This window comes from Streptomyces laurentii (assembly GCF_040635425.1).
GTDB classification, from domain to species: Bacteria; Actinomycetota; Actinomycetes; order Streptomycetales; family Streptomycetaceae; genus Streptomyces; species Streptomyces laurentii.
Map to the genome: position 1 here is coordinate 1 of NZ_JBEYHT010000034.1, position 55,200 is coordinate 55,200.

The window sequence follows — 55,200 nt, forward strand, 5'->3', positions numbered from 1 at the left end:
GGCCCGTTCCCGGTCTCGCACGCCTGCGGGCACGACTGTCGCCCCGGGCCGCGGCCTTTTCCGTACGCCCGGCGCTCCGCCCGCGGAGCCGCTCACGCCCCCGTGCGCCGGCGCCCCGCGGTCCGCGCGGAGGTCCTGCGCGGCGGGTCCGCGGGCGCGGGAGGGGCCGTGGGGGTGCCCGGGCGGGCAGGACGCGGTCGAGCCGGCCGCGCGAAGTCACGCCGAGCTTCCCGAAGACCTTGCTCAGGTGGTACTGGACCGTGCGGGTGCTGCGGGAGAACTTCGACACGACCGCGCGACTCCACGCCGCGTATTTCGGGGAGCACCGCCCCACCAGCACCGTCATGGGCGTCTCCGACCTCGCCCTGCCGGATCAGCTGGTCGAGATCGGCGCGGTCGTGCGCCTCGACGTGGAAGCCTGACGACCGTTCCGTCCGTATCCCCTCACCCCCGTCCGTCCGGGCCGGGGTGAGGGGCACACGGGGACACCGGCATGACGCTGATCGGTTGCACCCCTTCGACGGGAGGAGGGGCCGCACGCTCGCGTCGCCCTCCCACAGTAAGGAGCTCTCATGCAAGCGATCACCGTGCGAGACCGGGAAGCCGGTCCCGACGGGCTGTCCCTGACGGAGCGGCCCTACCCGCACGCGGCCGAGAACGACGTCGTCGTGCGGGTGCACGCCTCCGGCTTCACTCCGGGGGAGCTGAACTGGCCGGCCACCTGGACCGACCGCGCCGGCCGCGACCGGACGCCCAGCGTGCCCGGGCACGAGCTGTCGGGTGTCGTCGCCGGACTGGGTTACGGCACCACCGGTCTGACGGTCGGCCAGCGGGTGTTCGGCCTGGCCGACTGGGCCCGGGACGGCGCGCTCGCCGAGTACGTCGCGGTGGAGGCCCGCAACCTCGCGCCGCTGCCGGCGGACGTCGACCACGTCCGGGCCGCCGCGCTGCCGATCTCCGGACTGACCGCCTGGCAGGGCCTGTTCGACCACGGCCGGCTGACCGCCGGTCAGACCGTCCTGATCCACGGCGTGGCGGGGGCCGTCGGGTCGATCGCGGCCCAGCTCGCCCGTGCGGCCGGTGCCCGCGTCATCGGCACCGGCCGGTCCGCCGACCGGGAGCGGGCGGCCGCCGTGGGCGCCGACACCTTCCTGGACCTGGAGACCGGGAAGCTGGAGGACGCCGGGGAGGCCGACGTCGTGTTCGACGTGATCGGCGGCGACATCCTGGAGCGTTCGGCCGCGCTGGTCCGGGCCGGCGGCACGCTCGTCACCATCGCCCAGCCGCCCAAGGTCCGGCCCAAGGACGGGCGGGCGGTCTTCTTCGTCGTCGAACCCGACCGCGCCCGGCTCGCCGATCTCGCCGCGCGGGTACGGGACGGCCGGCTCACGGTGCGCGTCGACGCCGTACGGCCGCTCGCCGAGGCACCCGTCGCCCTGGCCCCGGCCACCCGCGCCCGGGGCAAGACGATCATCCGCGTCACGGAAGACTGAATCCGGAGGCGCACGCGGGAGCCGTCGTCCCTCTCGGGCGGGGCGGCGGCAGCGTACCCGCGTGAACCCGCCCTTTCCCGCCCCCACACCCCTGGCCGCCCGCCGCGCGGCGGGCGGTTACCCGTACGCAGCGAAGGAATCATGAGCGACTCGCGTGTCAACCTCGGCAAGCAGCACCCGGCCGCCTACAAGGCCCTCATCGCCCTGTCCGCGGAGGTGGAGGAGGCCGCCGTCACCGCGGGTCTGGACCCGCTCCTGGTGGAGCTGCTGAGGATGCGCACCTCGCAGATCAACGGCTGCGCCTTCTGCCTGCGCATGCACACCCGTGACGCCCTCAAGAAGGGCGAGAACCCCGACCGGATCGCCGTCCTGCCCGCGTGGGAGGAGACCGGCTGCTTCTCCGAGACCGACCGCGGCGCCCTCCGCCTCACCGAGGCGGTCACGCGCGTGCCGGACGGGCACGTCCCGGACACGGAGTACGACGCCGCCGCGGCCGTGCTCACCGCGGACCAGATCTCGGCCGTCGCCTGGCCGGCCACCGTGATGAATGCCTTCAACCGGGTCGCCATCACCAGCCGGTACCCCGTGGGCGGCTGAACCTGCCCGGTGGAGATACCCCGGTGAAGATACCCAGGTGGCGATACCTGGGTCAGGACACACCGCGGGCCCGACATGGAGTGCGTCATGCCGGGCCCGCGGCCGTGCCGTCCGGCGTCGCGTCAGGCGTACGGGTAGAAGCCCGAGCCCGACTTGCGGCCGAGCCGGCCCGCGTCCACCATCCGCTGGAGCAGCGGGGGAGCGGCGTACAGCGGCTCCTTGTACTCGGTGTACATCGAGTCGGCGATCGAGACGATGGTGTCCAGACCGATGAGGTCCGACAGCTTCAGCGGGCCCATCGGGTGGGCGCAGCCGAACTCCATGCCGTTGTCGATGTCCTCGCGGCTCGCGATGCCCGACTCGAACATCCGGATCGCGGAGAGGAGGTACGGCACGAGCAGCGCGTTCACCACGAAGCCCGAGCGGTCCTGGGCGCGGATCGCGTGCTTGCCGAGGACCTTCTCCGCGAACAGCTGGGCCCGGCTGAGGGTGCCCTCGGAGGTGGTGAGCGCGGGGATCAGTTCGACGAGCTTCTGCACCGGCGCCGGGTTGAAGAAGTGGATGCCGATGACCTGGTCGGGGCGAGAAGTCGCCACGGCCAGCTTCACCAGGGGGATCGAGGAGGTGTTGGAGGCCAGGATGGCGTCCGGCCGGGTCACCACCTGGTCGAGCACCTGGAAGATCTCGGTCTTGACCTGCTCGTTCTCCACGACCGCCTCGATGACGAGGTCGCGGTCGGCGAACTCGCCCAGGTCGGTGGTGAAGCTGAGCCGCGCGAGCGTCTCGTCGCGCTCCTCCTCGCTGATCTTGCCGCGTTCGGCGGCCTTCGCGAGCGAGTTGTAGAGCCGCGTGCGGCCGATCTCCAGCGCTTCGCCGGTGGTCTCGGCGACCTTCACTTCGAGGCCGCTGCGGGCGCACACCTCCGCGATGCCCGCGCCCATCTGGCCGCAGCCGACCACTCCGACGCGCTCAATGTCGGCCATGGAGTCCGTCACCTCGTGCCTTTCGCTCTCTGCTGGCGGCGGGCCCGGGTGATTCCGGTGCGTCCGCCTCGACCCCACGACGTTACTCCCGACGGAGCAAATGATCGATCGTTCCAGCCTGGGCATGCTGTCGGATGGGTTGTGACGTATCCGATAGCGAGGGGTGACAAAATGGCACCGATCGGTAGAAGAGGGTTCGTGACAGGAGTGGCGATCGCGACGCTCGGACTGGGCGCGACCGGCTCCGGCGTCGGGCCCGTGCAGGCCGCCGAGGATCCCGGGGCGGCGCCCGGCGAGGGTGGCGGCGGCGGAAAGCGGGCCCGGGCCTTCCAGGGGATGTGGCTCGCGTCCGTCTCCAACCGCGACTTCCCGTCCCGCACCGGCCTGAGCGCCGCCGAGCAGCGCGCCGAGCTGGTCGGCTGGCTCGATCTCGCGGTACGGCGCGGCCTGACCGCCGTCGTCTTCCAGATCCGGCCCTCGGCCGACGCCCTGTGGCCGTCGGCGTACGAGCCGTGGTCGCAGTACCTGACCGGCGTCCAGGGCCGCGACCCCGGCTGGGACCCGCTCGGCACCGCCGTCACCGAGGCGCACGCGCGCGGCCTGGAACTGCACGCCTGGTGCAACCCGTACCGCGTCGCCTTCCACACCGACCCCGACCGGCTCGCCGCGAGCCATCCGGTGCGCCGCCACCCCGACTGGGCGCTCGCCTACAACGGCCAGCTGCTCTACAACCCCGGCCTGCCGGAGGTCCGCGAGCACGTGCAGGACGCGATGCTCGACGCCGTACGCCGCTACGACATCGACGCGCTGCACTGGGACGACTACTTCTACCCGTACCCGGCGTCAGGGGAGACCCTCGACGACGACGCCGCGTACGAGCGCTACGGGGGAGGGTTCTCCGGCCGCGCTGCCTGGCGGCGGAACAACATCGACCTGCTGGTGTCCGAGACGGCCTCCCGGATCAAGGAGACCAAGCCCAAGGTCGCGTTCGGCATCAGCCCCTTCGGGGTCTGGCGCAACGCCGGCACCGACCCGGCCGGCTCCGACACCCGCTCGCTGCAGACGTACGACGATCTGTACGCGGACACCCGCCGCTGGGTCCGGGAGGGCTGGATCGACTACGTGATCCCGCAGCTGTACTGGCAGATCGGCAACTCCGCCGCCGACTACGCGAAGCTCGTGCCCTGGTGGGACAAGACGGTCCGGGGCACCGGCGTACGGCTCTACCTCGGCGAGGCGCTGTACAAGGTCGGCGACCCGGCGCAGCCGGACGCCTGGCAGGACCCCGAGGAGCCGGCCCGGCACGTCGACCTGGGCAGGCGGTACGCGTCGGTCGGCGGGCACTGCTGGTTCGCGGCGCGCGAGGTCCGCGAGGACCCGCTGGGCGCGCTCACCACCGCCCTCGGGAGATGACGCGCTGAGTCCCTTCGCCGCGGGGACGGGCCGGGCCGGGGGCCCACCGGCCCCCGGCGGGGCTCACTGGCCCGCGGCCTCGGCGTGATGGCGTACGACGGTGTCGGGACCCGGTGACATCAGGGCCTCGTGACCGTCGTCGTCGAACTTGACGCGGTACGGGGGAGCGCCGTTCTCCCCGCGTACCTCCAGGACCTTGGCCGTACGGTCGTGCTGTCCGACGGTCCGGCCGTGCATCAGCAGTCTGTCGCCCACGCTCGCCTGCATCGCGTGACCTCCTCGCGGCTGGGCTGGCTCTCGCTGGGTGGGCTCTCCTCGCCCCTCCTCGCCGCTCCTCGCGTTCCTCGTGCTCCTCGGAAAGCGCTCGGAAGGGGCGTGGCAAGTGCTCGGATACGCCCTACTCGGAGTCTACGTCTGCCATTGTGACCTGCGTCTCAGCTCCGCGCCCGCTGGGTCACGGCGATGCAGACGAGAACCCCGACGGCGGCGAGCGGCGCGGCCGCGGCGGGCCGCTCGCCGAGGACGGTCACCGACCAGACCAGGGTCAGCAGCGGCTGGGCGAGCTGGAGCTGGCTGGCGCGCGGGATGCCGATCGCGGCCATGCCCCGGTACCAGACGTACAGGCCGAAGAAGGTGGAGCCGGCCGCCGCCCACACCAGTCCGGTGACGCCGTGCGCGGTGAGGTGCACCGGCTCGTACGCGAGGGCGACGGCCGCGCCCACCGCCGTCAGCGGCAGACAGCCGACCAGCGCCCAGCCGACGACCTGCCAGCCGGGCATCGAGGCGGCCAGCCGGCCGCCCTCGGTGTATCCGGCGGCGCAGACGAGGAGAGCGCCGAAGAGGTAGAGGTCGCCGGCCGTCAGCGCGCCGCCGCTCTGCTGGACGGTGAAGACGATGACGACGAGCGCGCCGGCGAGGGCCGCGGCCCAGAACGTACGGGACGGCCGGCGACCAGTGCGCAGGGCGGCGAAGACCGCCGTGGTCAGCGGCAGCAGACCGACGACGACGGCGGCGTGTGCGGTGGTGGAGGTCCGCAGCGCCAGCGTGGTGAGCATCGGGAAGCCGATGACGACCCCGCCGCCGACCACCACGAGCCCGGGCCAGTGGCGGCGGGCGGGCGGCGGGACACGGCCGGCCAGCAGGAAGGCGCCCGCGATCAGCGCGGCGAGCACGGAGCGCAGGGCGACCAGGGACCAGGGGCCGAAGCTCTCCAGACCCCACACGGTGGAGGGGAAGGTGAGGGAGAAGGCGACGACGCCGAGCGCGGCGAGCAGGGTGCCGCCGGAGGAGCCGCCCGAGAAGCTTCCGGCGGAGCTTCCGGCGGGAGAGGGGGAGCCGGAGGGGGTGGTGCGGAGGGCGGTACGGGAGGTCGTACGTGAGGGGGCGCCGGCCGTGCGGGGCTCGGCGACCGCTATCGCACCCTCGGGGGTAGCGCTATTCTGTGCTCTCATGCATGAGCGTAGCAGTGTCGCGGATTTGGCCGAATCCCTGAAAGTGGAGCTGGACCGCTACTCACCGGGAGAGAAGCTGCCGTCCAGTCGGGCCCTCGTCGAGCGCTACCACGTCTCCCCGGTGACCGTCACCCGCGCGCTCGCCCGGCTCGCCTCCGAGGGCCTGGTCGTGACCCGCCCGGGCGCGGGCGCCTACCGGGCCGGCCCCCGTACCGCCACCCCCGCCGCGGGCGACACCTCCTGGCAGGAACTCGCCCTCAGCGCGGACGCCGCCACCGAACTCGTCCCCCGCGCCGTCGACGCCTCGGGCGTCCTCGTCACCCTCGCCGAACCCCCGTCCGGCACCATCGAGTTCAACGGCGGCTACCTGCACCCCTCGCTCCAGCCCGAACGCGCCCTCGCCGCCGCCCTCGCCCGGGCCGGCCGGCGTCCCGGCGCCTGGGGCCGCCCGCCCATCGACGGACTGCCGGAACTGCGCGCCTGGTTCGCCCGCGAGATCGGCGGCGGCGTCACCGCCGCCGAGGTCCTCGTCACCGCCGGCGGCCAGTCCGCCCTCACCACCGTCCTGCGCGCCCTCACCCCACCCGGCACCCCGGTCCTCGTCGAATCGCCCACCTACCCCGGCATGCTCGCCGTCGCCCGCGCCGCCGGACTGCGCCCCGTCCCCGTCCCCACCGACGCCGACGGGATCCGTCCCGACCTGCTCGAAGCCGCCTTCCGGGCCACCGGCGCCCGCGTCCTCGTCTGCCAGCCCCTCTTCCAGAACCCCACCGGCGCAGCCCTGCCCGAACAGCGGCGCGCCGCCGTCGTCCACGTCGCCCGCGCCGCCGGAGCCTTCGTCATAGAGGACGACTTCGCGCGCCGGCTCGTCCACGAGGACGCCGGCCCGCTGCCGCCGACGCTCGCCGCCGACGACCCCGACGGCGTCGTCGTCCACGTCTGCTCCCTCACCAAGCCGACCTCCCCGAGCCTGCGCGTCGGCGCGCTCGCGGCCCGCGGCCCGGTACTCGAACGCCTCCGCGCCATCCAGGTCGTCGACAGCTTCTTCGTCCCCCGCCCGCTCCAGGAAGCCGCCCTCGAACTCGTCGGATCACCGTCCTGGACCCGCCATCTGCGCGCCGTCGCCCACGAGCTGAAGAGCCGCCGCGACACCATGACCGCCGCCGTCGTCCGGCACCTGCCCGAACTCGCCCTGCCCCACGTCCCCTCCGGCGGCTACCACCTCTGGCTCCGCCTGCCCGACACCCTCCCCGAGGTGGCCCTCTTCCCGGCCGCCCTGCGCGCCGGAGTCGCCGTCGCCCCCGGCCGCCCGTACTTCTGCGCGGAGCCGCCCGCCGGACACATCCGGCTGAGCTTCGCGGGCGTCGCGGGCCCGGCGGAGATCGCGGAGGGGGTGCGGCGGCTGCGTACGGCGATCGACGGCGTCCGGCCGTGACCGCGTGCGGCACACGCGTCCCGCGGCGGCGACGGCCGTGCTCCGTCCTTCAGCGAGCCGGTGCGGCTCCCTCCGGCGCGGCCGCGGCCGTGCCGGGCCATGCCCCGCGTCCCAGCAGATCGAGGACGAGCGCGGCGATGTTCCACGCGTCGTCCTCGCCGCGGTGGTGACGTCCCTCCAGCGGCAGTCCGGCGATCCGGAGAGCATGATCCATGCCGGGTTTCCTCGGGAGCCCGTACGCCGTGGTGAAGACGGCCTTGGCGTTGGTGTGGGTACGTTCCGCCGGATACCCGAACGGGTAGGCCACCCCGTCGGCCCGGCTCTGCCGGGCGAACTGCCGGCGGTCGTACTCGCCCCAGCTCGCCCAGGGGCGCTCCCCGGCCCCGTACTCCTCGACGAGGATCCGGCAGGCCTCCGCGAAGGGGACGCCCCGCTCCACCTCGGCCCGCGTCAGACCGGTCAGTCCGGTGCAGAAGTCGCTCACCGCCGACCGGACCGGGCGGACCAGAAGACGGTGCCGGGACACGCGGCGCCGCGCCCGCACGTCCACGACGGTCAGACCGATCTCGATGATCTCGTGCACGGAGCCGGGCGGCGGCTGTCCGTCCCAGCAGGTGGCTTCCACATCGATGACGTTCAGCAGGGCGGATTCGGGGCGCATCGGCCGAGGGTAGGGACGCGCGCCCGACTCCCGCACCTCGATTTCCGCGCGCGGCCGGACCGGCGCCGAGGAGCGTCCGCGGGCGGGGCGATCGCGGCCGTCGGGGAGGGCCGGAACCCTCCCCGACGGCCGCGTGTCCGGCCTACTTCAGATGACGGGCGAAGAACCGGGCCCCTTCCTCCACCTCGAACCACGGAGCGCCGGTGTGCCCGCCCATGTTGGCGTGCAGCGTCTTCTCCTTGGTCCCGAAGGCGTCGAACAGATCCAGTACGGGCTGCCGCTCCATTCCCTCGTCGTCCCACTGCATGAGGAACCGCAGCGGGATGCCGACCTTTCGAGCTTCCTCGCGCAGGGCGTCGGGCACGAAGGTCTGGCCGAACAGGGCGGCGGCGGCGATCCGCGGCTCGGTCGCCGCCAGCCGGATGCCGATCGGGAGCATCCCGTCGTACCCGACCGGGCCGCCGATCTCGGGCAGCGACAGCAGGGCTTCCAGGGTGGCCTGCCACTCCGGGACCGCCTGGTCGACCAGCGGGACGATGAAGGCGTGGACGATCTCGTCGGTCAGTTCGCCGGCCTGGATCGCCCGGCGGAAGTCGGCGCGGGCCTGGTCGCCGGCGGTGTCACGGGGCCGGTCGCCGCACCCGGGGGCGTCGATGGCGGCCACCGCGAAGCCGTACCGCGCCGCGTAGTGCCGGGCCCGGGCCACCAGCCGGGGGAGTCGCTTGTGCAGGCCGCCCGGGTGGCCGACGAGGATCAGCGGGGCCGGGGCCGAGGGGGTGGCGGAGGCGGGCGTCCACAGGACACCGGGGATCTCGCCGAGGGTGAAGTCGCGGTCGAGGACGCCGTCGTCGAGACGCCGTGCGGACGTGAAATGCGGGGTGAAACGCGGAGTGAAGTGCACGGTCGTGCCTTTCGGGAGTGCGCGGGGAACGGCGCTCCCGGACGACGACCTATCGTCCGACCGTGACCCCGGAGGGGAGCACCCATGTCGATACGTTCACGGGTACCACCTCCTCGTTTCCTTGCACGGCTGCCGAAAAAGTAGCAGGACCGCGCCCCGCTCCGCCAACGGGTTCACGCGGAGGCCCGGTGGCCGGACCGGGAGGAATTCGGCTGACAGGAGCGCTACGGCCTGGCAGCCTGCGCCCATGAGCGACCTGAACGATGCGACCGACCCGAGCAAGCCCGATGTCCCCGGCCCCGTCCTGCACGGTGCGTACGAGATCTCGGCCGACCCCGCCCGGATCGACGCCGCCCGCGTCCACCACTGGATCTCCGGCGACTCCTACTGGGCCCTGGGCCGGACCCGGGAGACGCAGGACCGGGCCATCGCCGGCTCCCTCAACTTCGGCGCCTACGACACCGGCGGCGGCGAGATGGCCGCCTACGCGCGCGTCGTCACCGACTACGCCACCTTCGCCTGGCTCTGCGACGTCTACGTCGATCCCGCCGCCCGCGGCACCGGCCTCGGCACCGCCCTCGTCACCGCCGTCCGCGACCACCTGGCGCCGTACGGGCTGCGCCGGATCATGCTCGCGACCGCCGACGCCCACGGCGTCTACGCGAAGGTCGGTTTCGAACCCCTGGAATACCCGGACAAGTGGATGACTCTCGGGCTCCAGTGACCCGCCGCCCCCACCGGCCCGCTCCGTAACCCTTGACCCGGCGGGCCCCCGGCCCCACCATCGCGGCCATGGCAACTCGGGTCACGCTCGTCGCGGCGGCACGCAGTTCCTCCTTGCTCGCCGAGCGATTCGACGACGACCGGCCGCTCGACGAGGCCGGCTGGTACGAGGTGCAGCTCGCCGCGCCCCGGCTGATCCCGCTCGGCGCGGCCGAACTGCGCTACTGCTCGCCGACGCCCCGCAGCCGCGCCACCGGCACGGCCCTCGGCTACGCGCCGCTCGCCCAGCCCGCCCTGCGCGACTGCGACATGGGCCGCTGGCGCGGCCACACCCTCGCGGAGGTCGCCGCGCTCGAACCGGCCGCCGTCGACGCCTGGCTCGCCGATCCGCGCACCGCCCCGCACGGCGGCGAGCCGCTGCTCGCCTTCATCACCCGGGTCGGCGGCTGGCTCGACACCCGGCCCGCCGACGACGGCGCGATCGTCGCCGTCGCCGAACCCGCCGTCGTCCGCGCCGCCTTCGTCTACGCGCTGAAGGCCCCGCCCCCGACGTACTGGAACGTCGACGTCCGCCCCCTGTCGACCGTCACCCTCACCGGGCATCCGGGACGCTGGCACCTGGAACTGGCGGCGGTGGCGGGCTGACGTACGGGCCAGGGCGGCCACGGCGGGCACGGTGGGCGCGGCGATCGGCCGCACGCCCCCGGCCACCTCTGCGGCCTGGTCGGCCGTACGGCCCCGGCACCGGTCCGCCAAGCCCCGCGCACCGGCTAGCCTGGGGACACGATGAACCGTTTGACCACGTCATGGGGTGCCTTCGCGCTCACCCGCTGCCCGGCCGACCCGCGCGACCCGTTGCGCGCCTGGGACGCGGCGGACGAGTACCTGCTGAACCACCTCGCCGAGACCGGCACCGAGCTGTCCGGCACGGTCGCCGTCGTCGGCGACCGCTGGGGCGCCCTCGCGACCGCGCTCGCCGCCCGGCACCCCGGCACCCTGGTGCAGATCTCCGACTCGTACCTGGGCCGGACCGCCACCGCCGACAACCTGGCCCGGTCCGGTGCCGCCCCCGACGCGGTACGGATGCTCACCACGCAGGACCCGCCGCCCGAGCGGATCGACGTGCTGCTGGTCCGCGTACCGAAGAGCCTCGCGCTCCTCGAAGACCAGCTGCACCGGCTCGCGCCCGCCGTGCACGCGGGGACGGTCGTCGTCGGCACCGGCATGGTGAAGGAGATCCACACCTCCACCCTCACCCTCTTCGAGACGATCCTCGGCCCGACCCGGACCTCCCTCGCCGTGAAGAAGGCCCGGCTCGTCCACACCACGGTGACCACGGACGGCGTACGGGACGCCCAGGGCGCCAACCCCTGGCCGTACCGGTACGAGCTGCCCGCCGACGCCCCCGCCGGCCTCGCCGGGCGCGCGGTCGTCAACCAGGCCGGTGTGTTCTGCGCCGACCGTCTCGACATCGGCACCCGCTTCTTCCTGAAGCACCTGCCGACCGGCCTCGGCCGCGCGCGGGTCGTCGACCTCGGCTGCGGCAACGGCGTCGTCGGCCTCGCCGTCGCGCTCGCCGAGCCGGAGGCGGAACTCCTCTTCACCGACGAGTCGTACCAGGCCGTCGCCTCCGCCGAGGAGAACTTCCGCGTCCACGCGGGCGAGGACGGCCGCACCGCCGAGTTCACGGTCGGCGACGGCCTCGCCGACGTGGCACCAGGCACGGTGGACCTGGTGCTCAACAACCCGCCGTTCCACAACCACCAGGCCACCACCGACCGCACCGCCCGCCGGATGTTCTCCGACGCCCGCCGGGCCCTTCGGCCCGGCGGGGAACTGTGGGTGGTCGGCAACCGCCACCTCGGCTACCACGTCACCCTGCGCCGGGTGTTCGGCAACAGCGAACTCGTCGCGAGCGACCCGAAGTTCGTGGTCCTGAGGGCGGTCAAGCGCGGCGGCTGACGCGGCTCGGGCCCGCGCCGGGGCCCGAGCCCCGGGCTCAGGCGAGGGCGACCAGGTCCCGGTAACCCGGGTTCCACAGGTCCTCCGCCGCGTCCGGCAGCAGCAGGACGCGCTCGGGGCGCAGCGCGTCGATCGCGCCCTCGTCGTGGGTCACCATGACGATCGCGCCGGGGTACGTGCCGACGGCCGCGAGGACCTCGTCGCGCGAGGCCGGGTCGAGGTTGTTCGTCGGCTCGTCGAGCAGCAGCACGTTCGCGCCCGAGTGGACCAGGCCCGCGAGCGCGAGCCGGGTCTTCTCGCCGCCCGACAGCACCCCGGCCGGCTTGCCGGCGTCGTCGCCCCGGAACAGGAACGCGCCCAGCACCCGGCGCACCTCGCCGTCGGTCAGATGCGGCGCCGCCGCGGCCAGGTTCTCCCGTACCGTACGCGCCGGATCGAGCGTCTCGTGCTCCTGCGCGAAGTAGCCGAGCCGCAGCCCGTGCCCGTGCACCACCCGCCCCGCGTCCGGGGTCTCGCGGCCCGCGAGCAGCCGCAGCAGGGTCGTCTTGCCCGCGCCGTTGAGCCCGAGCACCACGAGCCGGCTGCCCCGGTCCACGGCGAGGTCGACCCCGTCCAGGACCGGGCGCCCGGGCCCGTACCCCTTGGTGAGGGAGATCGCGCCCAACGGGGTACGGCCGCAGGGGGCGGGTTCCGGCAGCCGGATCCTGGCGACCCGCTCGGTGTGTCGCACCTCCTCCAGGCCGTCGAGCAGCCGGTCGGCGCGGCGGGCCATGCTGCGGGCGGTGACCGACGTCGACGAGCGGGCCTTCATCCGGTCCGCCCGGTCGTGCAGCGCGGCGGCCTTGCGCTCGGCGTTGGCGCGTTCGCGCGTCCGGCGGCGCTCGTCGGCGTCCCGCTGGGTGAGGTACGCGGCCCAGCCGGTGTTGTGGATGTCGAGGGCCGCGCGCTGCGGGTCGAGGTGGAAGATCCGGTTGACGGTGGCGGCGATCAGATCCACCTCGTGGCTGATGAGGACGAGCCCGCCGCGGTGCGCGGCGAGGTGCCCGCGGAGCCAGCCGATGGAGTCGGCGTCGAGGTGGTTGGTCGGCTCGTCGAGCAGCAGGGTGCCGTCGCGGCCGTCCCCGGCGAACAGGATCCCCGCCAGCTCGACCCGCCGCTTCTGCCCGCCGGACAACGTGCCGACGGGCCGGCCCAGCGCCTCGGCGGGCAGCCCGAGCCCGGCCGCGACCCTGGCCGCCTCGGCCTCGGCCGCGTAACCGCCGCAGGCCTCGAAGGCGGCCTCGGCACGGGCGTACGCGGCCATGGCGGCGTCGTCGGCCCGCGCGGCGAGCCGGTCGGCGGCCTCGCGCAGCCGCCGCATCGCGACGTCCATGCCGCGCGCGGACAGGATCCGGTCCAGGACCGTCACGTCGGGGTCGGCGGCACGCGAGTCCTGCGCGAGGCACGCCACCGGGCCGGTCCGCACGACCTCCCCGGCGGCCGGGGCACGCAGGCCGGCGAGGGTGTGCAGAAGAGTCGTCTTCCCGGCGCCGTTGCGGCCGACCAGACCGACACGGTCGCCGGGGGCGATGTGGAAGGAGACAGAGGAAAGCAGAAGACGGGCGCCGACGCGCACGTCGACACCGCGGGCGGTGATCATGGGATGACGCTCCGAAACAAGCCGAGGACACACGGGTGACGTGGAAGCGGGTCCTGGGCTAGGAAATTCGGGGCGTAGACATGCGGCCGACGATAGCGGGGGAGGAGAGCCGCCGCATCCGGATTTCCCTTCGCTGGGCTCTCGCCCTGCCGGAATGTGCCCCGCCCCGCCCGGAGGTGGAGGATCCGGACGGAGCGGGAGTCCGTGGAACCGCGCGAGGAGCGCGGTGAGTGCGACGAGCGCGGTGTCAGCGGGGCGGCGGTGGCGCGTGCCGTTTGAGGGTCATCTTCGGCGGATTGTGCGGGTGATTGCGGATCTCCACCGCACAGTCCACAGCAGCAGACGCGTCGTGTCGCGGTCCGGTTCCCGCGTAATGCCCGAACCACTCGATCAGCAGCGCGCACACCGTGCAGCCGGGCGCCGGGGCGGGATGGCGGCGGAGTCCGTGGTCGGTGGCGAGCCCGGTGGTGGGTGTGGTCGTGGCCGTGGTCGTCACGGCTTCCCCGGCGGGAACACGGGGGTGGTGAGGGTGCGGATGCTCTCGCACTCGCTGTCGGTCGGCGGGCGCAGATCCTCGGCTCGCGCGGTCCATTCCTTGCCGCCGCCCACAGGACGGAGGTAGATGAGGTCGTCTTCATGGGCCATCACCCGACCGGGGCGAGTTGTCGCCACACGAGTGTCGACCATGTACGACCCGATGACCGGCATCGATGCAGGTTGCGGGCTTGGCTGAGCGATGTGTCCAGGCATCATTGCTCCTTTCTGTAGCGAATCCACTACGAGGCGTCGCCAGAGTGGCCTACCGTGGGGGTCCTTTCAACGTTTCTGGGAAGGACGAAAGGTCGGTGATCGGCCCTTGAACATCAAGGAGTTGGACCCGGACAGCTCGCCTCAAGCCGCGTTCGGTGCCCGTCTGCGCAGAATGAGAGAGGAGCGCGGCTGGTCCCAGGACGAACTGGGCATCCGGATGGGGTACTCCAGCACGCATCTCTCGTCCGTCGAAACTGGTCGCAAGAGGCCAACCTTGCGGCTCACCCGCCGCGCGGACGTGGCCTTCGGGACCGGCGACCAGTTCGAGCGCGAGTGGCGCGAGATGACGCAGGGGGCGCTTCTGGAGGGCTTTCCGGAGTACCTGGAGTACGAGGCGCGAGCGGCAGAGGTCAGGCTGTACGAGATCGGGATCATCCCGGGCCTGCTCCAAACGCCGGAGTACGCCCGGTGCTTGGCGGACAGTGCCCTACGGCGAGGCGCCATCACACCCGAGCAGGCGGATGAACGCGTCGCGTTCCTGGCGGAACGGCAGGAGGCGCTCGCGCAGCCGCGCCTTCCGATGATGCTGGTGGTCATGGACGAGAGCTGCATCCGAAGGCAGGTGGGCGGACCCGGAGCCATGGGTGCGCAACTCGACCGCCTGCTGGAGTTCGCAGAGCAGCCGGGCACGGTGCTCCAGATCGCTCCCTACGAGATAGGAGAACGACGTGCGCTCAACCTTCCGCTCAACCTGCTGACCCTGCCGGACCTGACCGTGGTCGCGTACGCGGAATCTCAGATCCGAGGCCACCTTGAGCGTGAATCGACCTCGGTGCTCGCCCTGCTCTCGGACTACCATCACCTTCAAGCCGAGGCCCTCACCCAGGCGGCATCGGTGGCCATGATCAATGAGGCGCGAAAGGGCTACCCGTGACGACCGAACACCCGCAGTGGTTTAAGTCCTCTTACAGCGACAATGGTGGTAACTGCGTGGAGGTCGCTGCCAACCTCGTTGCCTCGCGCGGCATCGTTCCCGTCCGCGATTCGAAGGATGTCGCTGGTCCGGTTCTCGATGTCTCCACTCCGGCGTTCGTCTCCTTCGTGAGCGGCGTCAAGGCCGGTGACCTCGGCACCGCCTGACGTACAACCAGTGGTGTGATCCACGAGGTATGAAAGGGCTAGCTGTGACGAACGACAACCCGCAGTGGTTCAAGTCCTCCTACAGCAACACCGGCGGCAGCTGCGTGGAGGTCGCCACCAACCTCGTCGCCTCGCGCGGCATCGTTCCCGTCCGTGACTCGAAGGATGTCGCTGGTCCGGTTCTCGATGTCTCCACTCCGGCGTTCGTCTCCTTCGTGAGCGGCGTCAAGGCCGGCGACCTCGGCACCGCCTGACCTACACCCAGCACGCCAAGGGCCCCGTCTCACCCCCGAACCAGGGGAGACGGGGCCCTGTTCATGCGCGCGGTCAGATGTGGCAACCGGCTGTCGGAGGGGCTATGGCGTGCGGCCCCGAGCGAGCCATCCGTCCGTGCTGCGTTCTCGGCCGAGGCCGACGGCGTCGAACAGGTCGTACGTGGCACCGCCGCTCCGGAGGCCCAGGTGTGCCAGCGCGCCGTTGATCGGCCAGTCGGCACGCGGCCCGTCGAGCGTCTCGTCGAACACCGGCCCCCACACTCGCGTACCGCCGGACCATACGGCAGCCGACTGGTACCCGTCGCCACCGAAGAACTCGGCTTCCACATAGGCGATGGGTCGCTCCGTCGACCAGGATGCGAGGAGTTCTTCCAGAGCCGGAGGCATCGGGTAGAGGAAGGGGGACTCCTTCGAGGGGCCGCCCGCGCACGTCTCCCGCCGGAAGCCGAACATCTCCGTGAAGAGGCCGTCCGACACCGGCAACAGGCCCATCCCCTCCATGAGCGGTACGACGGTCGCGTGCTCCCAGTCCGCCGTGTTGCGCACGAGGGTGGCCGCGTCGGCCAGGATTGCGGTGAGTTCGTACATGCTCCCCCTCCAGTGCGAGATCTCGAAGTCCGCGGACGGCACCCGGCAGCGTCGTCAGTGGCGGCGCGGGTAGACGGTGTGGCCGGGGAGCTTCACGTCGGTGCAGCCTCGGCGCTTGGCCTGGTCCGCCGTGAACGCTTCGAGGAGAGGCCGTACCTTGCCCATCGGCAGTACGGGGTCGGCGCTGTGCCGGGCGTAGCTGCTGGCGAGGAAGTTGGCGGGCTCTCCGTCGCATCGGGCCTTGGCGCGGCCGAAGTTCTCGGTGAGCAGCGCCTCGTCCTCACCGCGTTCGTCGGGGACCTGCGCGTTGTGCAGGATCAGATTCTCGAAGGGCTTGTCCGTCCAGCCCCCGAACCAGGCCGTGAAGTCGACGGTCTCGCCCGTGCCGGGTTCGGACAGTGAGCAGCTGGTGATCGGTGCCTTCTCGTCCGTGGGGGCGATCACCTTCCACTCCTTGCCCGACGGACTCTTGGGCAGGGTGGCCTGGGTCAGCCACGCGCACATGGTGCCCTTGGTCTGGCTCAGGGGCAGCTTGGCAGGCACTTCGACGCGGTCCGGCAGCGGTAGCGGGTCGGCGCCGCAGCCGAGCTCGGCGTTGGCGCCGTTGGCGATGCGTACGGCCGTGCGCAGGGACGCGGGGGAGGGGGCGTTCTCCACTCCGTGGGCGTACACGTTGGTGACGAGACGCCGCGCGCGGCCGTCGTCGTCGCGGCCGAGCTTCGGGCACTCCTGAATGATCACGGGGCCGAACTTGCCGTAGAAGCCGGGTACGGACTTCGGATAGGTGTAACGAGGGTTCACCGGGATGCCGAACTCCATGTCCAGCGGACCGTGCACCTCGCCCGTGTCGATCTGTGCCTCGATCTTGAGGGCGAAGTGCTGACCGTCGTTCTCCTCGATCACGCACTTGAGCAGGTTGCGTTGCCCGGAGTCGAACGTGTCCCTGCCGGCCTGGAGCCGTTCGTCCGGAAGCAGGTCAGCGAGTTCGCCGCCCGACAGATGACCCCCGCACATGGTGGACGCATACCACCAGGGCTGCCACACCGGCTTGGCCATCCATCCCGCGCCCGCGAGCACCGCGAGCACCACCACTGAACTTCCGAGCACCATCTTGCTGGGCAGCCACCGCCGCCCTTGTATCCCCGTTGTCATGACTGTGGTCATTCCCCTCCCCAGGGATTTCCCTGGTCGATGGCAGCCTACGGGGCCGGTACACCTGCCCAGGGTTCGGGTCTGACGCATCGACAACTGGTGCTTAGGCAGGGGGAGAACAGGGGACGATGGGGCGGGGCGGGCGATCTTTCCCAGGGAGGGGCCGGGGTGGACGAGGACAAGATACGGGTGCGGTTCGACGGGCGCGTTCGTGTGGAGGTGCGGCTCGGGCGCGTCACCGCCGCGGAGCGGAGCCGGGTCGATGAGATCGCCCGCGCCTTCGGATACCAGTTGTTCTCGAGCCAGGCTCTCACCGCTGCCGCCCCCGGGCTCGGCGTCGTGGTCCTCCCCGCCGGGTGGCTCCTCACCTACGAGCGGGACGATGGTCCGCTCGCCCGCCGTCGCAACGAGCTGACCATCGCCCGGTTGCGCGCGGGTGGTTCGCTCCTGCCCGTGGTGGAGCCGCCCCCGCCGCCGCTTCCGCCGCCCCCGCCGACCGTGGTCGCGCCGCAGCCCCCGCGCCGAGAGCATTTCACGTACCCGTCGGAGCCGCCCCCGCCCCCGCCGTCTGTACCCTCGCCCCGGCCGCGGATTCCCTCCTACCCGCCCCCTCCGGCCTACCCGCCGCCTCCGCCTCCGCCCCCGCCTGCCCCGTCCGACTCCGGAGGGCTCGTCGGCGCGCGTAAGAGGGCACGGAATTGGCCGCCGATGATGCCCGCGAGAGGAACGAATCAAACGCCAGGGGTGGCGATTTCCTTCTCCGATCGGGCTGAACTTTTCGTGATCAAAGGGCAGTTGGTCTTCGCCGGGTCCTACCGTTGCGGGTAGTTCACCCACCCCCACGCGGAGAGGCGGCGCAGCCATGCCCGAACGAGCCGTGACAGCCCACGAAAGCCCTCGCCCTTTCATCGAACTGCGCGTGGGCGGGCTCCACTTGACTATCCAGCGTGTCCCCGGATGGCTCGTCGCCCTGACCACCACCGGCGGCGGGGCCTTGCTCACGTGGTGGACGCACCGCTAGACGGAACCCGGGCTTGGGGAACATCGGTACAGCCATGGTCGCTGAGATTGATCATGGGCGACAGGCGCTGAGTCTCTCGCACAGGTGATCTGTTCTATGGGGGGGCTTCGGCCAAAGCTCCACGGTCTGTCGTGGTGGGTGGTTGTCTCCGCCGCATGTCGTACGCCTCAGCCTGCTCATCAGATAAAGACTCCACCGGCATACGGCGGACGTAATCACCCACCTCTCATGCACGCCACGGTAAGTGGCCCGGTAGCGGCGGCGCATCACTCGTTTATCGCCTGGTGATCGGTTCCCCGCACGATGGCGAGGTCCTCCTCCCTCACCGGGACTTCCGATCACCAAGGGGAACCATCGTGCGCCGAACTGCACTCGCCGCGACCGCGGCCGCCGCCGCGCTCATCGCCTGCGCCCAGACCGCCGCCCTGGCCGCCACCCCCACCCCGTCGTCCATGGCCGGCACCGCCGTCAACCACACCTCCGAGGCGAAGCTCGACGCCTATTGGACCCCGCAGCGCCTCGCCAAGGCCAAGCCGCTCGATGCCCCGGCGAAGGCACCGTCCGCCAAGGCGCCGCGCAGTTCCGACACCGCTCACGGCAAGCCGAGGCTCATCCCGGCCACCAAGCCGTCGACGAAGGCGGTCAACTCCGCCGCAGCCGCCAGCGTTTGGGGCACCACCGGCCGTCTGGTGTTCACCGTCCCCGGCAAGGGCGACTACATCTGCACCGCCAACGTCGTCACCAGCAACAACCACGACGTGATCTCCACCGGCCGGCACTGCGTCATCGACATCGACACCCACCAGACGTTCACCAACTTCCGCTTCGCGCCCGGCTACGACCGGGGCAACGCCCCGCACGGCTGGTGGAACTGGCGCTCCATGGGCTGGCGCGAGGACGACACCTCCCCCGGCGGCGACAACGCCTTCATCGTCCTGAGCACCGGCGGCAACACCGGGCAGCACGTCCAGGACGTGGTCGGCGGCTCGGGCATCGGCTTCAACTGGGCCACCAACAACTACGCGCACGCCATCGGCGTACCAGGCGACAAGGACTACGCCGTCTGGTGCGAGGGCATGCCGTACGACTCGTACCAGGGCGGCGTCAGCCTGCGCAACTGCATCGGCCTCAGCGGCGGCGCCAGTGGCGGCCCGTTCCTTGCCAACTACCAGAACGACGGCTCGGCGGTCCAGACCGGCAGCTACTTCGGGTCCTGGGGCGACGCCTACTGGGCGTACTACCGGGACGCCGCCTGGCAGGTCTTCAACGGAGCGCAGAACGCGTAAGCGCTCCGGAGCAACGGCGTAACCAAACCCCAGTGAGCCGGCCGTGAGTCTCGGCGTCACCACGTGAGTTGTCTTCTGCCCCGGATCAGGCCGGGGACGGTGACGTCGGGACGGACCGGCGGTCTGCTGTGTGTATGGGCGACAGCAGGCTGGTCCCGCTCGTGCTCTGTCGCCCATGATCAATCTCAGCGCCCACGGCTGTACCGATGTTCCAAGCGCCGCCAATTGCATCCGATGCGATCTCGCGACGGTCCGCGACGCGAAAGCCGATCGGGTGGCACCCGGCCCCGTACCCGTACCCGTACCCGTACCCGTACCCGTACCCGTACCCGTACCCGGCCCCCGCCCCATCGATTCCCCTCAGGGCCGCCGGCGCCGCGGGTGTCGTGCGCCGGGTGCATAGGATCGTCGGCATGGCTCTGCGACCCGTCCAGGTGAACATCAAGGCGCTCGACCCTGCGGCGGTCGGCCGGTTCTGGGCGGAGGCGCTCGGCTGGAGTGCGTACAGCCCGGGGGTGACCACGTACGTCGCCCCCGCCGGAGGCCTGGTCTGGCCGCACCCGGCCGTCGTCGCCGTCGACGTCGTCCCCGTTCCGGAGGGCAAGGCGGCGACGAAGAACCGCACCCACCTCGATCTCGCCACGACCTCCGCCGCTCACCAGGCGGAGTTGGTCGCGCGCCTGCTGTCCCTCGGCGCGAAGCACGTCGACCTCGGCCAGGGCGACACCCCGTGGACGGTTCTCGCCGACCCCGAGGGCAACGAGTTCTGCGTGCTGGAGCCCCGGGAGATCTACCGGGACGCCGGGCCGCTCGCCGCGATCGTCGTCGACTGCGCGGACCCGCGCGGCATGGCCCGGTTCTGGGGCGAGGCGATGGACTGGACCGTACGCGAAGTGACCGACAACATCGCGGTGTTGCGTGCGGCCGACGACACGGGCCCGTTCCTGGAGTTCCTGCGCGTGCCCGGTACACGGGCGGTGCCGGACCGTGTCCACCTGGATCTGCTCCCGTACCCCGGCGACGACAAGGCGGCGGAGGTGACCCGCCTCCGCACCCTCGGCGCCACCGACCTCGACCTCGGCCAGGGCGACGTCCCCTGGACCTGTCTGGCCGACCCGGAGGGCCACGAGTTCTGCGTCCTCGCCCTGCCCTGACCGAGGAGCGAGTTCGTGCCCACGAGCGGCCACGGGTGGCGGCGCTCGCGGCGATCTCCCCGGTGGGAAGTCGAATTGCCCACCTCTTCCTGCGCAGTTGCCGTGCGGAGGCGAGGGGCTGATCCTGAAATTAGCCGACGCGGGCATGTGGGTGATCCGACTGTTCCGCGCTCGCGCATCGCTCATGCACGGAGGGTCAGTGTCATGACCACTGAATCGAACCCGAGGCCCATTATTTTCCTGGACCAGCCCAAGCCCGACATGGGGCCCGTACCCGCCGAACTCCGAGAGTGGGAAGCAGCCGTCGTCCGCTTCGCCAACCTGCGGATGAAGGCGGACGACGGCGGAAGTTGCGCGTTCACCGTCTGTGATGGTGAACCGTGTGATTCCAAGGTGGACTACACCTTCGCCTGAAGCGTCGGATCGAATCCGTTGGAGGCCATGTGGGCGCAAGACGTGTCGCCGTCGTCTCCGAGCGGGGCGATCTTCACGCGGCGGTCGTACGAGAGACGCTGAACCGGGCCGGTCGGGTCGGGTGCGACGTGATCGAGTCCGACGGGATCTGCGGCCGCGATGGCCTCACCTGGTCGGATGACGTGTGCACGCTCCCCACCGCGGACGGGGGACGGGTCGACGTCGAGCGGATCGGCGCCGTGTGGTGGCGGCGCCCCGTCATGCGTCAGCTCGTACCGGAAGGGACCGGGGAAGCCGAGACGGATCTCATCGACAACGACTGCCGGACGGCTCTCCTCGGTGTGCTGTTGAACGACTTCTCCGGCACCTGGATCAGCCACCCGTACGCCACCTCCACCGCCGAGAACAAGCTCGTCCAACTTCGCGCGGCCCAAGCGGCGGGACTCCGGGTGCCCCGCACCCTCGTCAGCCAGGACCCGGTCGAGATCAGGGAATTCTGCGCCTCGCTGGACCACCGGGTGATCGTGAAGACGGTACGGGGCTGCGCCCATCAGCCGCTGCTGACCCGGCGGGTCACGGACGCGCATCTCGCCGCCGAGCAGTCGATACGGCTGGCGCCGGCCATCTATCAGGAATACGTCCCGGGCACCCGGCACATCCGCGCCCTGTGTCTGGGATCCGACATCCATGCCGTCGGAATCGAGAGCGGCGAACTGGACTGGAGGTCGAACCTGCGCGGGCTGGTCAGCGGTACGACTCGTCCGGCCACGCTGGACGACGCGACCGCCGCCCGGGTGACCGCCACGCTGAAGCGGCTCCATCTCGCCATGGGGGTCGTCGACCTCAAGCTCGACCCCGGCGGCCGGCCCGTCTGGCTTGAGGTGAATCCGCAGGGGCAGTTCCTCTTCATGGAGGCACTCAGCGGGACGGACCTCATCGGCCCCTGCGTCGACTTCCTCGCCCGTCAGGCCCGTTGACCCCCCTGCCGAGGGGCCACCCGGTCGGGCCGGTGCCGCGTGCCGCGTGCCGCGCGCTTGGTCGACGGGGAGGGTCGGGGGTCGGGGGGCGATGCCCGACTGTGGCCGCTCGGCGGCTGCGTCGCCGCCGCCCGGAGACAGTCCTCGCGGGGGGCTTCCCCATGAGCTCGTTGCATAAAACTGCGCTACCTCGTATAGTCATGCCATCTAGAGGAGGTCTTTCGATGACGGTACGAGCAGCGGTCGCGGGTGCGAGCGGGTACGCGGGCGGAGAGCTTCTGCGCCTGCTCCTCGCGCACCCCGGCGTCGGGATCGGCGCCCTGACCGCCCACTCCAACGCAGGTCAGCGCCTTGGCGGCCTTCAGCCGCACCTGCTGCCGCTCGCGGACCGCGTCCTCGTGGACACCACCCCCGAGAACCTCGCCGGCCACGACGTCGTGTTCCTCGCCCTCCCGCACGGGCAGTCCGCGGCCGTCGCCGAGCAGCTCGGGCCGGACACCCTCGTCGTCGACATGGGCGCCGACTTCCGGCTGAAGGACGCGGGCGACTGGGAGACCTTCTACGGTTCCCCGCACGCCGGCACCTGGCCGTACGGCCTCCCGGAGCTGCCCGGCGCGCGCGCCGCGCTCGAAGGCACCCGCCGTATCGCCGTGCCCGGCTGCTACCCCACAGCCGTCTCGCTCGCGCTCTTCCCGGCGTACGCGCAGGGGCTCGCCGAGCCCGAGGCCGTGATCGTCGCCGCCTCCGGCACCTCCGGCGCGGGCAAGGCCGCCAAGCCGCACCTGCTGGGCAGCGAGGTCATGGGCAGCATGTCCCCGTACGGCGTCGGCGGCGGCCACCGGCACACCCCCGAGATGATCCAGAACCTCAGCGCGGCGGCGGGGGAGCGGGTCACCGTCTCCTTCACGCCCACCCTCGCGCCGATGCCCCGCGGCATCCTCGCCACCTGCTCGGCCACCGCCAAGCCCGGCGTCACCGGCGAGAGCGTGCGCGCCGCGTACGAGAAGGCCTACGCGGACGAGCCGTTCGTCCATCTGCTCCCCGAGGGGCAGTGGCCGGCCACGGCGTCCGTGTACGGCTCCAACGCCGTCCAGATCCAGGTCGCGTACGACCCGGCCGCGAACCGGATCATCGCGATCAGCGCGATCGACAACCTCGCCAAGGGCACCGCCGGCGGCGCGGTGCAGAGCATGAACATCGCCCTCGGACTCCCCGAGGACACCGGGCTTTCCACGACGGGAGTCGCTCCGTGAGCGGCGCACGCGCGGCCACCGGACCGCGGACGACCACGATGACGATGCCCGCGGCGGCCTGCCGCGCGGGCGGAGAAGCGAACGGAGAGACACAGTGAGCGTCACCGCAGCGAAGGGATTCACGGCCGCGGGCATCGCGGCCGGGATCAAGCAGAACGGCAACCCGGACCTGGCCCTCGTGGTCAACACCGGGCCGCGCCGCGCCGCCGCGGGAGTCTTCACCTCCAACCGCGTGAAGGCCGCGCCCGTCGTCTGGTCCCAGCAGGTCGTCGCCGACGGCGAGCTGACCGCCGTCGTCCTCAACTCGGGCGGCGCCAACGCCTGCACCGGCCCGCAGGGTTTCCAGGACACCCACGCCACCGCCGAGAAGGTCGCCGAGACCCTCACCGCCCGGGGCATGGAGACCGGCGCGGGTGACGTCGCCGTCGCCTCCACCGGCCTCATCGGCATCCTCCTCCCGATGGACAAGCTGCTCCCGGGCGTCGAGAAGGCCGCGGCAGAACTGTCCGCGCACGGCGGCGAGAAGGCCGCCATCGCCATCAAGACCACCGACACCGTGCACAAGACGTGCGTGGTGCAGAAGGACGGCTGGACGGTCGGCGGCATGGCGAAGGGCGCGGGCATGCTCGCCCCCGGCCTCGCCACCATGCTCGTCGTCCTCACCACCGACGCCGACGTCGACACCGCCGGCCTGGACGCCGCGCTGCGGCAGGCCACCCGGGTCACCTTCGACCGGGTCGACTCCGACGGCTGCATGTCCACCAACGACACCGTGCTGCTGCTGGCCTCCGGCGCCGCCGAGGTCACCCCGGCCCCGGACGCGTTCGCCCAGGCGGTCCAGGAGGTGTGCGCCGACCTGGCCCGCCAGCTCATCGGCGACGCCGAGGGCGCCAGCAAGGACATCCGGATCGAGGTGATCAACGCCGCCTCCGAGGACGACGCCGTCGAGGTCGGCCGGACCATCGCCCGTAACAACCTCCTCAAGTGCGCCATCCACGGCGAGGACCCCAACTGGGGCCGGGTGCTGTCCGCCATCGGCACCACCTCCGCCGTCTTCGAGCCCGACCTGCTGAACGTCGCCATCAACGGCGTGTGGGTCTGCAAGAACGGTTCCGTCGGCGAGGACCGCGACCTCGTCGACATGCGCTACCGGGAGGTCGTCATCACCGCCGACCTCGCCGCCGGGTCGGACTCCGCCGTCATCTGGGCCAACGACCTGACCGCGGACTACGTCCACGAGAACAGCGCGTACAGCTCATGAGCGAGACGACGAACACGACGACGGACACGACGACGAACACCGCGACGAAGTCGACGCAGCCCGCGAGCACCACGCGCAAGCACACCGCCCTCCCCAAGGCGCAGATCCTCATCGAGGCGCTGCCCTGGCTGACCCGCCACCACGGCAAGACCGTCGTCATCAAGTTCGGCGGCAACGCCATGATCGACGAGGAACTCAAGTCGGCCTTCGCCCAGGACGTCGTCTTCCTGCGGCACGCCGGCCTCAAGCCGGTCGTGGTGCACGGCGGCGGCCCGCAGATCAGTGCCGCGCTCGACCGGGCGGGCCTGGTCAGCGAGTTCAAGGCGGGCCTGCGGGTCACCACGCCCGAGGCGATGGACGTCGTACGGATGGTCCTCGCCGGCCAGGTCCAGCGCGAGCTCGTCGGGCTGCTCAACCAGCACGGCCCGCTCGCCGTCGGCATCACCGGCGAGGACGCCCACACGCTCAGCGCCGTCCGGCATCAGCCGGTGATCGACGGCGAACCGGTCGACATCGGCCGGGTCGGCGAGATCACCGCCATCGACACCGGTGCCATTCAGGCGCTCCTCGACGACGGACGCATCCCCGTCGTCTCCTCCATCGCCCGCTCCCAGGACGACGACCATGTCTACAACGTCAATGCTGATACGGCGGCTGCGGCACTCGCTGCTGCGCTGGGCGCCGAAACGCTGATGGTCCTCACCGACGTCGAGGGCCTCTACGAGGACTGGCCGCACAGCGACGAGGTGATCAGCCGGCTCACCGCGAGCGAGCTGGAGAAGCTGCTGCCCGAGCTGTCCAGCGGCATGGTCCCCAAGATGGAGGGCTGTCTGCACGCCGTCCGCAACGGCGTCACCACGGCCCGCGTGATAGACGGCCGGGTCCAGCACTCGATCCTGCTGGAGATCTTCACGGACGAGGGCATCGGCACCATGGTCGTGCCCGACGAGACGACGGGGGAGTCGTGATGACCGGCACGGACCTGACGCACGGTACGGACCTGACGAACGAAGCGGCGAACGACCTGACGAACGACCCGGCGGATGAGGGCCAGGGCGGCAACGCCGGGCTGACCCGCCGCTGGCAGGGCTCGCTGATGGACAACTACGGCACCCCCCGGCTGCCGCTCGTCCACGGCGAGGGCGCCTACGTCCGGGACGCCGACGGCACCACGTACCTCGACTTCGTCGGCGGCATCGCCGTGAACGCCCTCGGCCACGCCCACCCGGCCGTCGTCGAGGCCGTCACCCGGCAGATCGGGAGCCTCGGCCACGTCTCCAACCTCTTCGTCGCCGAACCGCCCGTCGCCCTCGCCGAACGGCTGCTGCGGCTCTTCGGCCGGACCGACGGCCGGGTCTTCTTCTGCAACTCCGGCGCCGAGGCCAACGAGGCCGCCTTCAAGATCGGCCGGCTCACCGGCCGCCGCCACATGGTCGCCACCACCGGCGGTTTCCACGGCCGGACCATGGGCGCCCTCGCCCTCACCGGCCAGCCCGGCAAGCAGGAGCCCTTCCTGCCGCTGCCCGGCGACGTGACGTACGTGCCGTACGGGGACGCCGAGGCGCTCCGCACCGCCGTCACCGAGGACACCGCCCTGGTGATCATCGAGCCCATCCAGGGCGAGAACGGCGTGGTCGTCCCGCCCTCCGGCTACCTCAAGGCGGCCCGCGAGATCACCCGAGCCACCGGCACCCTGCTCGTCCTCGACGAGGTGCAGACCGGCGTCGGCCGCTGCGGCACCTGGTTCGAGCACCAGGCCCACGAGGGCGTGGACCCCGACGTCGTCACCCTCGCCAAGGGGCTCGGCGGCGGACTGCCGCTCGGCGCGACCGTCGCCTTCGGCCCGGCAGCGGAGCTGTTCGCCCCCGGCCACCACGGCACCACCTTCGGCGGCAACCCGGTCGCCTGCGCCGCCGGGCTCGCCGTCCTGGACACCCTCGCCGACGGCGCCGCGCTCGACGAGGTCAAGCGGATCGGGGAGAAACTGCGCGACGGAATCGAGGGTCTGGGCCACCCACTGGTCTCCCACGTCCGTGGCGCGGGCCTTCTCCTGGGTATCGTGCTCACGGAGTCCCTCGCGCCCCAGGTGCAGCAGGCGGCTCAGGACGCCGGTCTCCTGGTGAACGCGCCCGCCCCCGATGTCGTACGGATCATGCCGCCGCTGATCATCGGCGACGCGGAGGCGGACACCTTCCTGCGGGCCCTGCCCGGCGTCCTCGACGTGGTGAACGGGGAAGGACGAACCGGAGAATGAACCGACGATGAGCGACGCGCAGGCACACGAGCACGGGGAGTCCCCCCGGACGGAGTCCGGGGCCGGGCCCGCTGTCCCGCAGACCCGCACCGCCCGCCACCGCAGGATCGTCGACATCCTCAACCGGCAGCCGGTGCGCTCCCAGAGCCAGCTGGCCAAGCTCCTCGCGGACGACGGGCTGAGCGTCACCCAGGCGACGCTCTCCCGCGACCTCGACGAGCTCGGCGCGGTGAAGATCCGCAACACCGGCGGCGAGCTGATCTACGCGGTGCCCAGCGAGGGCGGTTTCCGCACCCCGCAGGCCCCGCTCGGCGAGTCCGCCAAGGAGGAGCGGATGCGCCGCCTCTCCGGCGAACTGCTCATCTCCGCCGAGGCGTCCGCCAACCTGGTGGTGCTCCGTACGCCGCCGGGCGCCGCCCAGTTCCTCGCGTCGGCCATCGACCAGGCCGAACTCCACGCGATCCTCGGTACGATCGCGGGCGACGACACACTGCTGCTCATCTCCCGCGACCCGGCCGGCGGCCAGGCGCTCGCCGACCACCTGCTGCGCCTCGCGCAGAAGGAAAGCTGAGCCCCTCCGCGTACCACCGGAACTGCCGCGTCCGCTAATACCGGGTGATCGCCGTCGGACCGCCCCGCGTGCCGACGGCGAGACGCGGCCGGCGGTCCGGATCCGCCCAGCGCAGGATCCGGCGCATCGCCTCCGCCGGTACGGACACACAGCCGGCCGTCGCCCCGCGCCCGTTCACATGCAGGAAGATCCCGGCGCCGCGCCCGCGCACCGGCCGGTCGTAGTTGAAGCCGACGACCAGGGCGTGGGCGTACTGCGTCCGGTACGCGGTCAGACGCTCGGCCTCGGCCGCCCGGCAGTCCGGTGGCAGGCCCTCCACCCAGCGGTTGTACGCGCGGGACGCGTTGTCCTGGCACCACCAGGAGCGGTCGGTCACCCGGGCGTAGCGGTACGCCGTCCCGGCCGGCGCGGGCGCGATGCCGAAGGCGTACGGGAGCCGGAAGAGCCCGGTCGGCGTGGTGTTCGTGCCCTGCCGGCGCGTGGCCCCCTCCGCGAGCCCCTTCGCCCCGAACCGCGCGGGCGCCGAACCGGCCCGTACCCACCGCCCGTCGCGCCGGTCCCACCAGGTGAGCGTGCCCGTGGTGGCCCGGGTGTCGGCGGCCTCGGCGGTGATCAGCTGCGTCCCGCCGCCGGTGTCCGCCATCCGCGCGGGGAGCGGGGCCTGGGTCGCTTCGGCCACCGGCCCCTGGGCGAGCGAGCAGAGCACCGCGCCGAGCGCGAGAAGGGTACGCATGGCGCGACCCTAGGACCGCCCCGCCCGCTTTGCCGGGCTATTGCCCCGTACGGGGGAGCGGCGGCAGCGGCAGGGGCAGACCGGGGAGCCCGTCGATGCTGGACGCGATGTGCTCCTTGCCCGCGAAGTACGTGCTCAGCGAGGCGTCGTCCTCCCGGGCGAAGCGCCGCTCGTGCAGATCGCGCTCCGCGTCGTACGACATGAAGGGCACGCCGTACCCGCAGGTGTCCCGCACGAGTTCGGCGCGCACCACGATGATCGCCCGCAGTCCGTGCGGCTCCGGGTCGATACCGCCGAAGTGCCCGATCAGCTCCGCCCACCGCGCGTCGTCCCGGAACACCGGCTCGCCGCGCCCGTGGACCCGCACGATGTTGGGCGGCCCCTGGAAGGCGCACCACATGAGGGTGATGCGCCCGTTCTCCCGCAGATGGGCCACGGTCTCGGCGTTGGATCCGGCGAAGTCCAGATAGGCGACGGTCTGTTCGTCGAGGACGGCGAAGGACCCGGCGAGTCCCTTGGGGGAGAGGTTGACCGTCCCGTCCCCGGCCAGCGGGGCGGTCGCGGTGAAGAACACCGGCTGGGCCTCGATGAATGCGCGCAGCCGCCCGTCGATTCGTTCATACGTTTTACCCATGCCGCCCATTCTGTGCGGGGCCACCGCGCCCGGACGGCTGATTCCCCTCCTCGGACACGGCGGGGCGCGCGACCTTATGAGGACGTACGGGGACGTGCGCGGAGGTACCGGAGCCGCAGGCGCAGCTCCGGGTCGGGGTCCTCGGCCAGCCGTCCGGCCGTCTCCTCGTACGCCGCCGAGTCCGCGGCGCCCAGCAGCCGCAGCGCCCGTGCCCGGACGTGCGCCGGATGCCCCGGCCCGGTGCGGCGCAGCAGCTCGGCCTCGGGCAGCCGGTCGGCCCACGCGCGCAGCGTCCGGGTCGCCTCCCAGGCGACGCGGGGCGACGGGTCGTCGAGGAGCGGGAACAGCCGGGCGAGGTCCGCGACGTCGAACCGGCGCAGGCCCGCGACGGCCGAGGCGCGCACCCGCGGCCGCTCGTGTGCGGTCAGCGCCCACAGCGCCGGCAGGTCCGTCGCCCGGTCGCCGCACTCGGCGAGCCCGAACGGCGCGTGGTCGGGCACCGTCGCCGGGTCCGCGCAGGCCGCCCGGTACAGCGGCACCGGGTCCCGGCCGTCCTGCCGCAGCACCCAGCGGGCGCAGGCCCGCACCAGGCCCGACCGGTCGAAGAGGAAGGCCTCCGCCTCGGCGGCCCGGCCCGTCTTCCGCAGCGCGGTCACCCCGGCCGAGCGCACCCGGCCGCAGGTGGAAGCGAGCAGCGGCCCCAGGGACTCGCCCGGCGCGCCCGCCGCGAGCACGGCCGCCGAGGCCCGGTCCCGTATCTCCACGTGGATGTCGTCCGCGGCGATCTCGGCCAGCTTTTCGAGTGTGTACAGCCCGCGATCGAGCGCGACGTCCAGGGCGAACAGCCGGGTGGCCCGGTCCCGGACCCCGGACAGGGCGTGGATCGCCTCGGGCGGGGCGGTGGCCAGCGTCTTTTCCAGCATCCGGAACGCCGCGTCGCCGCGCTCGCGGCGCCGGCCCCGCAGGATCACCGGCACGGCGAGGCGCAGGGTGCCGGCCTCCGCCCCCGGAAGCTCGGCGGCGAGGACGGCGCGCGCCCGCGCGCGTACCGGCCCGGCCCAGTCGGTCGTACGGAGCGCGATCAGCGGAAGGAACACCGGGCGGCCGGCGGCGTGCGCGAGGGCGGCCTCGCGGATCCGGCCGTCACTGGTGCACAGGGCGAGCAGCAGGCGCCCGTCGGCGGGCTCCGGGGTGCCCGGCCCGGTCGCCGTGAGCCAGTCGTGCCGGGGGAGCCCCGGCTCGCCGAAGCGGTAGGCGTCCCGGACCCGCCGGTCCACTTCGAGCCACCCCTCGGGGCTCCACACATCGACCACGTCGGTGAGCCGGCGCCCGTGCGCGAGCCCTCGCAGCACCGCGTCGCGCGGCGTCTCCTCGCCAGTCATGCACCGGAGCCTAGGGCCTCCCGCCTGCGATTTTCGATTTCCGGCAGGAGGTCTTTGACAAACCATACGGAGCACTGCATAGTTATACCCATCAGTGGTTGCAAGGTAAGGAGAACCCCGTGACCGAGCGCGTCGTACTCGCCTACTCGGGCGGCCTGGACACCTCCGTCGCCATCGGCTGGATCGCCGAGGAGACGGGTGCCGAGGTCATCGCCGTCGCCGTGGACGTCGGCCAGGGCGGCGAGGACCTGGACGTCATCCGCAAGCGCGCGCTCGCCTGCGGTGCGGTCGAGGCCGAGGTCGCGGACGCCAAGGACGAGTTCGCCGACGAGTACTGCCTCCCGGCGATCAAGGCCAACGCCCTCTACATGGACCGCTACCCGCTGGTCTCGGCGCTCTCCCGGCCCACCATCGTCAAGCACCTCGTCGCCGCCGCCGACAAGCACGGCGCCTCGATCGTCGCCCACGGCTGCACCGGCAAGGGCAACGACCAGGTGCGGTTCGAGGCCGGCATCCAGGCCCTCGGCCCGGACCTCAAGTGCATCGCCCCGGTCCGTGACTACGCCATGACCCGTGACAAGGCCATCGCCTTCGCGGAGAAGGCGGACCTGCCGATCGCGACGTCGAAGAAGTCCCCGTACTCCATCGACCAGAACGTCTTCGGCCGGGCTATCGAGACCGGCTTCCTCGAGGACATCTGGAACGCGCCGATCGAGGACATCTACGAGTACACGGCCAACCCGGCCGTCGCCCGTGAGGCCGACGAGGTCGTCATCTCCTTCAAGGAGGGCGTCCCGGTCGCCATCGACGGCAAGCCCGTCACCGTCCTGCAGGCCATCCAGCAGCTCAACGAGCGGGCCGGCGCCCAGGGCATCGGCCGGATCGACATGGTCGAGGACCGGCTCGTGGGCATCAAGTCCCGTGAGGTCTACGAGGCTCCCGGCGCGATCGCCCTGATCACCGCCCACCAGGAGCTGGAGAACGTCACCGTCGAGCGTGAGCTGGCCCGCTACAAGCGGCAGGTCGAGCAGCGCTGGGGCGAGCTGGTCTACGACGGCCAGTGGTTCTCGCCGCTCAAGCGGGCTCTGGACGGCTTCATCAACGAGGCCAACCAGCACGTCACCGGCGACATCCGGATGACCCTGCACGGCGGCCGCGCCGTCGTCACCGGCCGGAAGTCCGCGGAGTCGCTCTACGACTTCAACCTCGCCACCTACGACACCGGCGACACCTTCGACCAGTCGAAGGCCCAGGGCTTCATCGACATCTTCGCGCTCTCGTCGAAGATCGCCGCGAAGCGTGACCTCGGCTGACCCGAGTCGTTCACATCCCGCCTCCCCGTTCCGCGACGCGGCGGGGAGGCGGGCGCACATCCGGGGTGCATCCGGGCGGTGTACGGGACGTGCGCGACGCACGCGCGGCACCCGCGACGTGCGTGGCGCGCACGGCGTACGTCCGGACCCTCGCCCACCAGACCCAGACCCAGACCCGGCTTGAGGAGCAGCAGAAGTGAGCAGCAACAACGGTGACGTACGGCTCTGGGGCGGCCGGTTCGCCGACGGACCCGCCGAGGCCCTGGCGAAGCTGTCCGCGTCCGTCCACTTCGACTGGGTGCTCGCGCCGTACGACATCGCCGGTTCCCGCGCCCACGCGCGCGTGCTGCACAAGGCCGGACTGCTCACCGAGGACGAGCTGACCCGCATGCTGGCCGGTCTCGACCGGCTGGAGGCGGACGTCGCCGACGGCTCCTTCACCGGCACCATCGCCGACGAGGACGTGCACACCGCCCTGGAGCGGGGCCTCCTCGAACGGCTCGGCGCGGAGCTGGGCGGCAAGCTGCGGGCCGGCCGGTCCCGCAACGACCAGGTCGCCACCCTCTTCCGGATGTACCTGCGCGACCACGCCCGCATCATCGGCGGCCTGATCGCCGAGCTCCAGGACGCGCTCGTCGGCCTCGCCGAGGCCCACCCGGACGTGGCCATGCCCGGCCGCACCCACCTCCAGCACGCCCAGCCGGTGCTCTTCGCCCACCACGTGCTCGCGCACGTCCAGTCGCTGTCCCGGGACGCCGAGCGGCTGCGCCAGTGGGACACCCGGACCGCCGTCTCCCCGTACGGCTCCGGCGCGCTGGCCGGCTCCTCGCTCGGCCTCGACCCGGAGGCCGTCGCCAAGGACCTCGGCTTCGAGCGCGGCTCGGCCGGCAACTCGATCGACGGCACGGCCTCGCGCGACTTCGTCGCCGAGTTCGCCTTCATCACGGCGATGATCGGGGTGAACCTCTCCCGGATCGCGGAGGAGATCATCATCTGGAACACGAAGGAGTTCTCCTTCGTGACCCTGCACGACGCCTTCTCCACCGGCTCGTCGATCATGCCGCAGAAGAAGAACCCGGACATCGCCGAGCTGGCCCGGGGCAAGTCCGGCCGCCTCATCGGCAACCTGTCCGGCCTGATGGCGACGCTCAAGGCGCTGCCGCTCGCCTACAACCGGGACCTCCAGGAGGACAAGGAGCCGGTCTTCGACTCCTGCGACCAGCTGGAGATCCTGCTGCCCGCCTTCACCGGCATGATGGCGACCCTCACCGTCAACCGGGAGCGCATGGAGGAGCTGGCCCCCGCCGGCTTCTCACTCGCGACCGACATCGCCGAATGGCTGGTCAAGCAGGGCGTGCCGTTCCGGGTGGCGCACGAGGTCGCCGGCGAGTGCGTCAAGGTGGCCGAGGCCGAGGGCAAGGAGCTGGCGGACCTCACGGACGAGCAGTTCGCGAAGATCTCCGAGCACCTGACGCCCGAGGTCCGCACCGTCCTGAACGTCCCCGGCGCCCTCGCCTCCCGCAACGGGCGGGGCGGCACCGCGCCCTCCGCCGTCGCCGCCCAGCTCGTCGAGGTCAAGGCCGACCTGGTGATCCAGCACGCCTGGGCCGACGCGAAGAAGTAACCCCCAGGCGTCACAGCGCCGCCGCCCAGTCCGCGAGCCTGTCGAAGTCCGCCCGGAGCAGTCCGAGCTGCGGATCGACATGCAGCAGCAGGGCGGCGGCGAGGTGGTTCCGCTCCACGAATTCGTGGTCGTACGCCGTGATGTCGTCGTCGACCCAGGCGAACGGCCGCCCCGCCGCGTACTCCAGGATGTACTGCGTCTTCCAGAAGGTCCCGCGAGGGGCCTTTCCGTGCATCTGCGGCCAGTCGATCGACGGTAGCTCCGGCAGCCCCAGGTGGGGGCCGATCCATTCGTTGGCCTCGTCCTTCCAGGTCGTCGCCCAGACCAGCTCGTACGCGCCGGCCAGGGCCCGCAGCTCGTCGCCGTGCGCGGGATTCAGCCACACCCGCAGGGGCGCGGTGCCGGTCCAGCCGGACGGGCGCATCCGGTGGGTGGTGTACCCCTCCGGCCTGCGCTCACGCTGCGCCGCATAGGGGTTCAGCGGTCCGTCGACGTCGATCAGCAGCAGGGGTTTCGTCGATCGTTTCGTCATGTTCACAGCATTCCGTCCCCGTCTCGGTGAGGCGTCGAAATATCGAGTGAGACATCTTTGTCTCGTTTGGTGTACGGTCGACTCATGTCAGTCGATCGCACCCAGGTACTCCGCTCCGCCGCCGCCACCCTCAGCGTCAAGGCGACCGCCACGATGGACGAGATCGCCCGGGCCGCCGGCATCGGCCGCGCCACCCTGCACCGGCACTTCGCGGGCCGGGAGGCCCTGATCCGGGCGCTGGAGGAGCTGGCTCTCGAAGAGCTGACCACCGTCCTCGACACCGTGGGCGTCGAGGAGGGCCCCGCCGACGAGGTGGTGCGCCGGATGGTGGGCGCGGTACAGCCGGTCGCCCCGCTGATCGCCTTCCTCGTCACCGAGAACCAGCTCTTCGAGGGCGAGGGGCAGAACGAGGGCTGGGCCGCCCTCGACGCGCGGATCTCCACGGTCTTCCGGCGCGGTCAGGAGGAGGGCGTCTTCCGGATCGATCTGACGCCGGCCTGGCTCTGCGAGGCGCTCTACGGGCTCATCAGCTCGGGCGCCTGGGCCGTCGCGGACGGGCGGGTCGCCGCCAAGGACTATTCGTACATGATCACCGAGCTGCTGCTCGGTGGAGCCCGCAGGAGCGTGGAGAAGTGATCACCGACACCGTACGGCACGAGAAGGGTGCCGGGAACCCGGGCGAGAGCCATATCGAGGGCGCCCGCCGGCCCGGCCGGTGGCTCGCCCTCGGCGTCCTCGTCCTGGCCGTCCTGCTCGTGGCGGTGGACGCCACGGTCCTGGGCCTGGCGACCCCCTTCCTCTCCGAGGACCTGAAGCCGACCGGCACCCAGCTGCTGTGGATCGGCGACGTCTACTCCTTCGTCATCGCCGGCCTGCTGGTCTCCATGGGCAGCCTCGGCGACCGCATCGGGCGCAAGAAGCTGCTGCTCACCGGTGCCACGGCCTTCGGCGCCGTGTCCGTCCTGACCGCGTACGCCACCAGCCCCGAGCTGATGATCGTGGCCCGCGCGCTGCTCGGCGTCGCCGGCGCCACCCTGATGCCGTCCACCCTGGCCCTGATCCGCAACCTCTTCCACGACCCGCGCGAGCGCAGCCTCGCCATCGGCGTGTGGGGGGCGATGGCCTCGGCCGGCGCCGCCGTCGGCCCGGTCGTCGGCGGATTCCTGCTCGAACACTTCTGGTGGGGTTCGGTCTTCCTCATCAACCTGCCCGTCATGGCCGTCCTGGTCGTCGTCGGCGTCAAGCTGCTCCCCGAGTCGAAGAACCCGGACCCGGGCCCGTGGGACCTGCTCAGCGTCGGTCTGTCCCTGATCGGCATGATCGGTATCGTCTACGCGATCAAGGAACTGGCCTCCGCGGGCGCGACCCCCGGCGCGGCCGTCGCCGCCGTGCTCGGCGTCGGCTCCCTGGCCTGGTTCGTCCGGCGCCAGCTCACCCTGCCGACCCCGCTCCTGGACATGCGGCTGTTCCGCAACCGGGGTCTGTCGGCCGCTGTCGTCGCCGACCTGCTGACCGTCCTCGGCCTGTCCGGCCTGGTGTTCTTCCTGTCCCAGTTCTTCCAGCTGGTCCAGGGCCGCTCGCCGCTGGAGGCCGGGCTCGCCGAACTGCCCGCCGCCGTCGGTGCCGTGACGGCAGGCCTGATCGCGGGCAGGGCCGCCCGCCGCTTCTCGGTGCGCGTCGTCGTCGCCGGCGGTCTCGCCGCCATCGGCCTGGCGCTCGGGGCCCTGACCTTCCTCGGACAGGCGACCGGCTACCCGCTGCTCGGCGCGAGCCTGCTGGTCGTCGGCACCGGCGCGGGCTTCGCGTTCACCGTCACCGCCGACGTCATCCTCTCCAGCGTCCCGAAGGAGCAGGCCGGCGCGGCCTCGGCGGTCTCCGAGACGGCGTACGAGCTGGGCGCGGCCCTCGGCATCGCGCTCCTCGGCTCCATCGTGACCGGCGTCTACCGGGACTTCACCACCCCGGCCGGCGTCCCGTCGGGCACCGCCGCCGCGGCGCACGAATCCCTCGGCGGCGCCGTCGAGGCCGCCGCGGGCCTGGCCCCGGACCGCGCCGAGGCCCTGGTATCGGCCGCCCAGGTCGCCTTCGTCGACGGCCTGCGCATCGCCTCCGGCATCGGCGCGGCGGTCCTCCTCGCGACCGCCGTGGCCGCCTGGTTCCTCCTCAAAGGCCAGAAGCTGGCGGACGACGCCGGACACTGACGCGTCGGGTGGGACCATGGCCGGGAGCCCCGTACGGACCCTTCCGTACGGGGCTCCCGGCGTACGGCCCTGAGGACCGGGAGCCGTGGTGTCGAACGGCGGCCTCGCACGGCTTGAGTTCGCCTATGGGCGAATGCCCAGCGTCGCGGGCGTGACGGAAAACAGCCTCCCTGACCGGCTCGCGGACGCCGACGGATTCGTGCTGCTCACCCCGGAGTACAACCACAGCTATCCGGCGGCGCTGAAGAACGCGATCGACTGGCACCTCACGGAATGGGCCTACAAGCCGGTCGCGTTCGTCGGCTACGGCGGTTCCGGTGGCATCCGGGCCGTCGCGCCCCTGCGCACGGTCTTCCCGCTCTGGGCCACCGCGGGGGAGGAGCTCGTCCGCATCGGCCGCGCCCATATCGGCGAACTCCAGGCGACCGTGAACGAACTGGCCACCTTCGGGTTCCTCCAGACGGACGTCGTACCGGACCGGCGTCGTACCGGACCGGCGCCGGCCCTGACGGGGCCGGCGCGACCACGCGTCCTCGTTACGCCGCCTTCGCCTTCGTGGCGTACATGTCCACGTACTCCTGGCCCGACAGCCGCATGACCTCCGCCATCACCGAGTCCGTCACCGCGCGCAGCACGTACCGGTCGCGGTCCATGCCCTCGTAACGGGAGAACTCCATCGGCTCGCCGAAGCGGACCGTGACCCGGCCCGGGCGCGGCATGCCCGCGCCGCCCGGCTGGAGCTTGTCGGTGCCGATCATCGCGAACGGCACCACGGGCGCGCCCGTCATCAGGGTGAGCCGGGCGATGCCCGTGCGGCCGCGGTAGAGGCGGCCGTCGGGGGAGCGGGTGCCCTCCGGGTAGATGGAGAAGATCTTGCCCTCCTCCAGCACCCGGCGGCCCGTCATCAGCGCCGCCACACCGCCGCGTCCGCCGTCCCGGTCCACCGGGATCATGCCGACGCTGGTGAAGAACCAGGCCATGAGACGGCCCTTCAGGCCCGTGCCCGTGACGTACTCGTCCTTGCCGATGAAGAAGACCTGACGGTCCAGGCAGATCGGCATGATCATCGAGTCGATGAAGGTCAGGTGGTTGCCCGCGAGGATGACCGGCCCGGTGCCCGGGATGTTCTCGGCGCCCTCGACGCGCGGGCGGAACATGAGGCGCAGGACGGGACCGAGTGCGGCCTTCATGAGCGCGGGACGGGACAACGGTTCCTCCGGTGCCGGGCGGGTGGACGGACGCGTCCGCGGCTCGGGCCGAGCCGGTGGCGCAGGACCGGACGATACTCGCGAGTCGGTACGCGTCGCACATCGGGTCTCACCGGTCGGACGCATACGCCGGGGTGACGGAACGGAACCGGACAGCGTGGCCGGATCCATGACGTCGACTCGTGTTTCCGTCGTGTTCGACTGTGATCCGCTCCGCGTAGCACGTTTGTGCCTAGCGTCAGGGAGAAGAGTTGACAGGTGCGGGACACCCAACCGAAGGAGCGTCCATGACCCAGCCCGAGCGCCCGACCCCGGCCCGGCGAGCCGTCCTCGGCGCGGCCGGAGCAGCCGTCCTCGGCGGCTCGACCGTCCTCGCGGGCGGTACGGCCCAGGCCGTCCAGTCGGCCGTCACCCCCACTCGGGGCCACGAGGGGGACCAGGGCCGGGAGCGGGGCCAGGGCAACGGGAAGGGTCGCGGCTACCGGGCGCTGCCCTACCCCACCGTCATCGCCCACCGCGGCGCCAGCGGCTACCGCCCCGAACACACCCTCGGCTCCTACCAGCTCGCCCTCGACATGGGCGCCCACGTCGTCGAGCAGGACCTCGTCCCCACCAAGGACGGCCACCTGGTCTGCCGCCACGAGAACGACATCACCGGCACCACCGACGTGGCCGACCACCCCGAGTTCGCCTCCCGCAAGACCACCAAGACCGTCGACGGCGTCGCGCTCACCGGCTGGTTCACCGAGGACTTCACGCTCGCCGAGCTGAAGACCCTGCGGGCCACCGAGCGCATCCCCGCCGTCCGCCAGAAGAACACCCTCTACAACGGCCGCTGGACCGTGCCCACCTTCGAGGAGGTGCTGCGCTGGGCCGAGGACGAGGGCCGCCGCCGCGGCCGCGAGGTGTGGCTGCACGTCGAGACCAAGCACCCCACCTACTTCCGCTCCCTCGGCCTCGGCCTGGAGGAGCGGCTGGCCAGGCTGCTGCGCCGGTACGGTCGCCACCGCGCCGACTCCCCGGTCTTCCTGCAGTCCTTCGAGCCCGGCAGCATCCAGCGGCTCGCCCGCCTGGTCGACTCCCCGCGCGTCGTGCTGCTCGACGCCGCCGCCACCCGGCCCTGGGACTTCGTCGCCGCCGGCGACCCGCGCACCGTCGCCGACCTGGTCACCCCGAAGGGCCTGCGCGAGATCGCCTCGTACGCGCAGGGCATCGGTCCCACGATGGGACTGATCCTGCCCCGGGACGCGAGCGGCCGGCTCGGCACCGAGACCAGCCTCGTCCGCGACGCGCACAAGGCGGGCCTGATCCTGCACCCGTACACCATGCGCAACGAGAACAGCTTCCTGCCCACCGAGTACCGCCGCGGTACCGACCCGGCCGCGTACGGCGACGCCTTCGGCCTGCTCCGGCGCTACTTCGACACGGGTATCGACGGCATCTTCTCCGACAACGCGGACACGGCGCTGCTCGCCGCCGCGGACTACGCGGCGGCCCACCACCGCTGAGCCGCACGCCCGGCGCCCCGCGCGCCGCGCGCTCGCAGGGGCGTACGACCTCCGCGTCGTCCGCCCCGCCCGCCCCGCGCCCACCCTGCTCCGACCGGGTGAATCAGGGCCGGGCCCGCAACCGGGCCCGGCCCGCCGCGCATCGTGGCGGACATGACCACCCGCGCATCCTGGCTCGCCCGCCTCACCCCGCTGCTCGCGGCCGAGTCCCGGGCCGAGGCCGCGGCCGCCGGCATCGACGCCGCCGACCTCGAACAGGCCGTGTGGCTGCGGTTCCTGGAGCGCGACGCGGCGGGCGGGGCCGAGCCCGAGCGCCCCGCCGACTGGCTGCGCCGCGTCGTACGCGCCGAGGCCCGCCGCGCCCGCCGGGAACACGCCCGCACCCTGCCGTACCGCGGCGAGGTCCGCGCCGAAGCCCCGTCCCCGGAGCACTCCGCCCTCGCCGCCGAACGCCACCGCACCGTCCGCGCCGCCGTCCGCCGCACCCCCGGCCACTGCCCCCGGCTGCTCACCGCGATGCTGCATCCCGGCGACCCCAGTTACCGCGATATCGCAGGAGCGTTGGGTATCTCACAAGGCAGTCTGGGACCGATGCGTTCCCGTTGCCTGGGATGCCTGCGCAGAATGCTGGCGGCGGAGGTTCCCGGCCCAGGGGTCCGGGGAAGGGTGCCGTAGATACGGACTCGGACTGGTGAGCGGGAGGCATGCGCACATGGGCATGAGCGTGACCATCTCAGCGGCGGACGCGACGCGTGACGCGGAGCAGATCCTGAAGCTGCAGTACCTCTGCTATCAGCGCGAGGCGGAGATCCACCAGGACTGGTCGATCGAACCGCTCACCCAGCCGCTCGACGCCCTGCGCGCCGAACTCGTCGAGGGCGTGGGTCTGGTGGCCCGGCTCGGCGAGGAGATCGTCGCCTCCGTACGGGGCCGGCTCGACGCCGACGGCACCGTACGGATCGACCGGCTCATCGTCCACCCGCGGATGCGCCGCCACGGCCTCGGCGGCCGGCTCCTCGACGCCATCGAGCGCCACTTCGCCGCCGAGCCCGGCCCGGCCGCCAAGCGCTTCCGGCTCTCCGCCGGCCGCCGCGGCGAGGCGGGCCTGCGGCTCTACCACAGCCGCGGTTACGCCCAGGTCGGCCCGCAGCCGGCCGAGGCCGGCCTCGCGCAGACCCTCGTGACGCTGGAGAAGGCCGCGTAGCGGCGTCCGAAGAAGAGCCCCTGTCGGCCATGACCGCTAGCGTGCGCGGTCATGGCCGACATTTTTGAGTTCACACTCACGCTGGACCTGCGGGACGCGGTGTCCGAGGAGGAACTGACCGAGCTCCGATGGCACCTCGGACTCGGCCCCCGGCCGGAGCGCCTTCGCCTCGTGACCGCGTTCCCGTGCGTGCGTGTGGACGAGGACGGCGCACCCGTCGTCGACGACTGTCCCGAACCGCTGCTGGGCCGCCGCGGCGAGGCGTGGAAGGTGGGCGGCACGCTCGTCTCGGCCCTTCGCCGCCGCGAGGGCGCCGGGGGCGGCGGATGGGCGCTGACCAGCCGGCAGGAGCTCCACCCCGACGAGTTCGAGCGCGCCGGCGAACTGCTCGGCCGGCTCGCGGCCCGGGCCGGCGAGGGACACCGGCGTCCGGACGGCGGCATCGTCCTGGGGACGACCCGCTTCCACGCATCCGAGCGGGCGGAGCCGTTGGTGGTACGCGACGGTGTCGTCGGCTGGCCGTCGTGACTCTCCTGCCGGTGCTGTCGTGCGGGCCGTGGCGCCCGGACCACCCGGCCCGGGCGCGGGTCCGGCTCCCGCAGCGGCGTCCGGCGGTTCGCCCCTCCTCGTGACCCGACGGCAAAGCCGTCGCGACCCGCGTCGACACCTTCGACTACGACGACTCCTTCGAACCCCGGGTCCACCCGTGCACCGGCACCGGCAGCTGTACACGTTGCGGCACACCCAGGGCCTGCCGGCCCGGGGGTGACGTCGTCCGTCAGGCCGGGGAGTCCCCGTTGGCGCAGGTCAGCCAGGACCGGGTGATCGTCCTCGCCTGGTCCGCCTGTTCCGGGGTGACGACGCCCTCCATGTCCGGGCCGCGGCCCAGGAAATCCCTGACGCGTTCGCGTTCATCGGCGCTGACCACCCAGACGGACGAGGTGGAGGACCCGTCGTCGTGCCAGTCGAGCACGCTCAAGGTATGCCGGTGGGTCATCGCGTCCTCCCAAGCTTCGCGGTAACGGGATGCTCAGAGCGGCCTGACGTTCTCGGCCTGCAGGCCCTTCTGGCCCTGGGTGACGTCGTACTCCACCGGCTGGTTCTCCTCCAGGGAGCGGTACGAGCCCGGGCCCGCCTCGATCGCCGAGAAGTGGACGAAGACGTCGGCGCCGCCGTCGACCTGCTCGATGAAGCCGAAGCCCTTCTCGGCGTTGAACCACTTGACCTTGCCTGTAGCCACGGCCTCTCCTGAGGGGGTGTGAGGGCGGCGTCCCGCCGAGGGATCGGGGACGCACCGCCGGACAGCGACTTCCGGTTTCACGGTAGCGCCGACACCCCCGCGCCGCGCGTCGCCGGAACGCGCGGTGGGGGATCGGTCCATGCCGCGGAATCCGGGGCGCGCGCCGGCACTCGCGGGGCCGGCCGCCCGTATCCGAAGGAGCGGCGCCGCCGACCGCGTCGAGGCGGCACAGCGCCTCGTACCGGCTCACCCAGGGTCGGTACGGCCCGGTCGCGCCGGGCTTTCCGACGATGCTCCGCCGTTGGGCCAGGCGAGGTCGTCGACCGTCAGCCAGGGTTCGCCGGCCACGGCAGTCGGGGTCACTCCCGCGAACGCCATGACGTCCCGGTGCAGATGGGACTGGTCGGCGAAGCCGGCGTCGGCCGCCACCCGGGCCGCGGGCTCACCGGCCGTCAGCAGATGGGCGGCGTGGTCGAAACGGACCAGGGTGGCGGCGCGCTTGGGTGGCAGTCCGATCTGCGCGTGGAACCTGGCCCACAGACGCTTGCGGCTCCAGCCGACCTCCGCCGCGAGCGCGTCGACCCGGATCAGGCCGTGTCCGGCGACGATACGGTGCCAGGCCCAGGCCACTTCGGGGTCGACGGCCGAGTCCGCGGACCGGCTCCGCCGGGCCGCCTCGTCGTAACGGCGGGCGAGCAGCGCGTCCGTCAGCGCGAAACGCTCGCCCCAGGTGGCCGCCTCGCTCAGCCGCTCCCGGATCCGGGCCGCCTCCCGGCCCCACAGGTCCTCGACGGGCACCGGGGCGCCGTCCAAGTCGCCGGGCGAGACGCCCAGGACCACGCCCGCGACCGGCGGGGACAGCCGTACCTGGACGCACTCCAGATCCTCGCCGCGTACCCACAGGGCCCCGCCGGAACCGAGCCCCGGCCCGGCGAGGAGGCTCTCCCGGCGCTGCCGCCCCGCCGTGTCCTCCATGAGGGGAGCGCGGGCACCGAACTCCAGGAAGAGGGTGACGTCGGGATGCGGCACCACCCGGTGGCCGGCCGCCGCCAGGCCCGTACCGTTGTCACGGAATCCCGCCATCCGGACGCCGGGCATCCGGCTGGGGCGCGTCGGGCACTCGACCTTCCACACGGCGGTGGGATCGCGCTCGGGGTCGACGGGCCGCATGCCTTCATCGTACGAGCCCGGCCGGGAGGGGAACATTCGTTCAAGACGGGGCCGGGCCCCGGCCGCGACGGTGGTCTCATGACGAAGCCGACGAAGACCACGGAACGGACCCGCGCCGAGGGACGGAAGCGGCGGTGGGGGAGACGGCAGACCCTCGCCCTGGCCGCCTCCCTCGCCGTCGCCGGGCTGCTGCTGGGCAACGCGGCGGTGGTGTCACGGCAGAGCGCCGGAGCGGACGGCACCGGACGGGAGTCCGGCGGGTCGATGCTCTCCCTGGACGGCGGGAACATCCACGTACGAGAGGACGGGCCCCGGGACGCCCCGGCCCTCGTCCTGATCCACGGGTTCGCCGCCTCGACCCGGTCCTGGGACGCGCTGGTCCCGCTGCTGGCCGGGTCGCACCGGGTCATCCGGATCGACCTGCTCGGGCACGGCCGTTCGGCCAAACCGGCCGGCGGCGGCTACACGATCCCCGACCAGGGGCGCCGGGTCGGCGCGGCACTGGACCGGCTCGGCGTCCGGAGCGCGACGCTGATCGGCCACTCCACCGGCGGTTCGGTCGCCACCGCCCTCGCCGAACAGCGTCCCGGCCTGGTGACCGCCCTCGCGCTCATCGGCACCGGCCCCCGCCTGGACGCCTTCGTCTCGGAGGGGGCCGTCGGGAATCTCCTGTTCACACCGGTGCTGGGACAGCTGCTGTGGCGGCTGCGGACCGACGGTCTGATCCGTGAGGCCGCGAGCACCGCGTTCAGCCGTCCCGGCTTCGAGGCGCCGCAGGCCGTGGTGGACGACGTACGCGGCATGACCTACCACGCGTTCACCGCGACCAGCCGGGCCGTCGAGGACTATCTGACGGAGCGACCGGTGCCCGAGCGGCTGAAGCCGCTCGGCAAGCCCCTCCTGGTGATCTTCGGCGCGGGGGACCGGAGATGGCGCCCCACGTCCGCCGACGACTATCACGTCGTCCCCGGCGCGCGCGTCGAGACGCTGTCCGGACTCGGGCACTCGCCGAACATGGAGGACCCGCCACGCACCGCCGCGGTGCTCCTCGCCTTCGCCGCGGAGCACGGCGGATGAGAAGGGGCCGAGAAGGCGGGGGGTTCTACGCCTGGGCGGTACGGTTCGCGCGCAGCCACCAGATGCCGGTGAGCGGCAGCAGGATCGGGATGAAGACGTAGCCGTAGCCGTACTGCGACCAGACCGTCGCGTCCGGGAAGGCCGAGGGCTCGATGAGCGTCCAGGTGCCGACGATCAGCACGCCCGCGAGCTCGGCGGCGCAGCACACCAGCGCCGCCTTGCGGGCCGTCTCGCCGCCGCGGACCAGCGTGTACGTGATGAACGCGTAGACCACCGCGGCCACGGCCGACAGGGCGTAGGGGAGCGGGGCGCGGTCGAACTCGGTGGCGATCTGGTAGATCGAGCGGGACACCGCGCCCACCGACATCACGCCGTACAGCCAGACGACCACCAGGCCCGGGCCCGAGATCAGCCGGGCCTTGGCCGGGGCCTCGGCGGCTCCGGCCTCGGTGTCGGTCCCCGTCGCGGCCGGGGTGCCGTTCTCGGTCGCGGTCATGATCAGCCCACCGTCCAGATGTCGTAGAGACGCACTTCGAGGACGGCGAGCACCACGGCACCCGCCGCCACGGTCGCCGAGCCCCACTTGCTGCGCTCGGTCAGCGACATGAGGCCGGCCGCCGGCACCGCGCACAGCGCGCCCAGCAGATAGGCGATGAAGATCGCCGTGCCCTCGTCGGCCTTCTCGCCGCGGGTCAGCTGGACGATGCCGACCACCACCTGCACCAAGGCGAGGAAGGTCACCACGGCCATGCCGATGAAGTGCCAGTCCTTGGTGGGCTGGTCACGGGAGAAGGCGAAGCCGCACCAGGCGGCGAGGGCGAGCGCGGCGGCCGAGACCGCGACCGTCAGGGCGTCAAGCATGGGCCCGAGGGTATTACGGGCGGAACCGCCCGCCGCGCGCGGCCCCGTCCCGCGCGGTGCCGGATCCCGTTCCGTACGCGTACGAGCCCGGGAACGGGCGTGCGGGGCCCCGCCCTTCCGCGCTACGCGGCACCGGCGTGGCCTTGGACACAATGCGCCGCGCGGCACCCCGGCACGGCACTCCGCAGGGTTCCGCCGGCGTCCCTCTCGTACGGGTGGCGCGGACCGCCCGCGCCGGGGCCTCGGCCCAGGTCACACCCAGGACGTACGCGAGGTGCCGCGGCCCGGAGGCGCGGGCGCGACGGGCGGGTGCTTCGGACCGCTCGTATCTCAGCGCGCATCTCAGCCATGTCCGCTATTCGGACACCCCCTTTCGTTCGCACGTGCGCATGCTTTACTTGCAGCCATGACCACGACGAGCAGCCGCACCCTTGCGACCGAGGCGAACCAGACGCCCGGTGCTCGTTGTATGTGTCGAATGTGCGCCAACTGAGGGCCCCCGCCGCACGCTCGCGCCCCGAAGCGAGCCCCGACGGCCGAGCCGTTCCCGCCCCCACCGGGTGTGTGAGCGAGCCCGCCCCGCGCACGTGCCGCCCGCCGGATCATTTCCGCGACCGGCCCCCCTGCGCCTGACTGTTCCGATGACGAATGCCGTGCACGGCGGACGAGCGCCGCGCACTCGACAGTGACGGAAATCCTGTGATCACCATTTCGGGCCTGACCAAGGTCTACGAGTCGCGAGGCCGCCAGGTCACCGCTCTGGACGGGGTCGATCTCCACGTTCGCGAAGGCGAGGTCTTCGGCGTGATCGGCCAGAGCGGGGCCGGCAAGTCCTCGCTCATCCGCTGCGTCAACCTTCTGGAGCGCCCCACCTCCGGCACCGTGGTCGTCGACGGTGTCGACCTCACCGCCCTCGCCGGAAAGGGCCGGCGCGCCGGCAAGGACCTGCGCCGGGCGCGCAGCAGCATCGGCATGGTCTTCCAGCACTTCAACCTGCTGTCCTCGCGCACCGTGCAGGACAACATCGAGCTCCCCCTGGAGATCCTCGGCGTCTCCGGCGCCGAGCGCTCCCGCCGCGCCCTGGAACTCCTCGACCTCGTCGGCCTCGCCGACAAGGCCAAGGCGTACCCCGGCCAGCTGTCCGGCGGCCAGAAGCAGCGCGTCGGCATCGCCCGCGCCCTGGCCGGCGAGCCCAAGGTCCTGCTGTCCGACGAGGCCACCAGCGCCCTCGACCCGGAGACCACCCGCTCCATCCTCCAGCTCCTGCGCGACCTCAACCGGCAGCTCGGCCTCACCGTCCTGCTCATCACGCACGAGATGGACGTCGTCAAGACCATCTGCGACTCGGCCGCCCTCATGGAGAAGGGCCGCGTCGTGGAGACCGGCACCGTCGGCGAGCTCCTCGCCACCCCCGGCTCCCGGCTGGCCACCGAGCTCTTCCCGGTCGGCGGCGCCGCCACCGGCCCCGACCGCACCGTCATCGACGTCACGTTCCACGGCGAGACCGCGACCCAGCCGGTGATCTCCCAGCTGTCCCGTACGTACAACATCGACATCTCGATCCTCGGCGCGGCCATGGACACCGTCGGCGGCCGCCAGATCGGCCGGATGCGCATCGAGCTCCCCGGCCGCTACGAGGAGAACGTCGTCCCGGTCGGCTTCCTGCGCGAGCAGGGCCTCCAGATCGAGATCGTCGAGCCGCAGGACGAGGCGCGGGGCGCAGCGGAGGGCGAGCAGGCCGAGGCGCGGGACGCGCGGCAGGACGAATCGCAGATCGACAAGCAGGACGCCGCGCCCGCCGCCACGGCGCCCGCCCTGGTGAAGGACGGTGCCCGGTGACCTGGACCCAGATGCAGCCGCTGCTCGAACAGGGCACGATCGACACCCTCTACATGGTCCTGTGGGCCACGGTCGTCACGATCATCGGCGGCCTGCCCCTCGGCATCCTCCTCGTCCTCACCGACAAGGGCGGACTGCTGCGGAACCGGCCGGTCAACAAGATCGTCGGCGCGATCGTGAACGTGGGGCGCTCGCTGCCCTTCATCATCCTGCTGATCGCCCTGATCCCCTTCACCACCTTCGTGGTCGGCACCTTCATCGGCCCGACCGCGATGATCGTGCCGCTCGCCGTCGGTGCCATCCCCTTCTTCGCGCGGCTCGTCGAGACCGCCGTCCGCGAGGTCGACCACGGACTCGTCGAGGCCGTCCAGTCCATGGGCGGCGGCATTCCCACCATCGTCCGCAAGGTGCTGCTCCCGCAGGCCCTGCCGGCCCTGGTGTCCGCCGTCACCACCACCGTGATCGTGCTCATCGGCTACTCCGCGATGGCCGGCGCGGTCGGCGGCGAGGGACTCGGTTCCAAGGCCGTCACGTACGGATACCAGCGCTTCGACACGACGTTCATGCTGGTCACCGTCGTGATCCTGGTCGCGATCGTCACCCTCGTCCAGCTCGCGGGCGACGGCGTCGTCCGTCTCCTCGCGCGCCGCGGCCGCACCGCGTAACGCGGCCGCCCCCCTTACTTCGTACTCCGAAGAAGAGCCCGGACTTGTTGTCCAGGCGAGACACTCCACCTGAAAGAGGCACTCTTCGTGCGCAAGAACATCAAGATCACCGCCGGCGTCGCCGCCACCGCAGCCCTCGCCCTCGGCCTCACCGCCTGCGGCACCGCCTCGGACCCGTCGTCCTCCTCGGACGCGGCCGGCTCCGCCGACAAGCCGCTCGTCGTCGGCGCGACCCCGAACCCGCAGGCCGACATCCTCAACTTCGTCAAGGACAAGCTCGCCGCGAAGGCCGGCCTGAAGCTGGAGGTGAAGGAGTTCACGGACTACGTCCTGCCGAACACCGCCACCGAGAACGGCCAGGTCGACGCCAACTACTTCCAGCACCAGCCGTACCTCGACGACTTCAACAAGAAGAACGGCACCCACCTCACCTCGGTGGCCTCCGTCCACCTGGAGCCGCTGGGCATCTACTCCAAGAAGGCCAAGGCCCTCAAGGACATCAAGGCCGGCCAGACCGTCGCCGTCCCCAACGACACCACCAACGAGGGCCGCGCGCTCCACCTCCTCGCCGACAACGGCCTGATCACCCTGAAGCCGGGCGTCGGCACCGACGCCTCGCTCGCGGACATCACCGACAAGAAGGGCCTGGAGTTCAAGGAGCTGGAGGCCGCCACCGTGCCCCGCGCCCTGAACGACGTCGACGCCGCCGTCATCAACGGCAACTTCGCCATCGACGCCGGGCTCCAGCCCGCCAAGGACGCCCTCGTCGTGGAGAAGGCCGAGGGCAACCCGTACGCCAACATCCTCGTCGTCAAGAAGGGCCAGGAGAAGGACGCCCGGGTGACCAAGCTCGCGAAGCTGCTCACCTCGCCCGAGGTGAAGAAGTACATCGAGGACCACTACGACGGTGCCGTCATCCCCGCCTTCGGCACCCCGGCGAAGTAACCCTCCCGGCGCTCCCGCGAGATCCGGCCACCCGCCGGACACGCATCGGCCACACCCCGGCCGCGGCCCCGGCCCCGCACGCCCCGACCGGCGCGCGGGGCCTTCGGGACTTCCGGCGACCCGCGCATGCGCCGCCGCCGCGTGATGCTGCATGCTGTGCCTTCACGGTCTTCACGTACGGAGTTGCGCATGACAACGACCTTCCCGTCCCTCACCATCAGCACGGAACGGTTGGTGCTGCGCCCCTACGAGGAAGGCGACATCCCCGCCTTCGTGGAGATGATGAACGACGACCTCGTCGTCGCCTGGACCTCCGTCCCGCACCCCTATACCCAGGCCCACGCCGAGGCATGGGTGCGCGACCTCGCCCCCGCCGAACGCGCCGAGGGCCGCGGCCTCGTCTTCGCTGTCACCGAGTTCCTCACCCAGCGCCTCGTCGGCACCGTCCACCTGCACGGCACCGACTGGCGCCTCAAGGCCACCGAGGTCGCCTACGTGACCGCGCCCTGGGCCCGCGGCGAGGGCTACGCCACCGAATCCGTCCTCGCCGTCGCCCAGTGGCTCTTCCGCGCCCGCGGCTTCGAACGCCTCCAGCTGCGCACCGCCGCCGACAACACCGCCTCCCAGCAGGTCGCCCAGAAGATCGGCTGCATCAGCGAAGGCGTCCTGCGCAACGCCTGGATAGCCCGCAGTCAGACCGAGAGCGGAGAATGGACCGAGGTCCGCACCGACCTCATCCTGTGGAGCCTGCTCCCCGAGGACCTCGACGGCCTCGGCGACCAGCTTCCCGAGACCGGCTACTCCGCGTACGCCGACTGGAGCGGACCCCACCGGTAGGCTCGACCCGCCCCCACCCGTACCCACCAGCGCAGGAGACAGACTCAAGATGGCCGACCGGGTCACGGTGATCGGCTGGGACGGCTCGCCCCTCACCGCGGCGGCTCGGTCCGCGCTCGCCGCCGCCACCCTCGTGGCCGGTGCCGCGCACCACCTGGCCCTGCCCGAAGTACCGCCCACCGCCGAACGCGTCCGCCTCGGCAGCGTCGACCTCGCCGCCCGCCGGATCGTCGGCCACCGCGGCACCGCCGTCGTCCTCGCCGACGGAGACCCCGGCTTCTTCGGCGTCGTCCGCACCCTGCGCGCGCCCGAACACGGCCTGGAAGTCGAGGTGGTCCCCGCCGTCTCCTCCGTCGCCGCCGCCTTCGCCCGGGCCGGCATGCCCTGGGACGACGCCCACGTCGTCGTCGCCCACCGGCGCACCCTGCGCCGCGCCGTCAACGTCTGCCGCGCCCACCCCAAGGTCGCCGTCCTCACCTCGCCCGGCGCCGGCCCCGCCGAACTCGCCCTGCTCCTCGACGGAGTCCACCGCACCTTCGTCGTCTGCGAGGAACTCGGCACCGCGCGCGAACAGGTCAGCGTCCTCACCTCCGACCGCGCCGCCGACCACTCCTGGCGCGACCCCAACGTCGTCCTCGTCATCGGCGGCGGCCCGGTCGGCGCCCCCGCCGGCGGCGGCTGGCTGATGGGCCACGACACCCCCGCCGTACGCGGCTGGGCCCTGCCCGAGGAGGACACCGGCGGCCACCCCGGCCAGGACCCCACCCTGCGCGCCGCCCAACTCGCCCGCCTCGGCCCCCGTGTCGGCGACCTCGTCTGGGACATCGGCTGCGCGGGCGGCGCGTTCGCCGTCGAGGCCGCCCGCCTCGGCGCCGCCGTCATCGCCGTCGACGCCGACCCCGAGGCGTGCGCCCGCACCGAGGCCGCCGCCCGCCGTGCCGGAGTCCAGCTCCAGGCCCTCGCCGGGCGCGCCCCGCACCTGCTGGAGCGGCTGCCCGAACCCGACGTCGTACGCATCGGGGGCGGCGGCGTGCCCGTCGTCACCGCCTGCACCGACCGTCGGCCCGAACGGATCGTCACGCACGCCGCCACCCGCGACGAGGCCGAGGCGATCGGGGCGGCCCTCGCCGACGGCGGCTACGCGGTCGAGTGCGCCCTGCTGCAGACCGTCGGGCTCGACCCGCGCGACTGGAGCGAACGGGCCCGCTCCTTCGCGTTCCTGCTGTCCGGCCGCCGGATCTGACACTCGCTCGGCCCCGCCCCGGGCATCCGGCGGACGGGCTGACGGACCGCCTGGTGAGCCGCCCGACGGACCGCCTGACGGACCGGCCGGCGGACCCACCCGTGAACGTGTTCCATACCGGGCGCGGTAGGCTGGCCGATTGTTGTACCGCCCCCGGAACCTCGGCGGTTTGTTCGTCAATGTCCGGAAACAGTGGCCCCATTGGGTCGCTGATGTGGTACGGAGCAGACGGAGGGCGGCGCGACGTGGCGCAGTCCACAGCGCACCGTGGCGGTTCCGCCTGCCACGAAGGCCGAAGGCCGCGACAATGCAGGGGTGTCCGCGCGTCACGTGCCGCGCGGCGCGCACGCTCGTTGTCCTAGACGGGCGCAGGTCTGAAGGAGCACAACCGATGGGCGAGGGGTACGCAGCATGACGGACACCGGCCAGGTCCCGGGCGAGGGACTGCCGGAGAACTCAGGCATGGTCGAGCAGCCGGGCATCCCCGCCCCGGGCGCGTACACCTACCTGGACCCCTCCGCGCAGCCGACCGAGGACGACGAGATCCTCCTCATGCCGGGCGCGCAGGGCGCCTGGAGCGAGCACCCGCCGGGGGCCACGCCCGCGCCGCCGGTCGCCGTGCCCGCGCCGCTGGACGTCGACCCGCTCACCGCGCCGCTGGAGCAGGTCACCGGCACGCCCGCGCACGGCGTGCCGATGCCCCCGCACGGCACCCCGGCGCACGGTGTCCCGATGCCGCCGCACGGCACCCCCGCGCACGGCGTGCCGCCGGCCGCCCCGCAGGGCCCCGTCGTCACCGAGCACGGGTACGAGCCCGGAGTCCTCGACACCGGCTCCGTCGACCTGACCGGGACCGGTGTGCAGGCACCCGCCGGCGCGCAGGTCCCGCAGCCCGCCCGCCGTCCGCTGCACATGGGCCCGCCGATGCCGGACCACGCCACCGGCGGTGTGGTCCGCTCGCTCGCGGACCGCGGTCCGGCCGCCGCTCCGGCCCCGCAGCCCGTGCCCGTACCGGTTCCGGCGCCGGCCCCGGCCGCCGCCATGCCCGTACCGGCCCCCGCCCAGGCCCCGGTCCCGCAGCCGGGCGGTCCGGAGTACCTGGACGTCCCGCAGGACCAGCAGACCGCCCCGCAGGGTGCCGTGCCGTGGCCCGCGCAGCCGCAGGACGCGCAGGCTCCGCAGGCCCAGGCGGTCGCGGCGGCCCCGGCCCCGGCCCCCGCCCAGGCGGCCCCCGCCCCGGCCCCGGCGGAAACGGTCGTCCCGCCGGTCGCGGAGTTCGTGCCCGTCGAGGGCGCCGTGCCGACCGCCCCGCACCTGGCCCCGACGCCGCAGCCCGAGCCCCGGGCCGAGGTGCCCGCCGAGGCCCCGGCGGAGGCCCCGGCCGAGGTCCCGGTCCCGCAGGAGGCCCCGGCCGAGCCGGCCCCCGCACCGGAGCAGACCGCCGAGGAGGCCCCCGCCGCCGAGGCGACCCCGGAGGCCCAGCCCGCTCCGGCCGTCGAGGCGCCCGCCGCCGAGGCCCCGGTGGCCGAGGCTCCGGTCGCGGAGGTTCCCGTCGAGGCGCCCGCGGCTCCGGCCGAGCCCGTCGCCGAGATGCCCGCCGAGGCCGTCGCCGAGGTTCCGGCCGAGGTGCCCGCCGCCGCCCCGGCCGAGCCCGCCGCCGCTGCCGAGGCGCCCGCCGAAGCGGTCGCCCCCGAGGCCCCCGCCGCCCCGGAGGCTCCGCAGGCCCCTGTCGCCGTAGCGCCCGAGCCCGTCGTCGTGGAGGCCCCGGCCCCCGCCCCGGTGCCGGTCCCCGCCCCGCGCGAGGCCGAGCCGGAGGCCCCGGCCGAGGTCGCCCAGATCCCCGAGCAGGCCGCCCCGGTGGCCGAGGCCCCAGTCGCCGAAGTGCCCGCCGAAGTGCCCGCCGCTCCGGCCGAGCCCGCCGTCGCGGAGACCCCGGTCGTCGCCGAGGCCGCCCCGGAGCAGCAGCCCGAGGCCCCGGCCCCCGCCGCCGAGCCCGTGGCCCCCGCGGCCCCGGAGCAGCCCGCCGCCCCCGAGCCGGTGGCGGCCCAGCCCGCGGCCCCGGAGCAGCCCGAGCCCCAGGCCCCGGTCGTATCCGAGGCCCCGGCCGAGGCGACCCCCGAGGGGAACTCCGACGCCGAGCCCCAGGCCCAGGCCCCGGCCCCGGCGGAGGCCGGAGCCGAGCCCGCGAACGCGGCGAAGCCCGTGACCGTGACGGAGCCCGTGACCGTGACGGAGCCCGTGACCGTGGCGGAGCCCGGAACCGCGACCGAGCCCGGAAACGAGACGGACACGGACGCGGACCCGGCGAACGAGGCCGCATCCGAGGAGCCCCCGACCGAGCGCGCGCCCGGCTACGCCGACGCCGAGCGCGAGGCCGTCCTCCGCGTGATGCGCGAACGCCGCGACATCCGCAACGGCTTCCGCTCCGACCCGATCCCGCACGAGGTCCTGCTCCGTGTCCTGGAGGCGGCCCACACCGCGCCCAGCGTCGGCCACTCCCAGCCCTGGGACTTCGTCGTCATCCGCTCGGACGAGACCCGCCAGGCGATGCACGAGCTCGCCGCGCGCCAGCGCGAGGCGTACGCGAAGTCCCTGCCCAAGGGCCGCGCGAAGCAGTTCAAGGAACTGAAGATCGAGGCCATCCTCGAGACCCCGGTCAACATCGTCGTGACCGCCGACCCCACCCGGGGCGGCCGGCACACCCTCGGCCGCTACACGCAGCCGCAGATGGCCCCGTACTCCTCCGCGCTCGCCGTCGAAAACCTGTGGCTCGCCGCCCGCGCCGAGGGCCTCGGCGTCGGCTGGGTCAGCTTCTTCGACGAGCGCGAGATGGTCCGCGTCCTCGGCCTGCCCGAGCACCTGGAAGTGGTCGCGTACCTCTGCGTGGGATACGTCGACGAGTTCCCCGAGGAGCCCGAGCTGATGCAGGCGGGCTGGTCCAAGCGCCGCCCGCTGTCCTGGGTCGTCCACGAGGAGACGTACGGCCGCCGCGCGCTGCCCGGCGAGGAGCCGCACGACCTGCTCCAGGAGACCGTCGCCAACATCCGCCCGCTGGACGCCAAGGCGCTCGGCGAGGCGTGGGAGCGCCAGAAGCGGATGACCAAGCCCGCCGGGGCGCTCGGCATGCTGGAGATCATCTCCGCGCAGCTCGCCGGCCTCTCCCGGGTCTGCCCGCCGCCGATCCCCGAGCCGGCCGCCGTCGCGATCTTCGCCGGCGACCACGGGGTGCACGCCCAGGGCGTCACCCCCTGGCCCCAGGAGGTGACCGGCCAGATGGTCGCGAACTTCCTCGGCGGGGGAGCGGTCTGCAACGCCTTCGCCACCCAGGTGGGCGCCGAGGTCTGCGTCATCGACGTCGGCGTGGCCACCGAGCTGCCGGCCCGCCCCGGTCTCCTGCCGCGCAAGGTCCGTCCGGGCACGGCGGACATGACGATCGGCCAGGCGATGACCCGCGAGGAGGTGGTCGCCGCCATCGAGGTCGGCATCGAGACCGCCCGCGACCTCGTCGCCGCCGGCAACAAGGCGCTGCTGACCGGCGAGATGGGCATCGCGAACACCACCGCGTCAGCCGCCCTCATCTCCATCTACACCGAGGCCGACCCGGCCGAGGTCACCGGCCGGGGCACGGGCATCAACGACGAGACGCACGCCCGCAAGGTGGACGTGGTCCGCCGGGCGCTCGAACTCCACCAGCCCGACGCGGAGGACCCGATCGGCGTCCTCGCGGCGGTCGGCGGCCTGGAGCACGCGGCGCTCGTCGGCCTGATCCTGGGCGCGTCCTCGCTTCGTACCCCGGTCATCCTCGACGGCGTGTCCACCGGTGCGGCGGCGCTCGTGGCCCGGGCCATCGCGCCCGAGTCCCTGGCCGCCTGCATCGCGGGCCACCGCAGCGCCGAGCCCGGCCATGTCGCGGCCCTCAACAAGCTGGGGCTGCGCCCGCTGGTCGACCTGGACCTCCGTCTCGGCGAGGGGACGGGCGCCCTGCTGGCCCTCCCGGTGGTCCAGAGCGCGGCGCGCGCGATGCACGAGGTCGCGACGTTCGACTCCGCGGGCGTCACGGAGAAGTGACCCCGGGCCCTGCCCGCCCCCTTCCACGCGGGGGCGGGCAGGGCCTCCCTTTTTTCCGGTACGTGTGTCCGATACACGTGTCCGGCATACCTGTCCGTACGTGCTTCGGTACGCGACGTGTGGCCCTGCCCACGCCCTCAGCGGCAGCGGGAAGCCGCAGGTCACCGATATCGTCAGGTGCGCACCGCACCGCCCCTCCAGAGGAGCCGCCCGCACCATGACCGAGCACGCCGCCCACGCCGAGCCCGCCGCGCACGAGCACCCCGCCTATCCCGTCGGACTGCGCCTCGCCGGCCGCCGCGTCGTCGTGTTCGGCGGCGGCCAGGTCGCCCAGCGCCGGCTGCCCGCGCTGATAGCCGCCGGCGCGCGGGTCACCCTCGTCTCCCCGTCCGCCACCCCGTCCGTCGACGCGATGGCGGAGGCCGGCGAGATCACCTGGATCAAGCGCCGTTACGAGGCCGGCGACCTGGCCGACACCTGGTACGCGCTCGTCGCCACCAGCGACCCGGCCGCCAACGAGGCCATCTCCGCCGAGGCAGAGCGCACCCGGACCTGGTGCGTCCGCTCCGACGACGCCGCCGCGGCCACCGCCTGGACCCCGGCGACCGGCCACAGCGAGGGCGTCACCGTCGCGGTCCTGACCGGCCACGACCCGCGCCGCTCGGCGGCCGTGCGGGACGCGATCGTCGAGGGCCTGCGCGACGGTTCGCTGGCCGCGCCCGCGCACCGCTCCCGTACCCCGTTCGTCGCCCTGGTCGGCGGCGGCCCCGGCGACCCCGACCTGATCACGGTCCGCGGCCGCCGACTGCTCGCCGAGGCCGACGTCGTCATCGCGGACCGGCTCGGCCCGCGCGACCTTCTGAGCGAACTGCCCCCGCACGTCGAGGTGATCGACGCCGCGAAGATCCCGTACGGCCGGTTCATGGCCCAGGAGGCCATCAACAACGCGCTCATCGAGCACGCCAAGGCCGGCAAGTCCGTCGTCCGCCTCAAGGGCGGCGACCCGTTCGTCTTCGGCCGCGGTATGGAGGAGGCCCAGGCCCTCGCCGCCGAGGGCATCGCGTGCACCGTGGTCCCGGGCATCTCCAGCTCGATCTCGGTGCCGGGCGCGGCCGGCATCCCGGTCACCCACCGGGGCGTCGCGCACGAGTTCACGGTGGTCAGCGGCCATGTCGCCCCCGACGACCCGCGCTCGCTCGTCGACTGGGCGTCCCTCGCCCGGCTCACCGGCACCCTGGTCATCCTCATGGGCGTCGACAAGATCGGCCGGATCGCCGAGACGCTGATCGCCCACGGCAAGTCGCCCGACACCCCGCTGGCCCTCGTCCAGGAAGGCACCACCGCGGCCCAGCGCCGGGTGGACGCCACCCTGGCGACCGTGGCCGACACGGTCCGGGCCCAGGAGGTCCGGCCGCCGGCCGTGATCGTCATCGGCGACGTCGTCGCCGAGGGCCCCGACAAGCCGCTCTCGTGAACAGCGGCGCGCCCTCGCGGCCGCCGCACCCCGTACGCATTGGCACCTCCCACCGGACAAGGCAGTATCACCCCGTGGCCGAACTCAT

Annotated in this window: 58 protein-coding genes (1 of these 58 only partly in view); 38 read left to right on the forward strand and 20 right to left on the reverse strand. The window is 72.7% G+C overall.

Going from position 1 to position 55,200, the window contains the following annotated elements; all coding sequences use genetic code 11:
* Positions 1–239 precede the first annotated feature (239 nt).
* From ABZ693_RS21025 to ABZ693_RS21035, 3 genes are all read left to right on the forward strand, one after another.
* Complete coding sequence (locus tag ABZ693_RS21025) at positions 240–422, forward strand: hypothetical protein (protein WP_359879335.1); 183 nt, start codon at positions 240–242, stop codon at positions 420–422.
* A gap of 150 nt (positions 423–572) precedes the next feature.
* Positions 573–1,493, forward strand: coding sequence for an NADP-dependent oxidoreductase (locus ABZ693_RS21030; RefSeq protein ID WP_359879338.1), 921 nt, complete (start codon positions 573–575; stop codon positions 1,491–1,493).
* A 141-nt stretch (positions 1,494–1,634) separates the two neighbouring features.
* The gene (locus tag ABZ693_RS21035) at positions 1,635–2,090 is read left to right on the forward strand and encodes a carboxymuconolactone decarboxylase family protein (protein ID WP_435842491.1); all 456 of its coding nucleotides are present in this window, start codon (positions 1,635–1,637) and stop codon (positions 2,088–2,090) included.
* 122 nt (positions 2,091–2,212) lie between these two features.
* Here ABZ693_RS21035 and ABZ693_RS21040 read toward each other — a convergent pair whose 3' ends face one another.
* Positions 2,213–3,073 (reverse strand): 3-hydroxybutyryl-CoA dehydrogenase, encoded by an 861-nt coding sequence (locus ABZ693_RS21040; RefSeq protein ID WP_359879341.1) that lies wholly within the window; start codon positions 3,071–3,073, stop codon positions 2,213–2,215.
* Positions 3,074–3,244: 171 nt separating this feature from the next.
* Between ABZ693_RS21040 and ABZ693_RS21045 the strand changes: the two genes are divergently transcribed.
* A complete protein-coding gene (locus tag ABZ693_RS21045; protein WP_359879344.1) occupies positions 3,245–4,486 on the forward strand; it encodes a glycoside hydrolase family 10-like protein in 1,242 nt (413 codons plus the stop codon).
* A gap of 63 nt (positions 4,487–4,549) precedes the next feature.
* Here ABZ693_RS21045 and ABZ693_RS21050 read toward each other — a convergent pair whose 3' ends face one another.
* Together ABZ693_RS21050 and ABZ693_RS21055 are read right to left on the reverse strand one after the other, a co-directional pair.
* The gene (locus ABZ693_RS21050; protein WP_359879346.1) at positions 4,550–4,753 is read right to left on the reverse strand and encodes a DUF1918 domain-containing protein; all 204 of its coding nucleotides are present in this window, start codon (positions 4,751–4,753) and stop codon (positions 4,550–4,552) included.
* 167 nt (positions 4,754–4,920) lie between these two features.
* A complete protein-coding gene (locus ABZ693_RS21055) occupies positions 4,921–5,937 on the reverse strand; it encodes a DMT family transporter (protein ID WP_359879349.1) in 1,017 nt (338 codons plus the stop codon).
* Between ABZ693_RS21055 and ABZ693_RS21060 the strand changes: the two genes are divergently transcribed.
* Positions 5,936–7,372, forward strand: a complete 1,437-nt coding sequence (locus ABZ693_RS21060; RefSeq protein WP_359879351.1) for an aminotransferase-like domain-containing protein — start codon at positions 5,936–5,938, stop codon at positions 7,370–7,372. The genes ABZ693_RS21055 and ABZ693_RS21060 overlap by 2 nt on opposite strands.
* Positions 7,373–7,421: 49 nt before the next feature.
* Here the strand turns inward: ABZ693_RS21060 and ABZ693_RS21065 are convergent, their stop codons facing one another.
* Together ABZ693_RS21065 and ABZ693_RS21070 are read right to left on the reverse strand one after the other, a co-directional pair.
* The gene (locus ABZ693_RS21065) at positions 7,422–8,033 is read right to left on the reverse strand and encodes a 3'-5' exonuclease (RefSeq protein ID WP_359879354.1); all 612 of its coding nucleotides are present in this window, start codon (positions 8,031–8,033) and stop codon (positions 7,422–7,424) included.
* 142 nt (positions 8,034–8,175) lie between these two features.
* On the reverse strand, positions 8,176–8,934 hold the full coding sequence (locus ABZ693_RS21070; protein WP_359879357.1) for a dienelactone hydrolase family protein: 759 nt from the start codon (positions 8,932–8,934) through the stop codon (positions 8,176–8,178).
* A gap of 247 nt (positions 8,935–9,181) precedes the next feature.
* On the opposite strand from ABZ693_RS21070, the gene ABZ693_RS21075 reads away from it, so the two are divergent.
* The 3 genes from ABZ693_RS21075 (at position 9,182) to ABZ693_RS21085 (ending at position 11,619) form a co-directional block, all read left to right on the forward strand.
* Positions 9,182–9,658 carry a GNAT family N-acetyltransferase gene (locus ABZ693_RS21075; RefSeq protein WP_359879360.1) on the forward strand — a complete coding sequence of 159 codons (477 nt, stop codon included), beginning with the start codon at positions 9,182–9,184 and terminating at the stop codon, positions 9,656–9,658.
* Between the two features lie 68 nt (positions 9,659–9,726).
* Complete coding sequence (locus ABZ693_RS21080; protein WP_359879362.1) at positions 9,727–10,302, forward strand: histidine phosphatase family protein; 576 nt, start codon at positions 9,727–9,729, stop codon at positions 10,300–10,302.
* 141 nt (positions 10,303–10,443) lie between these two features.
* Positions 10,444–11,619, forward strand: coding sequence for a methyltransferase (locus ABZ693_RS21085; protein ID WP_359879365.1), 1,176 nt, complete (start codon positions 10,444–10,446; stop codon positions 11,617–11,619).
* A gap of 37 nt (positions 11,620–11,656) precedes the next feature.
* Here ABZ693_RS21085 and ABZ693_RS21090 read toward each other — a convergent pair whose 3' ends face one another.
* The 3 genes from ABZ693_RS21090 to ABZ693_RS21100 all read right to left on the reverse strand — a co-directional run bounded on the left by ABZ693_RS21090 (position 11,657) and on the right by ABZ693_RS21100 (position 13,903).
* Positions 11,657–13,258 (reverse strand): ABC-F family ATP-binding cassette domain-containing protein, encoded by a 1,602-nt coding sequence (locus tag ABZ693_RS21090; protein WP_359879368.1) that lies wholly within the window; start codon positions 13,256–13,258, stop codon positions 11,657–11,659.
* A 247-nt stretch (positions 13,259–13,505) separates the two neighbouring features.
* Positions 13,506–13,754, reverse strand: coding sequence for a hypothetical protein (locus tag ABZ693_RS21095; RefSeq protein ID WP_359879370.1), 249 nt, complete (start codon positions 13,752–13,754; stop codon positions 13,506–13,508).
* Complete coding sequence (locus ABZ693_RS21100) at positions 13,751–13,903, reverse strand: hypothetical protein (RefSeq protein WP_359879373.1); 153 nt, start codon at positions 13,901–13,903, stop codon at positions 13,751–13,753. Before ABZ693_RS21100 ends, ABZ693_RS21095 begins: the two co-directional genes overlap by 4 nt.
* Before the next feature lie 211 nt (positions 13,904–14,114).
* Here ABZ693_RS21100 and ABZ693_RS21105 point away from each other — a divergent pair, with 211 nt between their 5' ends.
* The 3 genes from ABZ693_RS21105 to ABZ693_RS21115 are packed head-to-tail and all read left to right on the forward strand — an operon-like array spanning position 14,115 to position 15,402.
* Positions 14,115–14,942, forward strand: a complete 828-nt coding sequence (locus ABZ693_RS21105; protein ID WP_359879375.1) for a helix-turn-helix domain-containing protein — start codon at positions 14,115–14,117, stop codon at positions 14,940–14,942.
* A complete protein-coding gene (locus ABZ693_RS21110; protein WP_359879376.1) occupies positions 14,939–15,148 on the forward strand; it encodes a DUF397 domain-containing protein in 210 nt (69 codons plus the stop codon). Before ABZ693_RS21105 ends, ABZ693_RS21110 begins: the two co-directional genes overlap by 4 nt.
* 44 nt (positions 15,149–15,192) lie before the next feature.
* Positions 15,193–15,402 (forward strand): DUF397 domain-containing protein, encoded by a 210-nt coding sequence (locus tag ABZ693_RS21115; RefSeq protein WP_359879378.1) that lies wholly within the window; start codon positions 15,193–15,195, stop codon positions 15,400–15,402.
* A gap of 102 nt (positions 15,403–15,504) precedes the next feature.
* Here the strand turns inward: ABZ693_RS21115 and ABZ693_RS21120 are convergent, their stop codons facing one another.
* Complete coding sequence (locus tag ABZ693_RS21120; protein WP_359879380.1) at positions 15,505–16,011, reverse strand: hypothetical protein; 507 nt, start codon at positions 16,009–16,011, stop codon at positions 15,505–15,507.
* Positions 16,012–16,065: 54 nt separating this feature from the next.
* A complete protein-coding gene (locus ABZ693_RS21125; RefSeq protein WP_359879383.1) occupies positions 16,066–17,163 on the reverse strand; it encodes a hypothetical protein in 1,098 nt (365 codons plus the stop codon).
* A gap of 1,377 nt (positions 17,164–18,540) precedes the next feature.
* Between ABZ693_RS21125 and ABZ693_RS21130 the strand changes: the two genes are divergently transcribed.
* The 9 genes from ABZ693_RS21130 to ABZ693_RS21170 all read left to right on the forward strand — a co-directional run bounded on the left by ABZ693_RS21130 (position 18,541) and on the right by ABZ693_RS21170 (position 27,354).
* Positions 18,541–19,470, forward strand: coding sequence for a trypsin-like serine peptidase (locus tag ABZ693_RS21130; protein ID WP_359879385.1), 930 nt, complete (start codon positions 18,541–18,543; stop codon positions 19,468–19,470).
* 413 nt (positions 19,471–19,883) lie between these two features.
* A complete protein-coding gene (locus ABZ693_RS21135) occupies positions 19,884–20,624 on the forward strand; it encodes a VOC family protein (protein WP_359879388.1) in 741 nt (246 codons plus the stop codon).
* Between the two features lie 204 nt (positions 20,625–20,828).
* Positions 20,829–21,038 (forward strand): hypothetical protein, encoded by a 210-nt coding sequence (locus ABZ693_RS21140; protein ID WP_359879390.1) that lies wholly within the window; start codon positions 20,829–20,831, stop codon positions 21,036–21,038.
* Between the two features lie 29 nt (positions 21,039–21,067).
* Positions 21,068–22,015, forward strand: coding sequence for an MvdC/MvdD family ATP grasp protein (locus tag ABZ693_RS21145; protein WP_359879393.1), 948 nt, complete (start codon positions 21,068–21,070; stop codon positions 22,013–22,015).
* 224 nt (positions 22,016–22,239) lie between these two features.
* Positions 22,240–23,268 carry an N-acetyl-gamma-glutamyl-phosphate reductase gene (gene argC, locus ABZ693_RS21150; RefSeq protein ID WP_359879395.1) on the forward strand — a complete coding sequence of 343 codons (1,029 nt, stop codon included), beginning with the start codon at positions 22,240–22,242 and terminating at the stop codon, positions 23,266–23,268.
* 94 nt (positions 23,269–23,362) lie between these two features.
* Positions 23,363–24,529: a bifunctional glutamate N-acetyltransferase/amino-acid acetyltransferase ArgJ gene (argJ, locus tag ABZ693_RS21155; RefSeq protein WP_359879397.1), complete on the forward strand. Its 1,167-nt coding sequence runs from the start codon at positions 23,363–23,365 to the stop codon at positions 24,527–24,529.
* Positions 24,526–25,497, forward strand: a complete 972-nt coding sequence (gene argB, locus ABZ693_RS21160) for an acetylglutamate kinase (protein ID WP_359879398.1) — start codon at positions 24,526–24,528, stop codon at positions 25,495–25,497. Before argJ ends, argB begins: the two co-directional genes overlap by 4 nt.
* Positions 25,497–26,783, forward strand: coding sequence for an acetylornithine transaminase (locus tag ABZ693_RS21165; protein ID WP_359879400.1), 1,287 nt, complete (start codon positions 25,497–25,499; stop codon positions 26,781–26,783). Before argB ends, ABZ693_RS21165 begins: the two co-directional genes overlap by 1 nt.
* Positions 26,784–26,790: 7 nt before the next feature.
* Positions 26,791–27,354 (forward strand): arginine repressor, encoded by a 564-nt coding sequence (locus tag ABZ693_RS21170; RefSeq protein WP_359879403.1) that lies wholly within the window; start codon positions 26,791–26,793, stop codon positions 27,352–27,354.
* Positions 27,355–27,388: 34 nt separating this feature from the next.
* Here ABZ693_RS21170 and ABZ693_RS21175 read toward each other — a convergent pair whose 3' ends face one another.
* From ABZ693_RS21175 to ABZ693_RS21185, 3 genes are all read right to left on the reverse strand, one after another.
* Positions 27,389–28,087: a L,D-transpeptidase family protein gene (locus ABZ693_RS21175; RefSeq protein WP_359879406.1), complete on the reverse strand. Its 699-nt coding sequence runs from the start codon at positions 28,085–28,087 to the stop codon at positions 27,389–27,391.
* A 37-nt stretch (positions 28,088–28,124) separates the two neighbouring features.
* A complete protein-coding gene (locus ABZ693_RS21180) occupies positions 28,125–28,721 on the reverse strand; it encodes a pyridoxamine 5'-phosphate oxidase family protein (protein ID WP_359879408.1) in 597 nt (198 codons plus the stop codon).
* 74 nt (positions 28,722–28,795) lie between these two features.
* The gene (locus ABZ693_RS21185) at positions 28,796–30,103 is read right to left on the reverse strand and encodes a hypothetical protein (protein WP_359879411.1); all 1,308 of its coding nucleotides are present in this window, start codon (positions 30,101–30,103) and stop codon (positions 28,796–28,798) included.
* Between the two features lie 119 nt (positions 30,104–30,222).
* Between ABZ693_RS21185 and ABZ693_RS21190 the strand changes: the two genes are divergently transcribed.
* Both ABZ693_RS21190 and argH read left to right on the forward strand, forming a co-directional pair.
* Positions 30,223–31,416, forward strand: a complete 1,194-nt coding sequence (locus ABZ693_RS21190) for an argininosuccinate synthase (RefSeq protein WP_359879414.1) — start codon at positions 30,223–30,225, stop codon at positions 31,414–31,416.
* Positions 31,417–31,612: 196 nt separating this feature from the next.
* A complete protein-coding gene (argH, locus tag ABZ693_RS21195) occupies positions 31,613–33,040 on the forward strand; it encodes an argininosuccinate lyase (RefSeq protein ID WP_359879417.1) in 1,428 nt (475 codons plus the stop codon).
* Positions 33,041–33,050: 10 nt separating this feature from the next.
* Here argH and ABZ693_RS21200 read toward each other — a convergent pair whose 3' ends face one another.
* Positions 33,051–33,572 (reverse strand): HAD domain-containing protein, encoded by a 522-nt coding sequence (locus tag ABZ693_RS21200; RefSeq protein WP_359879420.1) that lies wholly within the window; start codon positions 33,570–33,572, stop codon positions 33,051–33,053.
* A gap of 84 nt (positions 33,573–33,656) precedes the next feature.
* Between ABZ693_RS21200 and ABZ693_RS21205 the strand changes: the two genes are divergently transcribed.
* The 3 genes from ABZ693_RS21205 (at position 33,657) to ABZ693_RS21215 (ending at position 36,371) form a co-directional block, all read left to right on the forward strand.
* The gene (locus ABZ693_RS21205; RefSeq protein WP_359879422.1) at positions 33,657–34,208 is read left to right on the forward strand and encodes a TetR/AcrR family transcriptional regulator; all 552 of its coding nucleotides are present in this window, start codon (positions 33,657–33,659) and stop codon (positions 34,206–34,208) included.
* Positions 34,205–35,773: an MFS transporter gene (locus ABZ693_RS21210; protein ID WP_435842492.1), complete on the forward strand. Its 1,569-nt coding sequence runs from the start codon at positions 34,205–34,207 to the stop codon at positions 35,771–35,773. Before ABZ693_RS21205 ends, ABZ693_RS21210 begins: the two co-directional genes overlap by 4 nt.
* 85 nt (positions 35,774–35,858) lie before the next feature.
* The gene (locus tag ABZ693_RS21215; protein WP_435842493.1) at positions 35,859–36,371 is read left to right on the forward strand and encodes an NADPH-dependent FMN reductase; all 513 of its coding nucleotides are present in this window, start codon (positions 35,859–35,861) and stop codon (positions 36,369–36,371) included.
* On the opposite strand, the gene ABZ693_RS21220 is transcribed toward ABZ693_RS21215, so the two are convergent.
* Positions 36,310–36,963 (reverse strand): lysophospholipid acyltransferase family protein, encoded by a 654-nt coding sequence (locus tag ABZ693_RS21220; RefSeq protein ID WP_435842494.1) that lies wholly within the window; start codon positions 36,961–36,963, stop codon positions 36,310–36,312. The two genes, ABZ693_RS21215 and ABZ693_RS21220, sit on opposite strands and share 62 nt — an antisense overlap.
* 305 nt (positions 36,964–37,268) lie before the next feature.
* Between ABZ693_RS21220 and ABZ693_RS21225 the strand changes: the two genes are divergently transcribed.
* The 4 genes from ABZ693_RS21225 (at position 37,269) to ABZ693_RS21240 (ending at position 40,221) form a co-directional block, all read left to right on the forward strand.
* Positions 37,269–38,489: a glycerophosphodiester phosphodiesterase gene (locus ABZ693_RS21225; RefSeq protein ID WP_359879427.1), complete on the forward strand. Its 1,221-nt coding sequence runs from the start codon at positions 37,269–37,271 to the stop codon at positions 38,487–38,489.
* Positions 38,490–38,642: 153 nt separating this feature from the next.
* Positions 38,643–39,164, forward strand: a complete 522-nt coding sequence (locus ABZ693_RS21230) for an RNA polymerase sigma factor (RefSeq protein ID WP_359879430.1) — start codon at positions 38,643–38,645, stop codon at positions 39,162–39,164.
* Between the two features lie 37 nt (positions 39,165–39,201).
* Positions 39,202–39,693 carry a GNAT family N-acetyltransferase gene (locus tag ABZ693_RS21235; RefSeq protein ID WP_359879540.1) on the forward strand — a complete coding sequence of 164 codons (492 nt, stop codon included), beginning with the start codon at positions 39,202–39,204 and terminating at the stop codon, positions 39,691–39,693.
* 51 nt (positions 39,694–39,744) lie between these two features.
* Positions 39,745–40,221 carry a hypothetical protein gene (locus ABZ693_RS21240; RefSeq protein ID WP_359879432.1) on the forward strand — a complete coding sequence of 159 codons (477 nt, stop codon included), beginning with the start codon at positions 39,745–39,747 and terminating at the stop codon, positions 40,219–40,221.
* A gap of 250 nt (positions 40,222–40,471) precedes the next feature.
* Here the strand turns inward: ABZ693_RS21240 and ABZ693_RS21245 are convergent, their stop codons facing one another.
* The 3 genes from ABZ693_RS21245 to ABZ693_RS21255 all read right to left on the reverse strand — a co-directional run bounded on the left by ABZ693_RS21245 (position 40,472) and on the right by ABZ693_RS21255 (position 42,103).
* Positions 40,472–40,690, reverse strand: a complete 219-nt coding sequence (locus ABZ693_RS21245; RefSeq protein ID WP_359879434.1) for a hypothetical protein — start codon at positions 40,688–40,690, stop codon at positions 40,472–40,474.
* Positions 40,691–40,723: 33 nt separating this feature from the next.
* A complete protein-coding gene (locus ABZ693_RS21250) occupies positions 40,724–40,933 on the reverse strand; it encodes a cold-shock protein (RefSeq protein ID WP_359879437.1) in 210 nt (69 codons plus the stop codon).
* Between the two features lie 246 nt (positions 40,934–41,179).
* Positions 41,180–42,103 (reverse strand): helix-turn-helix domain-containing protein, encoded by a 924-nt coding sequence (locus tag ABZ693_RS21255; RefSeq protein ID WP_359879440.1) that lies wholly within the window; start codon positions 42,101–42,103, stop codon positions 41,180–41,182.
* A 264-nt stretch (positions 42,104–42,367) separates the two neighbouring features.
* Between ABZ693_RS21255 and ABZ693_RS21260 the strand changes: the two genes are divergently transcribed.
* A complete protein-coding gene (locus ABZ693_RS21260; protein WP_359879543.1) occupies positions 42,368–43,180 on the forward strand; it encodes an alpha/beta fold hydrolase in 813 nt (270 codons plus the stop codon).
* Between the two features lie 25 nt (positions 43,181–43,205).
* Here the strand turns inward: ABZ693_RS21260 and ABZ693_RS21265 are convergent, their stop codons facing one another.
* Positions 43,206–43,676 (reverse strand): hypothetical protein, encoded by a 471-nt coding sequence (locus tag ABZ693_RS21265; RefSeq protein WP_359879442.1) that lies wholly within the window; start codon positions 43,674–43,676, stop codon positions 43,206–43,208.
* Between the two features lie 2 nt (positions 43,677–43,678).
* Positions 43,679–44,041, reverse strand: coding sequence for a hypothetical protein (locus ABZ693_RS21270; protein ID WP_359879445.1), 363 nt, complete (start codon positions 44,039–44,041; stop codon positions 43,679–43,681).
* 699 nt (positions 44,042–44,740) lie between these two features.
* Between ABZ693_RS21270 and ABZ693_RS21275 the strand changes: the two genes are divergently transcribed.
* The 8 genes from ABZ693_RS21275 to ABZ693_RS21310 form a co-directional block, all read left to right on the forward strand.
* Positions 44,741–45,880 (forward strand): methionine ABC transporter ATP-binding protein, encoded by a 1,140-nt coding sequence (locus ABZ693_RS21275; protein ID WP_359879447.1) that lies wholly within the window; start codon positions 44,741–44,743, stop codon positions 45,878–45,880.
* Positions 45,877–46,545 carry a methionine ABC transporter permease gene (locus ABZ693_RS21280; protein ID WP_359879450.1) on the forward strand — a complete coding sequence of 223 codons (669 nt, stop codon included), beginning with the start codon at positions 45,877–45,879 and terminating at the stop codon, positions 46,543–46,545. The genes ABZ693_RS21275 and ABZ693_RS21280 overlap by 4 nt, the downstream gene beginning before the upstream one ends.
* Before the next feature lie 87 nt (positions 46,546–46,632).
* The gene (locus ABZ693_RS21285) at positions 46,633–47,490 is read left to right on the forward strand and encodes a MetQ/NlpA family ABC transporter substrate-binding protein (protein ID WP_359879453.1); all 858 of its coding nucleotides are present in this window, start codon (positions 46,633–46,635) and stop codon (positions 47,488–47,490) included.
* A 189-nt stretch (positions 47,491–47,679) separates the two neighbouring features.
* On the forward strand, positions 47,680–48,327 hold the full coding sequence (locus ABZ693_RS21290) for a GNAT family N-acetyltransferase (protein WP_359879455.1): 648 nt from the start codon (positions 47,680–47,682) through the stop codon (positions 48,325–48,327).
* Between the two features lie 49 nt (positions 48,328–48,376).
* Positions 48,377–49,570, forward strand: a complete 1,194-nt coding sequence (cbiE, locus tag ABZ693_RS21295; protein WP_359879458.1) for a precorrin-6y C5,15-methyltransferase (decarboxylating) subunit CbiE — start codon at positions 48,377–48,379, stop codon at positions 49,568–49,570.
* 411 nt (positions 49,571–49,981) lie between these two features.
* The gene (gene cobT, locus ABZ693_RS21300) at positions 49,982–53,638 is read left to right on the forward strand and encodes a nicotinate-nucleotide--dimethylbenzimidazole phosphoribosyltransferase (RefSeq protein WP_359879461.1); all 3,657 of its coding nucleotides are present in this window, start codon (positions 49,982–49,984) and stop codon (positions 53,636–53,638) included.
* Between the two features lie 217 nt (positions 53,639–53,855).
* Positions 53,856–55,112 carry a uroporphyrinogen-III C-methyltransferase gene (cobA, locus tag ABZ693_RS21305; protein ID WP_359879462.1) on the forward strand — a complete coding sequence of 419 codons (1,257 nt, stop codon included), beginning with the start codon at positions 53,856–53,858 and terminating at the stop codon, positions 55,110–55,112.
* A gap of 74 nt (positions 55,113–55,186) precedes the next feature.
* Positions 55,187–55,200: the 5' end (the start) of a TrmH family RNA methyltransferase gene (locus ABZ693_RS21310; RefSeq protein ID WP_359879464.1), read on the forward strand. It continues 805 nt past the right edge of the window; 14 of the gene's 819 nt are visible here — the first part of the coding sequence; the start codon lies at positions 55,187–55,189; its stop codon lies beyond the right edge, outside the window.

Coding starts and splice junctions, on each gene's coding strand:
- ABZ693_RS21060 (WP_359879351.1), top strand. CDS start 5,936: ATGCATGAGCGTAGCAGTGTCGCGGATTTGGCCGAATCCCTGAAAGTG.
- cobT (WP_359879461.1), top strand. CDS start 49,982: ATGACGGACACCGGCCAGGTCCCGGGCGAGGGACTGCCGGAGAACTCA.
- ABZ693_RS21180 (WP_359879408.1), bottom strand. CDS start 28,721: ATGGGTAAAACGTATGAACGAATCGACGGGCGGCTGCGCGCATTCATC.
- ABZ693_RS21270 (WP_359879445.1), bottom strand. CDS start 44,041: ATGCTTGACGCCCTGACGGTCGCGGTCTCGGCCGCCGCGCTCGCCCTC.
- ABZ693_RS21125 (WP_359879383.1), bottom strand. CDS start 17,163: ATGACAACGGGGATACAAGGGCGGCGGTGGCTGCCCAGCAAGATGGTG.
- ABZ693_RS21240 (WP_359879432.1), top strand. CDS start 39,745: ATGGCCGACATTTTTGAGTTCACACTCACGCTGGACCTGCGGGACGCG.
- ABZ693_RS21065 (WP_359879354.1), bottom strand. CDS start 8,033: ATGCGCCCCGAATCCGCCCTGCTGAACGTCATCGATGTGGAAGCCACC.
- ABZ693_RS21045 (WP_359879344.1), top strand. CDS start 3,245: ATGGCACCGATCGGTAGAAGAGGGTTCGTGACAGGAGTGGCGATCGCG.
- ABZ693_RS21135 (WP_359879388.1), top strand. CDS start 19,884: ATGGCTCTGCGACCCGTCCAGGTGAACATCAAGGCGCTCGACCCTGCG.
- ABZ693_RS21040 (WP_359879341.1), bottom strand. CDS start 3,073: ATGGCCGACATTGAGCGCGTCGGAGTGGTCGGCTGCGGCCAGATGGGC.
- ABZ693_RS21120 (WP_359879380.1), bottom strand. CDS start 16,011: ATGTACGAACTCACCGCAATCCTGGCCGACGCGGCCACCCTCGTGCGC.
- ABZ693_RS21185 (WP_359879411.1), bottom strand. CDS start 30,103: ATGACTGGCGAGGAGACGCCGCGCGACGCGGTGCTGCGAGGGCTCGCG.
- ABZ693_RS21225 (WP_359879427.1), top strand. CDS start 37,269: ATGACCCAGCCCGAGCGCCCGACCCCGGCCCGGCGAGCCGTCCTCGGC.
- ABZ693_RS21290 (WP_359879455.1), top strand. CDS start 47,680: ATGACAACGACCTTCCCGTCCCTCACCATCAGCACGGAACGGTTGGTG.
- cobA (WP_359879462.1), top strand. CDS start 53,856: ATGACCGAGCACGCCGCCCACGCCGAGCCCGCCGCGCACGAGCACCCC.
- ABZ693_RS21255 (WP_359879440.1), bottom strand. CDS start 42,103: ATGCGGCCCGTCGACCCCGAGCGCGATCCCACCGCCGTGTGGAAGGTC.
- ABZ693_RS21165 (WP_359879400.1), top strand. CDS start 25,497: ATGACCGGCACGGACCTGACGCACGGTACGGACCTGACGAACGAAGCG.
- ABZ693_RS21170 (WP_359879403.1), top strand. CDS start 26,791: ATGAGCGACGCGCAGGCACACGAGCACGGGGAGTCCCCCCGGACGGAG.
- ABZ693_RS21220 (WP_435842494.1), bottom strand. CDS start 36,963: ATGAAGGCCGCACTCGGTCCCGTCCTGCGCCTCATGTTCCGCCCGCGC.
- cbiE (WP_359879458.1), top strand. CDS start 48,377: ATGGCCGACCGGGTCACGGTGATCGGCTGGGACGGCTCGCCCCTCACC.
- ABZ693_RS21085 (WP_359879365.1), top strand. CDS start 10,444: ATGAACCGTTTGACCACGTCATGGGGTGCCTTCGCGCTCACCCGCTGC.
- ABZ693_RS21140 (WP_359879390.1), top strand. CDS start 20,829: ATGACCACTGAATCGAACCCGAGGCCCATTATTTTCCTGGACCAGCCC.
- ABZ693_RS21260 (WP_359879543.1), top strand. CDS start 42,368: ATGCTCTCCCTGGACGGCGGGAACATCCACGTACGAGAGGACGGGCCC.
- argB (WP_359879398.1), top strand. CDS start 24,526: ATGAGCGAGACGACGAACACGACGACGGACACGACGACGAACACCGCG.
- ABZ693_RS21075 (WP_359879360.1), top strand. CDS start 9,182: ATGAGCGACCTGAACGATGCGACCGACCCGAGCAAGCCCGATGTCCCC.
- ABZ693_RS21245 (WP_359879434.1), bottom strand. CDS start 40,690: ATGACCCACCGGCATACCTTGAGCGTGCTCGACTGGCACGACGACGGG.
- ABZ693_RS21235 (WP_359879540.1), top strand. CDS start 39,202: ATGGGCATGAGCGTGACCATCTCAGCGGCGGACGCGACGCGTGACGCG.
- ABZ693_RS21100 (WP_359879373.1), bottom strand. CDS start 13,903: ATGGCCCATGAAGACGACCTCATCTACCTCCGTCCTGTGGGCGGCGGC.
- ABZ693_RS21050 (WP_359879346.1), bottom strand. CDS start 4,753: ATGCAGGCGAGCGTGGGCGACAGACTGCTGATGCACGGCCGGACCGTC.
- ABZ693_RS21265 (WP_359879442.1), bottom strand. CDS start 43,676: ATGACCGCGACCGAGAACGGCACCCCGGCCGCGACGGGGACCGACACC.
- ABZ693_RS21230 (WP_359879430.1), top strand. CDS start 38,643: ATGACCACCCGCGCATCCTGGCTCGCCCGCCTCACCCCGCTGCTCGCG.
- ABZ693_RS21200 (WP_359879420.1), bottom strand. CDS start 33,572: ATGACGAAACGATCGACGAAACCCCTGCTGCTGATCGACGTCGACGGA.
- ABZ693_RS21030 (WP_359879338.1), top strand. CDS start 573: ATGCAAGCGATCACCGTGCGAGACCGGGAAGCCGGTCCCGACGGGCTG.
- ABZ693_RS21175 (WP_359879406.1), bottom strand. CDS start 28,087: ATGCGTACCCTTCTCGCGCTCGGCGCGGTGCTCTGCTCGCTCGCCCAG.
- argC (WP_359879395.1), top strand. CDS start 22,240: ATGACGGTACGAGCAGCGGTCGCGGGTGCGAGCGGGTACGCGGGCGGA.
- ABZ693_RS21035 (WP_435842491.1), top strand. CDS start 1,635: ATGAGCGACTCGCGTGTCAACCTCGGCAAGCAGCACCCGGCCGCCTAC.
- ABZ693_RS21080 (WP_359879362.1), top strand. CDS start 9,727: ATGGCAACTCGGGTCACGCTCGTCGCGGCGGCACGCAGTTCCTCCTTG.
- ABZ693_RS21055 (WP_359879349.1), bottom strand. CDS start 5,937: ATGAGAGCACAGAATAGCGCTACCCCCGAGGGTGCGATAGCGGTCGCC.
- ABZ693_RS21205 (WP_359879422.1), top strand. CDS start 33,657: ATGTCAGTCGATCGCACCCAGGTACTCCGCTCCGCCGCCGCCACCCTC.
- ABZ693_RS21090 (WP_359879368.1), bottom strand. CDS start 13,258: ATGATCACCGCCCGCGGTGTCGACGTGCGCGTCGGCGCCCGTCTTCTG.